General features: G+C 44.7%; 48 protein-coding genes (1 of these 48 running past the window's edge). 33 read left to right on the forward strand and 15 right to left on the reverse strand.

Going from position 1 to position 57,671, the window contains the following annotated elements:
* Both ACXAER_RS19290 and ACXAER_RS19295 read right to left on the reverse strand, forming a co-directional pair.
* On the reverse strand, positions 1-3,375 hold a 3,375-nt coding region (locus ACXAER_RS19290; protein WP_474832114.1), incomplete at its 3' end, for a two-component regulator propeller domain-containing protein.
* Positions 3,376-3,775: 400 nt separating this feature from the next.
* Entirely contained in the window at positions 3,776-6,523 is a 2,748-nt protein-coding gene (locus tag ACXAER_RS19295) for an insulinase family protein (protein ID WP_474832116.1), read from the reverse strand.
* A gap of 171 nt (positions 6,524-6,694) precedes the next feature.
* On the opposite strand from ACXAER_RS19295, the gene sixA reads away from it, so the two are divergent.
* Positions 6,695-7,210 carry a phosphohistidine phosphatase SixA gene (gene sixA / locus ACXAER_RS19300; RefSeq protein ID WP_474832119.1) on the forward strand — a complete coding sequence of 172 codons (516 nt, stop codon included), beginning with the start codon at positions 6,695-6,697 and terminating at the stop codon, positions 7,208-7,210.
* Between the two features lie 110 nt (positions 7,211-7,320).
* Positions 7,321-7,515 carry a hypothetical protein gene (locus ACXAER_RS19305; RefSeq protein WP_474832220.1) on the forward strand — a complete coding sequence of 65 codons (195 nt, stop codon included), beginning with the start codon at positions 7,321-7,323 and terminating at the stop codon, positions 7,513-7,515.
* Positions 7,516-7,551: 36 nt separating this feature from the next.
* Here ACXAER_RS19305 and ACXAER_RS19310 read toward each other — a convergent pair whose 3' ends face one another.
* Together ACXAER_RS19310 and ACXAER_RS19315 are read right to left on the reverse strand one after the other, a co-directional pair.
* Positions 7,552-8,847 (reverse strand): HlyC/CorC family transporter, encoded by a 1,296-nt coding sequence (locus ACXAER_RS19310; RefSeq protein WP_474832122.1) that lies wholly within the window; start codon positions 8,845-8,847, stop codon positions 7,552-7,554.
* A gap of 163 nt (positions 8,848-9,010) precedes the next feature.
* On the reverse strand, positions 9,011-9,802 hold the full coding sequence (locus ACXAER_RS19315; protein ID WP_014948818.1) for a cytochrome C assembly family protein: 792 nt from the start codon (positions 9,800-9,802) through the stop codon (positions 9,011-9,013).
* A gap of 298 nt (positions 9,803-10,100) precedes the next feature.
* Here ACXAER_RS19315 and ffh point away from each other — a divergent pair, with 298 nt between their 5' ends.
* Together ffh and ACXAER_RS19325 are read left to right on the forward strand one after the other, a co-directional pair.
* A complete protein-coding gene (ffh, locus tag ACXAER_RS19320) occupies positions 10,101-11,549 on the forward strand; it encodes a signal recognition particle protein (RefSeq protein ID WP_474832125.1) in 1,449 nt (482 codons plus the stop codon).
* Between the two features lie 184 nt (positions 11,550-11,733).
* On the forward strand, positions 11,734-13,800 hold the full coding sequence (locus tag ACXAER_RS19325) for a hypothetical protein (protein WP_474832127.1): 2,067 nt from the start codon (positions 11,734-11,736) through the stop codon (positions 13,798-13,800).
* 199 nt (positions 13,801-13,999) lie between these two features.
* Here ACXAER_RS19325 and ACXAER_RS19330 read toward each other — a convergent pair whose 3' ends face one another.
* Entirely contained in the window at positions 14,000-15,019 is a 1,020-nt protein-coding gene (locus ACXAER_RS19330) for a heparin lyase I family protein (RefSeq protein ID WP_474832130.1), read from the reverse strand.
* A 350-nt stretch (positions 15,020-15,369) separates the two neighbouring features.
* On the opposite strand from ACXAER_RS19330, the gene ACXAER_RS19335 reads away from it, so the two are divergent.
* The 5 genes from ACXAER_RS19335 (at position 15,370) to ACXAER_RS19355 (ending at position 23,074) form a co-directional block, all read left to right on the forward strand.
* Positions 15,370-19,092 carry an ATP-binding protein gene (locus tag ACXAER_RS19335; RefSeq protein ID WP_474832132.1) on the forward strand — a complete coding sequence of 1,241 codons (3,723 nt, stop codon included), beginning with the start codon at positions 15,370-15,372 and terminating at the stop codon, positions 19,090-19,092.
* Positions 19,089-19,724: a condensin complex protein MksE gene (locus tag ACXAER_RS19340; protein WP_474832135.1), complete on the forward strand. Its 636-nt coding sequence runs from the start codon at positions 19,089-19,091 to the stop codon at positions 19,722-19,724. Before ACXAER_RS19335 ends, ACXAER_RS19340 begins: the two co-directional genes overlap by 4 nt.
* Positions 19,721-20,938: a phosphoenolpyruvate carboxylase gene (locus ACXAER_RS19345; protein WP_474832137.1), complete on the forward strand. Its 1,218-nt coding sequence runs from the start codon at positions 19,721-19,723 to the stop codon at positions 20,936-20,938. Before ACXAER_RS19340 ends, ACXAER_RS19345 begins: the two co-directional genes overlap by 4 nt.
* Before the next feature lie 460 nt (positions 20,939-21,398).
* Positions 21,399-21,791: a TerB family tellurite resistance protein gene (locus ACXAER_RS19350; protein ID WP_118489827.1), complete on the forward strand. Its 393-nt coding sequence runs from the start codon at positions 21,399-21,401 to the stop codon at positions 21,789-21,791.
* 32 nt (positions 21,792-21,823) lie between these two features.
* Entirely contained in the window at positions 21,824-23,074 is a 1,251-nt protein-coding gene (locus ACXAER_RS19355) for an alpha/beta hydrolase (protein ID WP_474832140.1), read from the forward strand.
* Positions 23,075-23,347: 273 nt separating this feature from the next.
* Here ACXAER_RS19355 and ACXAER_RS19360 read toward each other — a convergent pair whose 3' ends face one another.
* The 4 genes from ACXAER_RS19360 to ACXAER_RS19375 all read right to left on the reverse strand — a co-directional run bounded on the left by ACXAER_RS19360 (position 23,348) and on the right by ACXAER_RS19375 (position 30,264).
* Positions 23,348-26,464, reverse strand: a complete 3,117-nt coding sequence (locus ACXAER_RS19360; protein WP_474832143.1) for an efflux RND transporter permease subunit — start codon at positions 26,462-26,464, stop codon at positions 23,348-23,350.
* A complete protein-coding gene (locus tag ACXAER_RS19365; protein WP_474832145.1) occupies positions 26,457-27,515 on the reverse strand; it encodes an efflux RND transporter periplasmic adaptor subunit in 1,059 nt (352 codons plus the stop codon). The genes ACXAER_RS19360 and ACXAER_RS19365 overlap by 8 nt, the downstream gene beginning before the upstream one ends.
* 144 nt (positions 27,516-27,659) lie before the next feature.
* On the reverse strand, positions 27,660-29,471 hold the full coding sequence (locus ACXAER_RS19370) for an ABC transporter transmembrane domain-containing protein (protein WP_474832148.1): 1,812 nt from the start codon (positions 29,469-29,471) through the stop codon (positions 27,660-27,662).
* A 298-nt stretch (positions 29,472-29,769) separates the two neighbouring features.
* Positions 29,770-30,264 (reverse strand): hypothetical protein, encoded by a 495-nt coding sequence (locus tag ACXAER_RS19375; RefSeq protein ID WP_474832150.1) that lies wholly within the window; start codon positions 30,262-30,264, stop codon positions 29,770-29,772.
* A gap of 383 nt (positions 30,265-30,647) precedes the next feature.
* On the opposite strand from ACXAER_RS19375, the gene rpsP reads away from it, so the two are divergent.
* The 5 genes from rpsP to ACXAER_RS19400 all read left to right on the forward strand — a co-directional run bounded on the left by rpsP (position 30,648) and on the right by ACXAER_RS19400 (position 33,340).
* Entirely contained in the window at positions 30,648-30,899 is a 252-nt protein-coding gene (rpsP, locus tag ACXAER_RS19380) for a 30S ribosomal protein S16 (protein ID WP_014948832.1), read from the forward strand.
* 23 nt (positions 30,900-30,922) lie between these two features.
* Positions 30,923-31,444, forward strand: a complete 522-nt coding sequence (gene rimM / locus ACXAER_RS19385; RefSeq protein ID WP_474832153.1) for a ribosome maturation factor RimM — start codon at positions 30,923-30,925, stop codon at positions 31,442-31,444.
* Positions 31,445-32,206 carry a tRNA (guanosine(37)-N1)-methyltransferase TrmD gene (gene trmD, locus ACXAER_RS19390; RefSeq protein ID WP_014948834.1) on the forward strand — a complete coding sequence of 254 codons (762 nt, stop codon included), beginning with the start codon at positions 31,445-31,447 and terminating at the stop codon, positions 32,204-32,206.
* 18 nt (positions 32,207-32,224) lie between these two features.
* Positions 32,225-32,584 carry a 50S ribosomal protein L19 gene (gene rplS / locus ACXAER_RS19395; RefSeq protein WP_024015986.1) on the forward strand — a complete coding sequence of 120 codons (360 nt, stop codon included), beginning with the start codon at positions 32,225-32,227 and terminating at the stop codon, positions 32,582-32,584.
* 129 nt (positions 32,585-32,713) lie between these two features.
* Positions 32,714-33,340 (forward strand): trimeric intracellular cation channel family protein, encoded by a 627-nt coding sequence (locus tag ACXAER_RS19400; protein WP_474832155.1) that lies wholly within the window; start codon positions 32,714-32,716, stop codon positions 33,338-33,340.
* Positions 33,341-33,449: 109 nt separating this feature from the next.
* On the opposite strand, the gene ACXAER_RS19405 is transcribed toward ACXAER_RS19400, so the two are convergent.
* A complete protein-coding gene (locus ACXAER_RS19405; RefSeq protein ID WP_474832157.1) occupies positions 33,450-34,166 on the reverse strand; it encodes an enoyl-CoA hydratase/isomerase family protein in 717 nt (238 codons plus the stop codon).
* A 428-nt stretch (positions 34,167-34,594) separates the two neighbouring features.
* Between ACXAER_RS19405 and ACXAER_RS19410 the strand changes: the two genes are divergently transcribed.
* Positions 34,595-35,683, forward strand: coding sequence for a 3-deoxy-7-phosphoheptulonate synthase (locus tag ACXAER_RS19410; RefSeq protein ID WP_474832160.1), 1,089 nt, complete (start codon positions 34,595-34,597; stop codon positions 35,681-35,683).
* Between the two features lie 75 nt (positions 35,684-35,758).
* The gene (gene tyrA / locus ACXAER_RS19415) at positions 35,759-36,913 is read left to right on the forward strand and encodes a bifunctional chorismate mutase/prephenate dehydrogenase (protein WP_474832162.1); all 1,155 of its coding nucleotides are present in this window, start codon (positions 35,759-35,761) and stop codon (positions 36,911-36,913) included.
* Between the two features lie 75 nt (positions 36,914-36,988).
* Here tyrA and pheA read toward each other — a convergent pair whose 3' ends face one another.
* From pheA to yciH, 3 genes are all read right to left on the reverse strand, one after another.
* Positions 36,989-38,170 carry a prephenate dehydratase gene (pheA, locus tag ACXAER_RS19420; RefSeq protein ID WP_474832165.1) on the reverse strand — a complete coding sequence of 394 codons (1,182 nt, stop codon included), beginning with the start codon at positions 38,168-38,170 and terminating at the stop codon, positions 36,989-36,991.
* Between the two features lie 309 nt (positions 38,171-38,479).
* Positions 38,480-39,280 carry a response regulator gene (locus ACXAER_RS19425; RefSeq protein WP_474832167.1) on the reverse strand — a complete coding sequence of 267 codons (801 nt, stop codon included), beginning with the start codon at positions 39,278-39,280 and terminating at the stop codon, positions 38,480-38,482.
* A gap of 61 nt (positions 39,281-39,341) precedes the next feature.
* Positions 39,342-39,674 carry a stress response translation initiation inhibitor YciH gene (gene yciH, locus ACXAER_RS19430; RefSeq protein WP_474832170.1) on the reverse strand — a complete coding sequence of 111 codons (333 nt, stop codon included), beginning with the start codon at positions 39,672-39,674 and terminating at the stop codon, positions 39,342-39,344.
* A gap of 170 nt (positions 39,675-39,844) precedes the next feature.
* Here yciH and ACXAER_RS19435 point away from each other — a divergent pair, with 170 nt between their 5' ends.
* The 8 genes from ACXAER_RS19435 to ACXAER_RS19470 all read left to right on the forward strand — a co-directional run bounded on the left by ACXAER_RS19435 (position 39,845) and on the right by ACXAER_RS19470 (position 48,636).
* The gene (locus ACXAER_RS19435) at positions 39,845-40,150 is read left to right on the forward strand and encodes an STAS domain-containing protein (protein WP_474832172.1); all 306 of its coding nucleotides are present in this window, start codon (positions 39,845-39,847) and stop codon (positions 40,148-40,150) included.
* Between the two features lie 20 nt (positions 40,151-40,170).
* Positions 40,171-41,847 (forward strand): SpoIIE family protein phosphatase, encoded by a 1,677-nt coding sequence (locus tag ACXAER_RS19440; RefSeq protein ID WP_474832175.1) that lies wholly within the window; start codon positions 40,171-40,173, stop codon positions 41,845-41,847.
* 155 nt (positions 41,848-42,002) lie between these two features.
* The gene (locus ACXAER_RS19445) at positions 42,003-42,446 is read left to right on the forward strand and encodes a tellurite resistance TerB family protein (RefSeq protein WP_474832179.1); all 444 of its coding nucleotides are present in this window, start codon (positions 42,003-42,005) and stop codon (positions 42,444-42,446) included.
* Between the two features lie 163 nt (positions 42,447-42,609).
* A complete protein-coding gene (locus ACXAER_RS19450; protein ID WP_474832181.1) occupies positions 42,610-44,679 on the forward strand; it encodes a putative bifunctional diguanylate cyclase/phosphodiesterase in 2,070 nt (689 codons plus the stop codon).
* 294 nt (positions 44,680-44,973) lie between these two features.
* A complete protein-coding gene (locus ACXAER_RS19455; protein ID WP_474832184.1) occupies positions 44,974-45,255 on the forward strand; it encodes an EF-hand domain-containing protein in 282 nt (93 codons plus the stop codon).
* A gap of 60 nt (positions 45,256-45,315) precedes the next feature.
* On the forward strand, positions 45,316-46,713 hold the full coding sequence (locus ACXAER_RS19460; protein ID WP_474832187.1) for a sensor histidine kinase: 1,398 nt from the start codon (positions 45,316-45,318) through the stop codon (positions 46,711-46,713).
* A 1-nt stretch (position 46,714) separates the two neighbouring features.
* Complete coding sequence (locus ACXAER_RS19465; protein WP_474832189.1) at positions 46,715-47,299, forward strand: hypothetical protein; 585 nt, start codon at positions 46,715-46,717, stop codon at positions 47,297-47,299.
* The gene (locus tag ACXAER_RS19470; RefSeq protein WP_474832192.1) at positions 47,296-48,636 is read left to right on the forward strand and encodes a sigma 54-interacting transcriptional regulator; all 1,341 of its coding nucleotides are present in this window, start codon (positions 47,296-47,298) and stop codon (positions 48,634-48,636) included. Before ACXAER_RS19465 ends, ACXAER_RS19470 begins: the two co-directional genes overlap by 4 nt.
* A gap of 86 nt (positions 48,637-48,722) precedes the next feature.
* Here ACXAER_RS19470 and ACXAER_RS19475 read toward each other — a convergent pair whose 3' ends face one another.
* Positions 48,723-49,208: a GAF domain-containing protein gene (locus tag ACXAER_RS19475; protein WP_474832196.1), complete on the reverse strand. Its 486-nt coding sequence runs from the start codon at positions 49,206-49,208 to the stop codon at positions 48,723-48,725.
* Positions 49,209-49,332: 124 nt separating this feature from the next.
* Complete coding sequence (locus ACXAER_RS19480; RefSeq protein WP_474832198.1) at positions 49,333-50,184, reverse strand: DUF72 domain-containing protein; 852 nt, start codon at positions 50,182-50,184, stop codon at positions 49,333-49,335.
* Between the two features lie 248 nt (positions 50,185-50,432).
* Between ACXAER_RS19480 and aspS the strand changes: the two genes are divergently transcribed.
* From aspS to tolA, 9 genes are all read left to right on the forward strand, one after another.
* Positions 50,433-52,193: an aspartate--tRNA ligase gene (aspS, locus tag ACXAER_RS19485; RefSeq protein ID WP_474832201.1), complete on the forward strand. Its 1,761-nt coding sequence runs from the start codon at positions 50,433-50,435 to the stop codon at positions 52,191-52,193.
* Between the two features lie 3 nt (positions 52,194-52,196).
* Complete coding sequence (nudB, locus tag ACXAER_RS19490) at positions 52,197-52,637, forward strand: dihydroneopterin triphosphate diphosphatase (protein ID WP_474832204.1); 441 nt, start codon at positions 52,197-52,199, stop codon at positions 52,635-52,637.
* A complete protein-coding gene (ruvC, locus tag ACXAER_RS19495) occupies positions 52,637-53,155 on the forward strand; it encodes a crossover junction endodeoxyribonuclease RuvC (protein WP_061485246.1) in 519 nt (172 codons plus the stop codon). Before nudB ends, ruvC begins: the two co-directional genes overlap by 1 nt.
* A 36-nt stretch (positions 53,156-53,191) precedes the next feature.
* A complete protein-coding gene (ruvA, locus tag ACXAER_RS19500; protein ID WP_014948863.1) occupies positions 53,192-53,812 on the forward strand; it encodes a Holliday junction branch migration protein RuvA in 621 nt (206 codons plus the stop codon).
* Positions 53,813-53,880: 68 nt separating this feature from the next.
* The gene (ruvB, locus tag ACXAER_RS19505) at positions 53,881-54,885 is read left to right on the forward strand and encodes a Holliday junction branch migration DNA helicase RuvB (protein WP_014976035.1); all 1,005 of its coding nucleotides are present in this window, start codon (positions 53,881-53,883) and stop codon (positions 54,883-54,885) included.
* A 586-nt stretch (positions 54,886-55,471) separates the two neighbouring features.
* A complete protein-coding gene (ybgC, locus tag ACXAER_RS19510; RefSeq protein WP_024015995.1) occupies positions 55,472-55,870 on the forward strand; it encodes a tol-pal system-associated acyl-CoA thioesterase in 399 nt (132 codons plus the stop codon).
* On the forward strand, positions 55,860-56,549 hold the full coding sequence (gene tolQ, locus ACXAER_RS19515; protein ID WP_025254600.1) for a protein TolQ: 690 nt from the start codon (positions 55,860-55,862) through the stop codon (positions 56,547-56,549). Before ybgC ends, tolQ begins: the two co-directional genes overlap by 11 nt.
* A 29-nt stretch (positions 56,550-56,578) precedes the next feature.
* On the forward strand, positions 56,579-56,998 hold the full coding sequence (gene tolR / locus ACXAER_RS19520) for a protein TolR (RefSeq protein ID WP_061485248.1): 420 nt from the start codon (positions 56,579-56,581) through the stop codon (positions 56,996-56,998).
* Positions 56,999-57,005: 7 nt separating this feature from the next.
* Positions 57,006-57,671: the 5' portion of a cell envelope integrity protein TolA gene (tolA, locus tag ACXAER_RS19525; protein ID WP_474832212.1), read on the forward strand. It continues 225 nt past the right edge of the window; 666 of the gene's 891 nt are visible here — the first part of the coding sequence; its start codon is at positions 57,006-57,008; the stop codon falls past the right edge of the window.

Consider the following 57,671-nt stretch of genomic DNA (forward strand, 5'->3'; position numbering starts at 1 on the left):
GTTTATCTTTTTAAAGTTATCCATATCCAAGCACAGAAGAGAGTGAGCGCTGGACTTTCGCACCAAGTTTTGATGACTTGCTTGGAAAAACGAACGGTTAGGTAGCTCGGTTAGTGGGTCCACATTGGCAAGTTTTAAAAGCTCTTTTTCAGTACTCTTACGAGAGGTGATATCGCTGAAAACACCCACGAAATGACTAATTTTGCCGTCTTCATCGTGCACGGCATCAATATTAAGCTCCATTTCGTAGCGTTCACCGTTTACCCGCACGCTCTCCACTTCACCCGACCAGTTGCCTTTAGATTTTAGGGTTTTTTTAATTTCTTCGGTAAAGGCATCGGGGTATAAATGAAAATGCATATAGCTGGCAAGGGCCTGGTCGCGAGTTTCACCGGTATAGCTGCAGTATGCATTATTAACGCTGATAAACTTAAATTGGGTATTGGTAATAAATACCCCTTCGGAAATATTCTCTATCGAGCGCTTGAACAGGTTAAGCTGCTCTTCAGCTTCTTTTAAGTGGTGGATGTTCTTTAACGTACCCGTCATTCGCACTGGTTGTTCGTTATGGTCCCGCTCTACCACTTTTCCGCGATCGAGGATCCATATCCACTGATTTTTAAACGTCTTGGCACGGTAGGCCAATTCGTAAAAATCACTATTACCCTCTAAGTGCTCTCTGAGCGCAGATTTGACTCGGATAATGTCGTTAGGGTGGATATTGGAATCGTAGGCGCTGGTGGTACGAATGTCGTCTTGAGGAAAGTCTAGCGTGCCCCAGGTGTTTGCACGGTACACCTGACCTCTGTATACATCCCAGTCCCATAGCTCATCGCCCGAGCTCCATAGCGTGAGTTTTAAACGTTCTTCTGATTCTTTAATCGCAAGTTGATTTGCCTTTCGTATTTGGTATTGGCGCAAAATAAAGGCAAAAAGAGCCAATGCAATTAAACCGTAGAAAACAAGGGCAACGGTATGAAGCCAAGGGGGGCGCTCTATGGTTATTTTTAAACTTCTACTTTCAGACCAGGCTTTGCCGGGCTCTTTCGCTTGCACTGAAAATACATAGTTTCCGAAGGAAATATTGTTAAACTGAGCAGTACGTTCTTTATCGACGTAAACCCAGTCACTCTCAAAACCGGTAAGCTTGTAACGATAGGTTACTTGGTCTGGATAAACCGGGTTAACCAGACCAAAGGAAATACTGAAGCGGGTTTCATCATGCTTTAGCGCTAACTGTTCTTCGTAAGTGATATTTTCTTTTAAAGACTGATAACTTGAAGAGTCTTCACTTTTGTCTTGTGTATATCTAGTTTTTTCAACTGAACCAAACACACTCACTTGATACAGTTGCGGAGGGAGGGTTTTCTCTACTTGATCATTAACGTTTATTGCTTGCTTTGAAATTTTAACAAAGCCTTTATTACCACCAAAATAAATTGTCTTATCAGAAATGGCAATGACGGCGCCTTCACCAAGTGAGTTAAATTCCAACTGGGCGTTGGGAATACTATCAGCCTCTCTGAGCGAAGGTAGGTGAACCTTATGCACGCCCATTGCATCGGAATACCAAATGCTGTTTTCTACAGCTACTGTTGAAGTTATAAAACCACTTTGGTTGTCTCTTTTTTGTTTATTAATTAGGGCGAAGCTATCTTTATCTAACTGAATCACCCCATCAGAACGTGTAGTCAACCATAAACCGGAAGGGGTTTCATGTACGCCATAGACCATTGAATTTAGGCCGTTTGATGAGCCCAGCACTCGAATTATTTCACCCTTATTAACCGAGTAAATAACAAGTTTCTCACCGGCCCTAAACCAAATGTTATTGTGACCATCTTCATAAATGGCTAACATATCCCCCTGTTTCTCTGTCAGAGCTGTATTTAACTCTTCAGTGTATTGAGCCTTGCCTGAAATAGTGCTTATTGAATGTATTTGACCAACCGCTACCTGAACCCAAATGGCTGAGTCACTTTTAAAGATATAATCGATAAATGAACCTTTGAAATACTCACGCACTAATTCCAAACTGTCTCCAGAATCTCTGACTACAAGTAAGCCAACAGACGAAGCAATCCAGATATTATCTTGTTCATCAATTTCAATGTCCCAGTAATGTATGGCGGGGTCCATTTCTTCGAAAAACTTGAAAAAGGATACCTTGCCTGTTTCTCGGGATATTTTACCTAGCCCTTTTTGCTGAGAAATTAGGTAGAGTGTTTTATCGTTGCTTTCGGCAAAGCCCCACAAGGTAGAATAATTATCGTCGCTGTGGCGCTCGGAGTTGTAAACAGGTTGAAAATGTACACTGGCATATTCGGGGTGATACTTAAAAGCACCGCGGTGAAAGGTTGCGGCCCAGACCACGCCCGTACGGTCCTCAATTACTCGAAATACGATTGCCGATGGAATGCCAGTAGAACTATAAATATCTGAATTCAAATGCAAATAATCAGGTCGATAATCAGCCGATATAGAGCTTTCAGCAGCGCCTGACAGTATAAACAGTCCAATATAAGTGCCCACCCAAATATCTTTATCTACGACAGAGATTGAAAAAGAATTAACCTCTTCGGTTACGCCCAAATCATCACCCTGAATTCGTTTTAAAATACGACCATTAGACGCTAAAACAATAAGACCTTCATTTGTCGCCAACCAATAATTGCCGTTAATTATTGTGATATCGTGCAGTGCACGAATATCTAAAGAGATACCCCAAGGGTTGACCTTGCTTGCGTTGTGCACCTCCAGCGTTTCAGTGTCTATTAAGGCAGCGCCAAACTCATTAGACCCCACCCATATGCGGTTTGCCTCTTCATAAATTACTTTGATAAAGCTTTCGTCTTTAAAGACTTGAGTGAGCACGCTGATTTGTGAAGTCTGCTTCGAATATCGGTAAAGAAATTTCTTATCTGAGAAAAGGATATCACCGTTCTTAGCCTCTGAAATCGCGGTTATCAAATCTGTTTTTATTACAGAGTTTTCCTTGTCGAACACTTTAAAACTGTCTGACTTTGGCAGGTAAAGCGCCAGCCCTGAATGGGTACCAACCCATAATTCACCTTCAGAATCGACAAATAGTGTTTTAATGAAACCAGAAGGTAAGGAATTAGGATCGACATCTGATGGGTGGTATTGCTTTACGTTATAACCTGAATAGCGGTTAAGGCCGTTTGACGTGGCTAGCCAAATAAAGCCCATATGATCTTCGACAATATCTAAAACAGCAGTGTCTGAAAGGCCGTGTTGCTTATTTAATTCTGTGAAGTGAAGATCAGAGACTTCGATCGCCTTCGCAGGATTAAAGAAGATTCCTGACAAAGCCAACGAAAAAAGCAGCATTGAATAGATTAGGGTTGAGCGCACCTATACACCTTTGGCATACGCCATTTATTATCTTTTTAATTTTACCGGCAGCATCCCTAACAACCAGAAGAATAAATATGCCGAATTAACCGAGTCTCTACAAGGACTTTTTAGAGATAGCAGGGATGATGGATTACTTATTAAGCAAAACTAAATAAATCCGGTGTCTATTTATCGACATCGAAGTCAAAAACTTGACGTTTATCTTATCACTAAATGTTAGATTTGAATTTTAGATATGTAAGGTGTTGACAGAAAAGATATTATTCTAATAAAAATTGAAGTTGACTATTTTTAAAAGACGGTAAAATTACCGCCTAAACAATGTACTAAACAGCCAGTGAAGAGAAAAACGAGCGGCGCTGGGCGCGAGTAACAGCGTGAGAGTAAAGCGCTATAATCAGTAATACGGTATTTCTTGTTTGAAATGGGAAATACTGTTTATTGTACGCTTCTCTTGAGTAGGAATAGCCTCGAACTTTCCTTTCGAAAAAAGAACAAGTTCTCCACAGCGTTCGCGCTTAGCGAGTTGGTGTGCAAAATCTTGAATTTCTTCAAAACTCAACGCTTTCACTCGTTCTGCTAGTTTAACGTTTCTGTTAAACCCTAAGTCTTGGGTACCTAAACTCACCCATAATCGCTGAGACTTCATCGACAGCGTAAGGTCTCGCTCTTCCAGCTGCTTAATGAGGTTTTGCTGAATAGTCGGCCAGTAGAAGCGATAAAACTCAATTTCATTTAGCTGCTGAAACAAGAATTCTGTCATAGCATCTAGTAAATGTTTTGGGCTACATTGCGGGCTTTGAATATAGAACGCCATGCCGGGATGCTGGTTGTGCGGCACATAGCCAGTTCCAACAATATAACCTAATTGCTGTTCTGTTCTTAATGAATTGAAAAACGGCGCGGCCAGCATTTGCTCGAGTACCATACAAAGCGCCGTGTCGGTTAAGCCCGGGGAGGGAGCTTGAAGATAGAGCACTACCGCTGAGTCATCGTGCTTACAAAGCACTTCATGGTAGAGCGTGCCGCCCACGGGAAGTTTAGATACCGCTCGTGAAAGCGGGCCGCCGCGGGCATTTGTGCACTGCTCTTGAAGATTCTTTGAAAAGGCTTTTGCCTCTTCGCTAGTCCAGTTCCCGTGCATAAATGCTTCACTAAAATAGTGCCCCAAAGCGCGACTTCTGCAATTTAGCATTTGCTCAAAGGTGATACTGTCTATTACATCTAATAGCTCTATTGGTGCCTGAGTGTTGCGTTGGATAAGTACACTTAACCTCGAAAACAAGCGGTTAGTGGGTTTATTTAACAGCGAATTGTGTAGGCTCTGAATTTGCAGCGCTTTGTGATGTTCAAAGGCTTTTTCATCAGGTATGAAATCAAGCACGGCAGCAAGAAGCTGGTTGGCTAATAAAGTTTGTTGATTAGTGAAGCCTCGTGTGTGAAGCGTAAACCCAGCCTGATGTCCGTATATACGATAATGCAGGCCTGCTATCTCGGCCCTGTAATATTTCGCCTGCAGGTAATCATTTAAGGCGCCCAGCCAAATACGTTTTGCAGCAACAGCCAGTAAAGAGTCAGAAAATTCCGCTACGTCAAAAGAGATATAAATATCGCCTTTTGGGCTATGGAACTGCTGGTCTTGGGCAAACCAAAACCGATAACCGCCATTGTCCACCAACTTATTAGGAATATTGAAGCCCGTCTCAGGCAATATAAGGCTGTATTCGTTTGCTAAATAAGGGTTGGGTGGTGGAAGCTGTAATTCACTAATAGTCTTTGGTGAAGCAAGCTTTTGCAAAAGCGCCGGATCAATTTTCTCTACACTGTATTCGGCCTCGTAGAACGCACACACTTTTGTCGTTTTTACGTCTTTCGAAATAACTTTCAGACGAATGTTGTCCGGAGTAAAGTAGGATAAGGCATCTTCAATGACGTATTTATCATAGCTGCCTATGGTCGAACGGAGTTTACCTAATTCGTCTTGGCCGAAAATGAACTGGTGCTGTGCGTATTCTATTACCACGCTAAGTGGCTTGATATTTTCTTCGTACTCAAGTGCTAGCGTATTTAACTTTGATTTTTCGTGAAAGCGCCAATCTTCGTGAGAGGCCTCACGGATTATTGAGATGTAACTAAATAGTGCTTCCAATACGCGGGCTTTGTTATCCAGCCCGGTTTGAGTCAGCTGGAAACTAACATTAAAGTCTTTAAACCTGTCTCCCTCAATGCCCGAGCCGGCAATAAGGTTTAGCGCCCAGTCTTTTTCTTTAAGATAGGCAAGCAAACTACCTTCGCCCTCATCCCCAATTAAATGACTAATATAATTCAACGGTTTGGTTTCATAGTCATTTTGTAAAGCGGGTAGGGCAAAGGTCACTATCATCCGCTTTGCTGACTGTAGCGGGTGTATGTTTATTTGTATGCCCAACTCATTTTCGGTGTAAAGTGCTGGCCAGTCACCTGACGCTAACTGTCCTGATGGCATGGTGCCAAAACATTGATGCGCTAATGCCTCAAGCTGAGGTAAAGGCATAGTGCTAGCAATGCATAGGCACATGTTTTTTGCACAATAATAAGTTTGATGAAGTGCTTTGAGTTGTTGCTTTAACGCAGTGCATCCATGTTGAGAAAAGGTATCACTGTTACCTACTGAGAACTTAGCGAAAGGATGCTTTGGATTACAGGTTTCTTTGTGAATTTGATAAAGGCGACGAAGGTCATCTTTCTTCTTGAACTCAAATTCCGCATGAATGTTCTTGATCTCGTTGGTGAGTGCTTCTTCCTCAAATAAAGGTTGTCTGAGCATATCTGCAAACGCAGGCAAGGTCTGCGCAATCGCGTCACTACTACAATTATAATGATAGTTGGCGTATTCGGTCCCAGTCCAAGCGTTTATTGCGCCCCCATGCTGTTCAATGAAGCCATTTATTGCATTGGGTTTGGGTAAGTGACGGCTCCCCATGAAAAGCATGTGTTCTAAAAGATGGGCTAACCCCTGGCAATCGTTGGGGTCGTAGAAATGTCCTGCCCGTACCGCAATAGAAACAAACGACTCATTTGCCTCAGGCGTATGACACAGCATAACACGAAGGCCATTTGGCAAAGTTATGTGGTGCGCGTTTTCTAAATTGATAGAGTTATTCACATTTTCTCATATATTGTCAAAGGCACCTTACTGCTGGAGCATCTATTAATATAACCTTCAAAAAACATTAAATAATAGTCGAAAATTCTCATTATTCACGGTTTAGCGCTAGGCGTAGATTCAGCTCTCTGATATCGTTAGCGTACTTTCATTAATACTATGCGCAATGTTATGTCAGGTCAAAGTAGCAACGACGACATTTATCTTTTCATCATGCGTCACGGTGAAGCAGAAGCACCTCGACTCGATGACAAAAGTAGACAGCTAACGTCAGTTGGCCGAGAACAGGCTAACTCTGCAGCACTGTGGTTAAAAGAGCAATATTGCACCGAGGGTATTGTTGATTTAGCGCTAGTAAGCCCCTATCGCAGAGCAAAACAAACCTTTGATATGGTGTCGCTAGACGTTGAAGCGGGTAAAATCGAAAGTAATGAAGATATAGTACCAGAGGGCTCGCCGCGTTTGGTAAATGACTATATTGACGGCCTGCTTCACGCAGCCGCAAATTCTAAAAAGCCTATTAAAAAGCTACTTGTCGTTAGCCATATGCCACTTGTTAGCTATTTGGTTGACGAGCTCTGCCAGTCTTATACCACCAGCCTATTTTCGACAGCGTCAATAGCCGTTGTAAAGTACTCACTGCACGAACATAAGGGCACCTTAGTTGAGCATTACCAAGGTTTCTAAAATCGCCCTTAAATTAAACAGCAATTGAACAAATAATTGTTAAGTATATTTCCATCCGGTCGATAGCCTCTTTGAGAGTGTCAAAGTTTATTCTAATGAAGGGTTGGGAAATGGACAGCAAATCTATTCCTGAGCTCCTTAAGCGTTCATTGCAATCGCATATGGCGGAGGCTGATTTACGTGAAGATGAGGAGACGCAGGATATTATTGCCAAGTTATCTGAACTGTCAGATAAAGTCGCTGCCGCGAAAGCGAGAGCGCTGGCGAATCGGGCGCAGCGTCTCGCTGATGAAGTAAAAGGCTAGTTGATAGAGCCGAAAGTACAATAAGCACTACATTGCTTAGTGGTCGCTGTTCGACTCTTTAGGTGCAACATAGTATTCCGGCATGACTCTGACAGTTTTTATCATGCTTTCTGATATATCGACTATTTCAAGTGGGTAGCCCGCCAAACGAACACTGACTTTGTTTTCAGGGATATCTTCAAGATACTCAAGCAATAAACCGTTGAGGGTTTTCGGTCCTTCGGTTGGTAATTTCCAGTCCATTTCTCGGTTTAATTCACGCACGTTAGCGCTTCCGTCGACCAGTACCGAACCATCTTGCTGTATATGGGCTTCTTTACTGTGATCGGGAACCATACTGGTAGTAAAGTCACCGATAATTTCCTCTAAAATATCCTCTAGGGTGACTAATCCCATAATATCGCCATATTCATCGACCACTAGTGCAATGCGCTCTTTCTCCGCTTGAAACTTATACATAAGCGTATGCAGTGGCGTAGATTCGGGGGTGTAGTAAATTTCCCGCACTGCGCGAAGCAGGCTTGACTTGGTAAACTGATCTTTCGATAAAAGTCGCAGGGCATCACGTACGTGCACAAAACCTACCGCATCATCGACACTATCGCGGTATAACAACACTCGGGTGTGCTGAGCATGGGTCAAGGCTTTTTGAATTTTCTTCCAGTCATCATTAATATCGATGGCAAAAATCTCAGCGCGGGGCACCATGATATCTTCGGCAGTTACGCTTTCTAGGTCCAGAATGCTAACCAACATGTCTTGGTGACGCTTAGGGATCATAGCACCAGCTTCAAACACTACGGTTCTTAATTCTTCTCTACTCAATGAATCATCATTGCCATTTGCCGGGCTAATTTTTAGCAGTGCAAGAATGCCGTTAGTTATACCGTTGATAGCTGCGACAAAAGGGTAAAGTAGGGTGAGTAATGGAAGCAGAATAATAGAACTAGGAAAGGCTATCTTTTCAGGATAAAGTGCTGCCAAGGTCTTAGGGGTGACTTCTGCAAAAATGAGTAGAACTAACGTTAGGCCAAAGGTTGCGGCGAACAGCCCCCAATAGTCACCAAATAGGCGAATACAGAGTATGGTGGCAAGTGAAGAAGCCGCAATGTTAACAAGGTTGTTACCGATGAGGATAAGGCCGATTAGGCGGTCTGGTCGTTCTAGAAGCTTAGCAACACGCATAGCTGAGCGGTTGCCTTCTCCCTGCAAGTGCTTAAGTCGATAGCGGTTTATCGACATCATGCCTGTTTCTGAACTAGAGAAATACGCAGATAGTAATATGAGTACGCCGAGCGCGATAAACAGCGTACTCGTTGATATGTCGTCCAATTAAGGTTTTCCTGTACAAACTAAGGCTTCAAATGTATTGATTTGAGGGGGGAGTTTCAAGGGGAAATTGTTGATATCAACCTAAATACTTAGAAAGTTTAGTGTAAAGAGTGAGCCGCCTAGCAATGTGGTAGATAGATTCGGCGGCTACAAATATGTTTATTTAAAGAAGGAACTCGCGCACTAACTTGCTACCAAAATAGGCAAGAGATAACAGCGTGACACCCAATACCGTCATAACAATGACTTGGCGTCCTCGCCAACCTCTTAGTTTTTGGCCTATCAGAAGAATAAGAAAAACCACAAGCGCAGCAGCGGAAAGCACCGTTTTGTGCGCATAGGTTTTGTTAAACATATCCTCTAAAAAAACAAATCCGCTGATAAGCGATACCGTTAATAGGCAGGTGCCCGCAAGTAATAGCTTAAACAAGATATTCTCTACCAGCATCAGAGGGGGCAGCGATGAATGGAGCAGCGCGGCACCTTTCTGTTTTAGCCTATAGGTGATGTAAGACATTTGAAGTGCATACAAAAACGCAATGACCAAAGTACAGTATGCAAACAAGGATAGGCTAATATGAATCACTAAGCCCGGCTGCAGTTCAATATGCATGATGTACGACACGGGAATAAATTGTGAGGCGAGTACCGTGAGACTTGCAAAGCCGAACACAACCGGAAGTAAAATAAGATTAGGAATAGCGCGGGCAAATATAAGCATGGAAACGGTGATTATCCACGACACTAATGAAAGCACGTTGGTAACACTCATGTCTTGCCCAGGCGCGACAATAATTACGTTGGTTAGAAAAGCGATATGTGCAATTGCTCCAACACTAGCGATGGATAGTCCTAATCGCTTATTCGGGCCGTCTTGATGTACGAATTTGCCAATAAGTACTGCCGCAGCTAATGCGTAGAGTAAAGCAGCAGAAATGGCGAAAAGGGTGTTCATGATGCGTCCTGTAATAGGTAGGTGATGTCTTCACCGATTGAGTCGGTATTGATACTGCAACTTGCAAGTAAATTCAACCATCTCCTTGATTTTGTTTGTTTCACACCCACTTTTAATGTGGGTATAGGAGCATGGAAAGGCAATTTGTATTCCATATCTACTTCGAAATTCGTACATCTAATTTCGACAACCTTTAACGCAAAAGTTTAAAAATTTAACCGCAATTGTGGGTACGTTACCGTTCGCTTTTACGTTACAATGCGGGCATTACGTCTGAAATAAAAAGAAGTTTCATACTATGTTTGAGAATTTATCAGAACGCTTAGGCCAGACATTACGAAATGTCAGCGGTAAAGGGCGTCTTACTGAAGACAATATTAAAGAAACGCTACGCGAAGTGCGTATGGCGCTACTTGAAGCCGACGTTGCGCTACCCGTGGTAAAAGCGTTTGTTACACAGGTAAAAGAGCGTGCAGTTGGTACCGAAGTAACCAAAAGCCTCAAGCCTGGCCAAGTATTTATTAAAATCGTTCAGTCTGAACTAGAGTCTGTGATGGGGGAGGCGAACGAAAAGCTTAACCTAGCAACTCAACCTCCGGCTGTCGTTCTTATGGCGGGCCTACAAGGTGCGGGTAAAACCACCTCTGTAGGTAAGCTTGCGAAATACCTAACTGAGCGCGAGAAAAAGAAAGTGATGGTAGTGAGTGCCGACGTCTATCGTCCGGCCGCTATCAAGCAGCTTGAAACCCTTGCCGGTGAAGTGAATGTAGCTTTTCACCCGTCAACGATTTTACAAAAGCCCATTGATATCGTTAACGATGCCATTGTTGAAGCGAAGAAGAATTTCTTCGATGTACTACTAGTGGATACAGCAGGTCGTTTGCATGTCGACAACGACATGATGGACGAAATCAAAGAGCTTCACGCTGCTGTTAAGCCAATTGAAACTCTGTTCGTGGTTGATGCCATGACAGGTCAAGACGCTGCGAATACCGCAAAGGCGTTTAACGACGCGCTACCGCTAACCGGTGTAATACTGACCAAAGCAGATGGTGATGCACGAGGTGGTGCTGCGCTGTCGGTTCGTCACATTACCGGTAAACCCATCAAGTTTATTGGTATGGGGGAGAAGGTTGATGCACTTGAGCCTTTCCACCCTGAGCGTGTCGCTTCTCGTATCTTGGGAATGGGTGACGTACTTAGCCTTATCGAAGAGGTTGAGCGTAAAGTAGATAAATCAAAAGCCGAAAAGCTAGCCAAAAAGGTACAGAAAGGTAAAGGCTTTGATCTGCAAGACTTTAAAGATCAGCTCGAGCAGATGAAGAATATGGGCGGCATGATGGGGATGCTTGATAAGCTGCCTGGCATGGGCGGTATGTCTGATAAAATTAAAGATCAGGCGAACGACAAGCAGTTCAATCAAATGGAAGCCATCATCAACTCAATGACACCAGCTGAGCGTGCGCGCCCTGACATGATCAAAGGTTCACGAAAGCGTCGCATTGCGGCAGGCTCAGGTACGCAAATTCAAGACGTAAACCGTTTGCTTAAGCAGTTTACGCAAATGCAAAAAATGATGAAGAAGATGTCTGGCGGCGGGATGAAGAAAATGATGCGCCAGATGAAAGGCATGATGCCACCGGGTGGTGGCGGCTTTGGAGGCCCGGGTGGTCCGGGTGGTCCGGGCGGTCCAGGTGGATTTGGCGGGGGCGGCTTCGGCGGAGGCGGCGGCTTTCCCCCACGCTAATTCGCTATAGTTCAAAAACTACCAAAAACCTCAATAGCAGCAATGCGTTGAGGTTTTTTTAATTTTTTTTGCATCCAGTATCATTCATCAATCGTTTGGCTTGTTGAACAGGACGTGGGTAGTACTGATCGCATCGCGCGGTTAAGCGGCGTCACTTCACTAAACAACAAGTTCGGAGATGAAGATGGAATTCAATAAAACATCACAACAAAAATTAAAACTGTCACTATTAGCTACAGCCATGGTGTTCGCACTTAGTGCCTGTGATGGTGATGACGGCGCAGATGGTTTAAATGGAGCTGACGGTACAGACGGTGTTGACGGCGCGCCAGGACAAGATGGAGCTCCGGGCTTCGCTGCGGGTACTTTTTTGGTTGCGAATAATGGCGATGCTAATCGCAATACGGTAACTGTAGTAGATCAAAATGCCAATGCACTCAGCACGGTTACTACAGGAGCTAATGAAGGCATTGTTTTCACTGGAAGCGGTGCCTTGGTGCAAGCTGGTGACAGTGATTTACCCTTACTGAGGACATTGTGTAAATTCGATACCCAAACCAACTACATGATGAATACGGGTAACGAAATAACCGGTACAGCAACAGGTCTGGTTAACCCCAAAGGTATCGCGTTTGCTGAAGATGCTGGCCTAGTCATGGTAGCTGATTTTAACGGTCAAAAGGTAAGCGTTTTTGGAGGGCAAGCGTCGGGAGACGTTGCGCCTGTAGCTGAGATTATGGTTTCCGCAAAACCATGGGACCTGGCATACGACGAACAAAACGATAGATTATTTGTGGCTCTAACCGATGGTACGTTAGCGGTATACGACAACGTAGCTGGTTCGGGCTTTGCGCCCACAGTAATGCGCTCGGTGGTGCCTTCTGATGCAGATGGCAATCAAATATCAGTTAACCTTCATGGTATTGTATATGAGCCTATGTCTAACCGCATGGTAGTTTCTGATGTGGGTGATGCAGCAGTTGCAGACGATGGTCAAGTTTTTGTATTAGAAAATATCTCGTCGGCTGACGGGGCTGTCGTACCAACAAGAGTCATCGGTGGAGCGTCGACTCAGCTTGGTAACCCAGTAGACATTATCCTAACCGGGTCTGACCTTCGCGTGGCGGAAAAATCAAACGACGCCATTCTGGTTTTCTCAAATATTTTCAACGGAGAGAGCGGTGATATTGCACCGACGTTATCAACGCCATCGGTAAAGCCGGAGTCTTTGGCTGAGTTTAAAGAATTAGATGAAATGAAAGACGCTTCTGACGACGGGATAACGACTATGCCTATTATAGGGCTCTCGGTATCAAGTAACCCTTCAACAGAAGGGGCGACAACAGGTGAGGTTGCCCAATACAGCGCTACATTATCTAGTGACCTGAGTTCTTTTAACGCAGGTACGAGCATTGAAAGTGCCGCGTTTACGGCAAGTGGTGACGGTGTTATCACTTTTGATGATGTGGATACATCAACAGGCGGCTTACTAGTCATCAATCGCTTGAAAACTATGCGCGATGGGATGACGTACAGCGATAGCTACGACCACATGATTATGGGTAGCGAAACCGGACTGATTGCACCGAAGGGGTTAGACATTGCTTCTGAAGCCGGTGTGGTATTTGTGGCTGATGTTAATGAAAACACGCCTGCTGTAAGAGTTTTTTCGCCATGCGCATCGGGTAATGTCGCGCCTCTATTAACACTTGAAGCTGCTAACGGGGCTCGCCCTTGGGATGTGGATTACGACCCATCGACTGACAGCGCTTATTTAGCATTAACCAACGGTTCGGTTGCCGTGTTTGAAGAAGTAATGCGCAGACTGCAAAGCGGTGAGACCGTTATTACCGGTGAGGATAGATTAATCGTACCAGCTAGCGGCGGTGCTGCATTTGAGGCGCCAACAAACATTCATGGTATAGACTACGATAGCCAAAGCGATAGCCTTGTTATTTCTGACGTTGGTAGCGCTGCAGATGCAACAGACGGCAAAATTTACGTTATTCCTGGTGCTGGCAACGCAGATGGTTTAACCGATGTATCGGTTAATATTGCGGGCCCGAGTTCGATGTTGGGTAACCCAGTGGATCTGATGCTCAGCAACGGTCATGTTTACGTAGCAGAAAAATCAAACGGTATGATCCTTCGCTTCGACAACATTTTAAATTCAGCCTCGGGTGACATTGCGCCGACTTTCAGCATGATGTACCCCGCGCCAGAGTCTGTGAATGTACTAGCTGTTAAATAGGTAAGGTAGTGGTTGGAAGGCGCATAATAGCGCTTTCCAACGTGATAGTTTAAAAACACACTGTCAAAGCTAAATGAGTGCGGTAAGTGAACCTGAGTATTGCTTACCGCCTTTTTTAAAAGAACCTTTAAAAACGTCTTTCGACTACTCCCAAATTCCCTTAAAGTGAAAACATCGATTGAGTAGCTTCAATTGCAAATCAAAGCATACCTTTTCTAATAACGAAGTCAGCAAACTTCACTCGTTCTTCTTGCTGGCGTAATTTATCTATTTCAGCGGTAGAGCGGTAGATACCCCACTTAGGGCGGATAAAGTCCTCGTCAGATACACCTCGCCACATATCGATATCTGTTTCGTTAATGTCGACTATAGTCGCGTCGTCACGAACGCGGGTTATTTGCAAGATGAAGTCGCCTTCTTCGGCAAAGGTTGCTTGCACAAATACCTTAACCCACTCATCGGCGATATCGCTCCAGTTTGCTCGAACTAAATAAACATCACTGGTGCGAGAACCGTCAGAGTTAAACCCTACACTGTGTCTTACTTGTAGTTCTTTGCCTGAGCTGTCTTTTTCAACAGCAGAAAGGGTAATGACGGGTTGATCGTCGTTACCGTTACTGTTGTCTTCACTGTCATTTCGCGCTTTAAGCTGGAAGAAGTGGCTAAACCTGCTCGTTAAAGACATATCGCTGTCGACATAGAAATACCATTCAAACTGCATGGTTTCTCCTTCAAACCCGAGTACTTCGACATCGCTTTTGTCATAGGTTTTTATTTCGTTGCGCTGACGGTCCGACTGAACACCTTTGTTGAAATCCTCATCTCGGTGGGCTAAAAACACAAAGTGGGGGCCTACAACGCTATCGGATTCCTCTAAAATATGCGGCGTAGAAGTATGGTCACCAGCGAATAAGTCGGGGGCTTCTATGCTGCCTTCTCCAAACACGCTTTCTATCGATGCGTAGGTTTCGCTAGCGCTGGCAGCGCCCGTGGCGCTCAACATGACTTCAGACTTTAGGGTAAACTCTGCTTGCTCTTCAGTGGGCGTTTCTCCACCACCTTGAGAATCAGGTACAGCCACAGATTGAGAAGTTGTATCACTCATAGAGCTACTTCCACAGGCCGATACCGCTGTTATCACCAATGCAATTAAAAAGAAGTAGAAAAGTACTTTTAGGGTTTCTTGTAGGGCGTTTTCGTTTTTGTTGTTTGTAGACACGGTTTTTACCAAATGTTTCTTATTGGTTAATAAGATGTTTTAAAATTGGTTAACCAGCAAGTGTAAAAGTTAATCTAGTAAGAAAAATTATTGAAATTTTATTTTTGATTCGAAGCGGCGCAAACCTCGATAAAGAGAAACATCAAATGATTCTGGCGCCATAGCGTGCTTTGTAACCAACAAATCATTGCGCATCTGTGCAAATTCGTGAATTCATAATACACTGACGGGCTACATCGTGCGCATGTGCGCGGCTTCTATTCGATATACCGCTTTTTTGTATATCAAAGCAGGCACAATTTTGTGCTGTGTGAGGATTCACACAGCAGAGTTATTGATACAGGAACACTATGGCAGGCTTAAAACGTATTATTCTTATCGACACGCATTTACCAGGCGTGGTCGAGCTAAAGCTTGATGGACACACCAATATTTGTGGTACCAATGCGTCGGGTAAAACCACGCTTCAGCGACTTATTCCCGTGTTTTACGGCGAATACCCTAGTCGTGTGGTACCAGCAACCCGTGACAGCTTTGAACGCTGGTACTTACCGCGTTTATCTAGCTTTATTATCTATGAATATACACGCGCGGAAGGCGACCTATGCCAAGCTGTATTAAGCTCAAACGGAACCGGTTTAAATTACCGTTTAATTGGCAAGCCGTTTGAAATCAGTGATTATTTAATAGAACAAAAGAACGGCAAACACGCCAGTGTAAGCAGCGCCGAGCTTGCACGCGCCATGAAGCGCAACAACATATTGGTAACCAGCTTACTTAATACCAAAGACTTCCGCGCCATCATTCAAAACGATCACGGTGTGCTTAACCAGAGTAACAATGCCCGTGAGCTATTAGGCTACGCTAAAATCTTTAGCCTTTGCGAACCGTCGAAACACATGCGCCACATCGAGAAACTGGCTAAAGCGGTTCACTCTAAAGAAGGCAAGATGGAAACCATTAAAGCCATGATTGCCGCCATTTTAGAAGAGGATGGCGTTACGCCACCTACTTCAGGCCTAAGCCGCCACCGCGTCGATGACTGGATTAAAGAATGTCACTTAATTAAACAGTTCGACAAAATTCGCCCTGAATTTTCTAAACTCGAACAAGCTGACATGGCGCTAACCACAACAGAGCAAGTGCTTGCTAACCTTAAGCATAGCTTCGAGCTTGATAAGACCTACTTGGCTGCGCGCGTTGAAACAACAAAGAATGAATTGGATGAGAATAGCTTCCAGCGCAAACAAACGGACAGCGAGTGGGGTGATACCCGTGATCACCTAAACCAGGTAATTTCATCTGCTCGCGCTGATGTTGAGAAGTTCACCAGTGAACTTGATACGGTAGAGCGTGAATTCGATAAGTGGCAAGACGAAAATATTGAGCAGCTTAAAGAAGACGTCGCAAATTTGTCGCAGTGGCAAAATGAAAAGGCCATGGCCGATAGTCGCTATGTACTGCTTACTGAAAAACACCAGGATATTGAATCGGCCTACAACAAGCGCTTAGCTGAGCTAGGTGAAAAGCTGTCAATTACTCTAGAAGAAATGTCAGCCGCACGCCAAGAAGCCGCAGAGAATAAAGCTGAGCAGCAGCAGAGCGAGCGTGAGGCGTTAAGCCGCATTCAGAGCGACTACAATAGTCAGCTAAGTGCGCTTCAGAACGACTACCAAAATAGTTTAAATGAGCTAAAAGTCGCGGAAGCTGAACTGAAAGCTTCATTGAGTAACGCAGGCTACAACGAGTTTGAACAATCTCAACTCGATATTCTTGATGCGGCCATTAAAGAAGCATCTATCAATGAAGATGCAGCGCGCGGTGAACTGCGACAAGCGCAGCAGGCGCACAGTAAATCAGTTGAGTTTCGTAAAGAATGTTCAAATGCGTTAGATAAAGCACGCAACGCCTTTCAGCAAGAAGAAAAAGCGGTTAACAAAATTAATGCGCTTCTTTACCCTGGCGAAGGCTCGCTACTTGAGTTCTTGCGCGCCAACGTCGATGACTGGGAGTTATCCTTAGGTAAAGTTGTTCGCCCTGAGCTACTAGAGCGCACTGATCTAGCGCCTGCTATGGCAAAGGATGCACAAGACGACAGCCATACCTTTATGGGCGTTAAGTTAGCACTTACTGAACTTGACACCCCAGACTATGCCTTTACCGAGCAAGCCCTTAAGCAGCAATTGCAAGAAGCTGAAATTCGTCAGGCCGCTGCTCTAGCCGCCCAAAACGAATGTGAGCAGCGCCTAGCGAAAGCGAACGAAGATGTGCGCAACGCCGAACTTGTGGTTACTCAAAAAGACAATGCCGTTAAAAGTGCCGAAGCCAGCCGTAAACGTGCACAGCAAGACCGCGATACAGTACTTAGCGAATATCAGCAGGCGCTTTCTGCACGTAAGCAAAAAGCCAAAACTAAGCTAGAAGCGAATCAGCAGTCGCAAAAGCAAGCAAAAGCTCAGTTTGAGCTTAGCCGAGACGAAATCAAAGATCAGCAGCGTGAAGCCGAAACTGAGCACAAGTTCCATTGGCAGCAGCTCATCGCTGATAGTGAAGCGCGGATTTCTCAGCTTGATAGCGATATGCGAAAAGCGAAGGACAGTGCTGCTCAAGACCGAAAAGATATGCAGGATTGGCTGGAAAGCGAATTGAGCAATCGCGGTGTGGATGTTGATGAAATAGGTCAGCTTAAAAAGCAAATCAATAAGCTTAAAGAAGACATTACGCGCACTGAAACCCACCGTCATAAAGTAGCCGACTATGAACGTTGGTACACTAACGTGTTTACCAAGCAAAAAGTGGTATGGCAAGAAGGCTTGTCTAAGTCGCGTAAGTTATTGGGCGAATCTGAGCGTAATTTAGCCAGCAAACAAGCTACCTATAAAGCTAACCGCGAAAAGCTTCAAGAGCAGCACGGGCAGCTTGAAACTACGCTTAAAACTGCCAGTGAGCACCTAGAACAGGTTAAAACCTTAAGTAAATCTCTTGCCAAGCTTACCCTTCAAGCAGGTGATGAAACGGCTGAAATTAAGCACGATGATGTCAGTATTGGTCAGCGTATTTCAGAAGTGCAAAGCCAGCTTCAGGAACGTGAAAACTTATTGAGCGATGTACGAGCTTATGTAGAACGATTCGATCAGCTTATAGCAGCGCAAGCAGGTACAGGTTTGTCGGATACGTGGGAGCGCGCCCGTGAAGAGTGTGCAACGCTGAACGCCCACGGCGTGAAGAGCTTTGATCACCGCCGCATGGTGTCGCATTTAGCACAGCTTCTAAACGTGATTGTTCCGCAGAAGCTACAGGGCTTGCGTGAGCAAGGCCGTATCTTTGGTGCCGATCTTTCGCAATACTACTTTGTACTTGCCGATATCGACAAACGCATTGTGTCGCAAAGCCGCCGTATTACCCAAGAGGTCGACGGCGACCTTTCTCTTGATGGTGTATCAGACTCGGCTGTTAAAATTCGCTCACGTATTAGTGAACTTGAATTCTGGCCCGAACTTGAGCAATTCAGAAAGCTCTATGAGCACTGGATGGAAGAGGGGGCTAACGAGTTACCAGAGGAAGAGTACGGTCAAAGTATGCGCCGGGTTCTTGATATTCTTGGCCGTGCAGCGCTTACGGGCGGCATCAGTAAGCTACTTGATATCGAGCTTCATCTACGTGAGGGGAACAGCGACCTTGTTATCCGTACCGACCGCCAGCTTAATGAATCATCAAGCCACGGTATGGCCTACCTTATTCTGTGTAAATTCTTACTCGCTTTCACCCGTCTGCTGCGCGGCGATGCCGACGCCACCGTGCATTGGCCGATCGATGAACTAGGTACACTTCACCAAAACAACGTGAAGAAAATCTTTGAAGCGTGTCAAAACAATAACATTAGTGTAGTCGGTGCATTCCCGAACCCTGAATCGGAAGTATTGACGCTATTCGAAAACCGCTACTTGATAGATAAAGTAACTCGCCAATTGCAGGTAGTTCAACCGAAAGCAAGTTCGATAGGCGCACGCATAAAACTAAAAAAAGAAGCTGAAAAGAACAGTGAAGTAGCAGGCAAGGAGACTTCAGCATGATGACAGAACAAGGCCGTGTACTAAGTGCACTTTTACAAGGCGCGTTTATTTGTCAGGTGACCGATGAAGAGGCGTGGCGTTTTCTTAAATCAAGAGATAACGCTGCACAGCTAGAGCCTCACTTAGCATTGCTGAACCGCACACTCTCAACTACCGCAGAAGGTGATGTTTTCTTTGCTAGCTTTCTTACCATTGGTGAGAACGAACGCAAAGTACTAACCCAACAGTTCCAAGATACCACTTCTAATTTGGTACCTCTGGTTGAGTGGTTGTTACTAGTTCAACAAGCCAATGAATCTGACATGCCAATAACCATGGGTAGCGCTATTCGTTTAAACGAGCTGCAAACGACCATTGAAGACACGCCCGCTTATGCAGAGCAGCTAGAGAAAATTTCTCGCTATCGTATGTTTGGCTCTACCAGCGTGAACTTAGATGGTCAGCTAAAGCAGGTCTTTAAACGCTTAACAGAAATGGGTTACCTAATTAAACCTAACCCGGATAAACAAATATATTTAGGCACAGGCAAGATAGAGCACCTTTACGAAATGCTGCGCTTTATCGACGAAACCGAAGCGCTGAGTTTATCTGAGCAGGCGGAGGCCGCTATTTCGCAAGGTAGCTTAATATGAGCCAGGTTTTGATTCAGGCGGGGACCAAACTACTTAATGCACTGGGGCGTCACAGCGACCTTATTATGCAGGCGTATGTTAATGGTTCGGTGAAAGAGCGCGACCATAGCCCAAAGGTATTGGAGCAGCTCGTTCAATTGGGAGTCTTATGGCGCCCCGAAGCGCAAAGTGAATTGCGCTTAAAAAGTGCGGTAAGAACGCTTTTAGAAGGAAGCTTGCAAGACGAACGTAACCGAACAATTAATGCGAATATTGGTGCGTCGCTGGCAAGCCTTAAAACCCTAACCGAGCACTATAAAGAAGCCCTTCACTACAACAAGTACAATGAAGCGGCAGCCCACATGGGCGATTTGACCGAGCATGTCTATCAACTTTCAGAATCATTGAGTAATAGCGTGCGTGTCATGTTTGGCCGTATTAACAATGAGTTTGGCTACGTGTCGTCGGTTGATGCTAAAATTCGCGAAAACGAGCTAGCGCAGGGGCAGGTAACGGATTTGCTCGCTCAGCTTGAGTGTTTCCGCTTCGATGAGTTAAGTGAACTGGCTGGGTCTAACCGCGAGCTACGCCATTTATTGGTAGTATCACTCCAGCAGCGCTTTGCCAAAGCCGCGCAGGAGCTATCGGTAGTACAAGCACGCTTATTAGACTTGTTGGGCCGGTTCAGAGAGTTCCAAGGTCGCACACGTTTGCTTAAAGGGTTTTTGCTACACATGGAGCAGCAGCCTGATTTTGCGCCGGGTAACTACGCCAACCTGACCAATGTGCCAGTATTGTTTAATCAATCAGATTCGATTATTACCAATGCAGCGCCTGATGTTAATAACGTTGAGCATGAAGCCGATTATCAAAATATAGTGGCGTCGTTAACCCACGTACACAAACGTCAGACTAAGCACGAAGACACGAAGCCGGTCGATATTGATGTGACGGAGCAATCGACCTTGTCACTTGAAAAAGATCCATTGCAGCAAGCGGTAGAAGCATATTTCTGCGAAGTCATTGATTCTGGCCAGCCTAAAACAGCACTGGATTATTTTGAAGAACATGCCTTAGATTTTGATCCTGAAGTGTGGATCTATCAGGTGATTGGGGGCTATCAAGCCCTAAACGATGAAGATAAGCAGTTTTTTGCATTAGAATCTCACGGTAATAACGATAAAGTCTATACGGGGAATTTTTATATAAATGATATCACCTTGGGCTTGCGTTAACGTAACTTCTTAATCTTACCCATTGCTTATCAAGGTAAGTCTGGCCCACGTTTGATAGGGGGCCAGGCTTTCTTACAATGCCAGTTGTTCAACTCTAAACAAAAAATTACTGCCTTTTTTAATCCATGTTTACATCGTAGTCACACTAGATTTTGAGATGTATGACACTTGGAACCTGTCAAAAAACACCTATAATGCAATAGGTGTTTACACTTATTTAACATTGTGAACTAAAAGCTTCATCGCTGCGTAATGCTACCGTCAATTCTGCGGTCTACATTGTTGGTCCTGTTAAGCCTTAGAACCAAAGTAAAGGTTTACAGGTCCTATTGCAGTTAATCAGCGGCTAAAGTGTTTTCGATGTTTAATAGCGCAATGTAGACACTGAAATTTATCGCTACTGCTAGGATGCAGAGCATGTTGTGGTACTGCCGCGTACAGTACGAAGAGGAAGAGTGTTATGCAATTATCAGAACAACAAAGTTTTAACCAAGCCCTAATCAAACTTTCAGTGTTACTCTATCAGGTTGATGGAATGGTCACGTTGACAGAACAAGACTACCTGAATGCAATGGTTGAGTCTTTAGACTGGCAAAGCCCGATCTGCCGCGAAGCTTTTCTAAACGACACGATTTATCAAGCTCGAAAGGCCATCGACACAGGCGACACTGTTACTTTCTTAAAAAGTCTTAAAAACGACTTATCGTTTAACGCAGAAAAAACACTAGAAGTTGCTATGGCGATTACCGGTGTGGATGGCGAGCGTAGCGAGGAAGAAACCGAGCTTCTATCATTACTTACCCATAAACTACTCGCCAAGGCATTAGTTTCGGGTAAAGATACACTACAATAATCGTTTTATTGTAATAGACCTACACGGTAAACATGCCAAACTTAACTACTAAAGCAGCATACGCATATGCTGCTTGTTTAGCGCTGTTCTTATTAAGCGGATGCCACTCGTCACAAAATTCTCAATTCAGCGCCAGTGCACAGGCCTTTCCAGTCGGCGTAAAACCTTTTGATAACTACTTAATTGAAGTAGAACGCTACCTGCTTGAACATAGGGCGTTTATTTCTGACGACAAAGCACAAGAAATGTTTATGAACATGCCGTTTGAATGCGGCACGCAATACAGTGATTTTGGCGTTTTGCTAGTTCATGGATTGGGCGATTCACCTTACTTTTTTCGTGATGTTGCGAACGCCATGTGCAATGAAGGCCTTCACGTTAGAACCATCCTGTTGCCAGGACACGGCTCAAAACCCGGAGACATGCTATCCGTAAGCTACGAGCAGTGGCAGTCAGAAACGAATCATCACATACGGCTTTTTTCCGAAGAAGTAGACAATCTCTACATTGGTGGCTTTTCGACGGGGGCTAATTTGACCACAATAGCAAGTTTTTCGATGGCTGAAGAACTTGATATAAAAGGGCTAATGCATTTTTCACCAGCCTTTAAGTCACGCTTCTTTGTGTCCCGTTTAGCGCCTTATATCGACTCATTATTTCCTTGGCCTAATGTCGAAGAAGAAGACAATCCAAGTCGCTATAATTCCACCGCTATGCCTGGTTTCGCTGCCTATCAGGAAAGCGTAAACGTGCTTCAAGAGTTGTTTTCTCAATCAGAAGGAAAGCGAACTTTGAACCTTCCTGTGCTAATGGTGGTGGCCGAAAAAGACAGCGCGGTTGATACCAAAAATATTGCTGAACAATTTAGAGATAATTTCATTCATCCGCGTAAGTGTCTATTGTGGCAGGGAGAGGAGAAACCTGAAGTGCCTGATAATACACTCACTATGCAAACCATGAACTTACCCGAGCAGCGAATTAGTGCGGCTTCTCATATGAGTACACTTTTTTCTAAGCATAACTCCTTGTATGGAACGGAAAGTAGGTTTCGCATTTGTGACAACGGCCAAGGAAGTGATGCTGAAGCGCGCTGCAAAGCAGGGGAAGAAGTATGGTATGGACCTTGGGGATTTGAACCAGAGGTCGAAAACAACAAGCTTAGCAGTGATAAAGAAGAAAGAGTGTATGCAAGGCTCACGTATAACCCTTACTTCGAGAGGATGGTAGATCAGCTGCTGGCCTTTACAGGCAAGACTAAAGTTAAAGCTTTTTGTAAGACCTAGTAAGAAGTTTAGTCCTCATAACGCGATTTATTTGTCTTTCGTATTTCTGCAGCATTTCAACTAAAAACGCCTAAGCCAATGCGTAGTAACAATTGTGTTTGTTACTACGCCTGTGGCTTAGGCGTCTCTTTTATTTCCTAACGCTCTCTGACTGGCAAAGCGACTATCTATTCTCGGTTTAAAAAGGGTTTAAGCACAGCTTTAGCATGTCAACATGACGCAAACATTAAGCACCGCTTAGATAGGCACAGCGCCTACCTAAGCGGGAACCTTCTAAGAGTGCTGAGCGTTAGCTTCTTCCATCTCTTTTTCAAGCTTAGCGCTTTCATCTGCACGAGGTTTGGTGAAGCGTGCCAGCGCTAGGTAAAGCACAGGCGTGAGGTAAAGAGTAAATACCACCGCGATACCCAGCCCTCCAAACACAACCCAGCCAATCGCATTGCGTGCTTCAGCACCTGCTCCTGTTGATAGTATCAACGGTAGACCACCTAGAATTGTAGAAACTAAGGTCATCATAATGGGGCGTAAACGCACTTTGCCTGCTTCCACAATAGCATCATATATATCAAAACCTTTATCGCGAAGCTGATCGGCAAACTCAATCAATAGAATAGCATTTTTGGCAAGTAGGCCAATTAACATAACTAGTCCGATTTGCGAGTATATGTTAATACTAGTGCCGGTTAAAAACAGCGCGTAGACCGCAGCTGCAATACCAAAGGGCACGGTAAGCATAACAACAACGGCGCTATTCACACTTTCAAACTGTGCCGCTAGCACAAGCAAAACGATGACAAACGCTAAAATATAGGTAAGCGCGACCTGTTTGGACGTTTCTTCAAAGGTTTGTGCTTCACCTAAAAAGACCAATCCGATGCCATCGGGCAAAGTATCAAGTGCTAGCGTACGTATTTGATCTACCACCTCACTAAGTGCCACATCTTCTGGCAGTTCCATTTCCAGTTTTATCGCCCGTCGCTGGGCTTGACGTTCTAGTTCAGCAGCAACGCCTTCTTCGCTAATAAATGCCACACTAGAAAGCGGTACTAGATTCCCGTCAACGCTTTTTACATACAGGCTGGTAAGCTCGGAAGGGTCAAGCGTACTGCGGTTATTAGTTTGCAACATGATAGGAATAGCTTGGTCGCCAACGTTTAAATCGGCGATATCATCGCCATTAACGGCTGCGCGCAGCGTACTGGCGATGTCGGTAAGGGGCACGCCTAACTCCTCTGCACGACGGCGGTCTATATTTACGCGCATTTGTGGTTGGGTAGGGTCGTAGCTAATTCTGGGTCTGCCAAGCTCAGGCAGCTTTTCTTCAAGCTGACGGGAAAAGTTTTGCGCTGCTAGAAAAATGTTTTCATAGGTATCACCGGTGAGCGCAATCTCCAATCCGCCACCTTGACCGCGCAAATTAAGGCTATTGCCACCAAAGGCGTTACCAGGCGCACCGGGTATTTGCTGTAGTTTAGGGCGAATTTCGTTTACGACATCTTGAAGTGATTTATCGCGTTCATCCCAATGCTTTAGCGGTGCGGTAATAAATACAATGTTCGGATCCCATGAGCCAACCACCGTATAAATTGAATCTATGGTGCCGTTTTCAACATAAGGTAGCAGCAGCTCTTCCATCTTTTCAGCTTGTCTATCCATAAAGTTCAAACCAGCGCCATCAGGGCCGCGGGCAAATATCCGAATTGTGCCTCTATCTTCGCTTGGCAAAAGCTCATTATCGATATTTTGTGACAATATATAAGCGCCACCGCCAGCGGCTAGGCTAAGTATGCCGACTACCCAGCCATACTTAAGGGCTTTTAGCAGTGAAGCTTGATATACACCAAGGCACGCATTACCAAAGCGTCCAAAGGTTTTACTAAACAAGCCATCGCTTTTTGTTTCTTTTACTTTTAGGCGTGCGGTAAGCGCAGGTACCAAGGAAAGTGCAACAAAAGAAGAGATAACGACAGCGCCTGCTAATACCCCTCCAAACTCTCTAAACAAACGCCCAGCGGTTGAAGGAAGGAATGCAATGGGAATAAATACAGAGGCAAGTACTGCGGTGGTTGCCACTACGGCAAAAAATACTTCACGTGTGCCGATTACGGCTGCAGCACGAGCACCTAACCCCATACTTCTGCGGCGCTGAATATTTTCAGAAACAACAATCGCATCGTCCACAATCATACCCGTGGCTAAAACAAGGGCGAGCAGGGTAAGGATATTAATTGAAAACCCCATGCCCCAAATAATTGCCAAGGCACCTGCTAGCGATACAGGAATAGAAAGCGCCGGAACAATTGTAGCGCGCCATGAACCAATAAATACCAGTAACGTCACCACCACTAAAGCGACGGTAAGGCTAAGCGATATCACAACTTCTTTCACAGAATCTCTAATAAACTCCGCGTCGTCAGCCGTTACCGTGATGTGCATGTCGGTGAAGCGCTTGTCTAGGTCTTTGACCATGGCTAGCACTTCATCAGAAATTTCTATGGTATTAGAGCTAGCTTGTCGAATGACACCCACACCGATTACTGGTGTGCCGTCTAAGCGAACCACGCTGGTGGTATCGGCGGGGCCAAAGTAAACACTGGCGACATCATTAATGCGAATATCACCACTTACAACAATATTGCCAACATCTTCTGCCGAGACTGACGTTGCATCAGCTCGCACAATAAGCGCCTGTTCTGCCGACTGTATACTGCCTGCGGGAACATCAAAAGGCGCGAGCGATAGGGCGTCGGCTATATCACTCATGGAAAGACTAAAGCTGGTAAGGCGAAGCGGGTCAACGGATACGCGCAAGACACGTTCTCTATCGCCGTTTAGGGTAACATCCGCAACACCGGGAATGCTTAGAAACAAAGGCGCTACGTCTGTATCGACGCGCTCGGTGAGTGTTTCCATATCTAGGGTATCACTAGAGATAGCAAGGCTAACTACCGCTTGAGCATCGCTGTCTGCGCGAATGATTGCCACTTGCTCTACGTCCTCAGGAAGTTGACGCTGTACGCGACTTACAGATTCACGCACTTCATTGGCGGCATCTTCTAAGTTGACGCCAGGGCGAAACTCTACACGTACGCGGGCAGAGTTCTCTTCGCTTTGCGCGTATATATTTTTGACACCGCTTACGCGGGCAACTGCACCTTCCAGTCGGCCAGTAACTTCCGCATCCACGGTTTCAGGGGAAGCGCCGGGAAATTGCGCTGTAACCGTAACGCGAGGGGTATCAACATCGGGGAGTTCTCGAACCTCAAGCCCGCTTAAAGCGGCAAGGCCTGCAATGGCAATAAGCAGATTGAGAACAACAATTAAAACTGGGCGTCGTATCGAGAGTGAGGGAAGGTCACTGACTGAAGACGATAGGTTTGGATCACTCACCTTGAGGCCCTCCGGCCAATTCAGTGGTAATTTCTTGACCTGTACGCAAGCGCTGAACACCTTCTGAAATTAACGCATCACCTTCTTCGATATCACCGGATACTAAGATCGTTCCTCTTAAACGCTGGTGGACACTTACATCCACACGCTTGGCTTTCCCGTCTTCGGCAAGCCAAATATACGCACCGGTTGCTCCCCATAGCAATGCGGCTTCAGGCACGGCAGCGTAGCGATCACCTTCAATGCTCAAATTAACCCTAAAACTCATACCCGGGCGGAATTTATCAGATGAGTTATCTAATAGTGCGCGTGCACGAAGGGTGCGGTCAGCTTCATTAATACGAGAATCGACTTGCGCTATTTCGGCTTTCACCAGTTGTTCTTTATCGCTCCAAGGTTCAAGTGTGACGTTCGGCGCATTGAGCAAAACAGGAAGAGCGGCTTCAGGGGCTTTAAAATTGATAAAAAGCTTGCTTCTATTATCGAGCGTGGTGATAACCGTTTGTTCGTTAATCCGATCGCCTACCTCTACGTCAGTAATTCCAACAATGCCGTCAAAAGGCGCGACAATATGTCTGTCTTCTAAATCTGCTTTCGCTTCTTCTAATGCGACCTCAGCAAGATCACGCTGAGTGCGTGCTAGGTCTAGTTCGCTAACGGGCACTGCACCTTGCTTATAGCTTGAGGCCAAGCGCTCTACCGTGCGCTGGGCATCTTCTAGAGTAAGCTTAGCGCGCTTTAATGCAGTTTGTTGCCGTCTATCGTCAAGGCGAACCAATACCTTGCCTTTCTCCACCGATTGGCCCGGTACGAAGTTAATTTCTGTTACTTCATCAGAAACGGCAGGGTATAACACGATAGAGCGTACGGCTTCTGCACTGCCAACCGCTTCAACTTTTCGTGTTTCGTTCATAAATTGAATGGGCTTGGTCACAACAAGCTTCGCTTGTCTATCTCCCATAAACTGCGCGTTCGCATTTGGCAAGATTATTAAGAAAAGAGCACAAAGACGAGTCCATGTCTTTATTGCACCATAGAATGAATTTTTCATTTTAAACCCGTAGCGTTAGTTAAGTTTACTCTGCTCGTCGCTGTTGGAGAGCGGTAAACCCTTTATTTTTTGTATTACCAAACCGGTTGATTTATAGCCGATTGGATAACCGTATTATTTGTACCGTATAGCACCACAGGCGGTTCAGCTAAGCAATTGCAGTTCAGCGTATTCCCTGTACAGGGTATCGCTTTTCATCAAAGAGGCGTGGTCGCCGCTTCCCACCACCTGACCTTTATCCATGACAAGAATGCGATCAGCATGCTGCACTGTGGCCAGACGATGGGCAATGACAATGCTTGTTTTGCCTATCATTAATCTATCTATGGCTTGCTGAACCATACGCTCACTCATAGCATCAAGGGCACTGGTTGCTTCATCGAGAAGTAAGATTGGTCGGTCGGCTAAAATTGCACGTGCTATAGCGATACGCTGTTTTTGTCCACCAGAAAGCTTTACACCGCGTTCTCCTAGCTGAGTGTTGTAGCGTTCATCAAGGTTATCGATAAACTCGTGTGCAAAGGCTTGTTTTGCTGCATTCACAACGGCCTCGTCGGTTGCATCAGGGCTGCCATAACGAATGTTCTCCATTACGGTATCTGCAAATACTACGGGCTCTTGAGTGACAATCGCAATATGCTGCCTCAGTACATTAACGGGCATTTTGTTAATAGGCATCCCGTTAAACAGAATTTGCCCGCTACTTAGGTCGTAAAAACGCATTAGCAATTGAAAGAGGGTGGTTTTACCTGCGCCACTCGCGCCAACTAAAGCAAGGCGTTCACCGGCTTGTATATCAATGTTTAAGTTATTAAACAGAGGTTTACTATTTGGATATGCGAAGCTGACCTTATCCAACTGAATTCTTGGGGCAGCCTTGGAAATTGAAACTTTATTTTCAACCTCTCTGGGGTTAGATTCTTCTGCGCGCTCAGACTCGGTAATTTTCTTCACCTTATCTGATACGGGTTTGATAGCTGACTCAGTAAATAGTTCGTATAAACGTTCGCTAGCCCCCACACCACGCTGTACTTCGCCTATGACTTCACTAATAGTAGCCACACTGCCGCCAGCCATAACGGCATAGAAAAGAAAGGCAGAAAGCTCGCCTACTGTCATGGTTCCGTCGAGTACCTGCCTTGCGCCTACCCAAGCAATAAAGATGATTGCCGTCATACTAATGCACATGATGCAGCCAATAAGTAGTGAGCGATAGTGAATACGCTTTTTAGCTACGTCCATGGCAAGCTCTACTTTTTTGGAGAAATGCAGTCGTTCGGAATTTTCAGCGGTATAGGCCTGTACGGTCATAATTTCATGGAGACTTTCATCGATTCGCGCGCCTAGGTCTGCCACTTTGTCTTGGCTTTCTTTTGCATAGCGACGGACCTGGGGGGCGAGTACCTTAATTGGAACTAGTACCGCAGGTACGGCGACGATCACACAAAATGTGAGTAGGGGGCTAGAAAACGTCATAAGCGCGAGTGCGCCGACAAAAGTCACAACCGAGCGTAGGGTCATCGATAAACTCATTCCCACTACGGTTTGAATGATTGTAGTGTCGCTGGTAAATCGAGAAATTACCTCACCTGTTCGAAGCTCCGCGAAAAATGATGGAGGCAGTGAGAGAAGGTGCGCATATACTTGGTTTCTAATGTCAGCGCTAACCCTCTCGCCAAGCCAGGTCATTAAGTAGAAGCGCGCATAGGTCGCGAGGCAGGCGATGATAGTTATAGCAAGCACCATAACCGTCGCTTTGTTTAAGGTATCAGCAGCATTTTCGATAAAGCCGCTATCTATCGCGTATTTAATGCCTTGTCCAAGCAGAAGCCATGCGATAGCTGCGGTAAAAAGGGCAAAGACAGCGCCTACAACTCGCGTTTTATATTGAAGTAAATGTGAGCCAATCCACTGTAAGACTTGCTTCGTTGATACGGTTGGTAGCGGTGTCGTCAAAATTACCTCGTTGCGTGCGTTACTTCTTTATAGCGCTGTCTCTATAGCGCTATTTGACTTTGATGATTGGATTATACGGTAAAGCGTGTACATTGGACGTAACCAATGCGACTACAGCGACAGTATTTACGCTGGGATGAGAATCAAATGAACAAAAGAAGTAGTGAATAAAATACGCGAAGCGTTTAGTTGAGAGAAAAATTTACTTGTTTGGGGTAGGTAAAGACGCAAGCGCAACCCTGCGTCATTTGGCGTGACTAGTATGATAGAAGGCGGGCGCTAGCGAGAAGCCTCTTCTTTAAACTGTGCCTTCCTTGCATTGTTCAAGGCGTAAATCTCCCACCGATTTTGGGTATTCAACTCGGGTTGTTACAATTTCACTAACAGGAACGCCAGTATCCGTCTCTTGGAGCCATATTTTCATATCGCGGTTGTCGCGGGTCTGGTTAAGGGAGTATCGCTTACCGCCCTCTAGATTTGCATCGAGTCGAACAATAGCCTCTCGCGTGTTACCTTCAGTAAGATCAGTATTTACAACAATAGCGCGAACAAATAGAACATGTTCTCCTTCTTCAACGTCCCGCAGCGCTGATGCATTTGTTGGACGCTGATTAAAGCACATTAGTTTTACGTACTCTCGCTTGTTGTCAAAAGCTTCGCCGCGATTCGCGAAAAAATCTATACGTGCTTCATTGGGTTGAACGTTAGCTTGTTGGTCAATGACATCCGATACAGATGTACAAGCGAAAAGAGGAGCAATGGCAGTAGCGAGTAAGAGCGATGGCAATTTCATTTGAATAATCCTTCTCCGTGAAACCAAAACTGATGTCTACGACAGACAAAAGCTTTAGTTAAAATTAACCTTATCTTAAGCAGCCATCCTTAAAACTGCATGTGGCTGTTCAATTAGCACAACAAACCTGTGCACTATTAACCATACACCAGAATCGTATGTTTAACAGAAATTTACGAGAAATAGGTTAGTTATAAACTCATTTCGGCGTCAGTAATGCTCTTATAAATAAAAGCCTAACTAAACACAGGAAAAGTCAGGTTTTTACTTGCATTGGGTGGCGATATCCGTATAATTCGGCGGCCTTCTAATTGGCGTCTAATTTTTAGTCGTAGTTTGAAGGCTTAAGTTAACGGTAACGCTACAACGAGTTTGAGGCATTTATGGTTACTATTCGTTTACAGCGTGGTGGCGCGAAAAAGCGTCCATTTTATCAACTAGTGGTGGCTGATAGCCGTCGTGCAAGAAACGGTCGTTTCATTGAAAACATCGGTTTCTTCAACCCAACTGCACAAGGTCAAGCGGAACGTCTTCGCGTAGATCTAGAGCGTGTTGAATACTGGGTTGGCGTAGGCGCGAGCTTATCAGATCGCGTTTCTAGCTTGGTAAAAGAAGCGAAAAAATCTGCAGCGTAAGCTGTTATTAACTGGTGGTATAGATGAGTCTAGCGTCTGACAAAGTGATTGTTGGCAAAATTGGCGCACCGTACGGTGTTAAAGGTTGGGTCAAAATCAACAGCTATACAGAAACGCCAGAAGGTATTTTTGAGTACACGCCTTGGTTTCTTGGCGAAGAAAAAGAGTACCAAATTGACCAGTGGCGACCGCACGGTAAAAGCCTCGTTGCAAAAATTATGGGCGTTGATAGTCGAGATGATGCAGAGCGCATCAAAAACTTGGATATCAACATAAATGCTTCACAGCTGCCTGATTTAGGCGACGAAGGGGTTTATTGGCGTGAGCTCACCGGCATGAAAGTAGTAACAACGCAAGGTTACGACTTGGGTGTGGTGAAAGAAGTGTTTAATACAGGTGCTAACGACGTGATTCACGTTAAAGCAAATGTAGGCGACGCTTTTGGTCAAAAAGAAAGACTATTGCCTTTTGTGTTCGACGAAGTCGTACAAGAGGTGGATAAGGAAGCGAAGGTCATTAAAGTTGACTGGGACCCGGGGTTTTAAGTGACACCGGAAAAGTGGTTCGGCGTTGTTAGCCTGTTTCCAGATATGTTTGCCCCTTTTACCCAACAGGGTGTGATAGGTCGAGCAGTTAAGTCTGGAACGTTATCGGTTGACACCTTCAACCCCCGTGACTTTACACATGATCGCCATCGTACAGTAGACGATCGCCCCTACGGAGGCGGACCCGGTATGCTGATGATGGTAAAACCGCTAACCGACGCAATACAAGCTGCCAAGAAAGTTGGCGGCGAAAAAAGTAAGGTGATCTACTTATCACCACAAGGGAAACCCCTTGACCAAGCAGGCGTACAGCGCCTTGCTAACATTGACCGCACAATTTTAATTTGCGGCCGATATGAAGGTATCGACGAGCGAGTAATTGAAAGCCATGTAGATGAAGAAGTCTCTATTGGTGATTACGTGCTAAGCGGCGGTGAGCTACCAGCAATGGTCCTTATGGACGCGGTTGCTCGATTAGTTCCTGGCGTGTTGGGGCATAAAGCTTCAGCAGTTGAAGATTCTTTCACTGACGGTCTTTTGGATTGCCCGCACTATACGCGGCCCGAAATACTCGATGGTCAAAAGGTACCTGACGTGTTGTTAAGTGGGGACCATGAAAAAATTAGGCAGTGGCGATTGATGCAATCATTAGGTAGAACCTGGCAGCGTCGCCCTGAATTGTTAAATCACCTAGCTCTGACTGAGGAGCAGCAGCGTTTGCTTGAATTATTCCAAGCGCAACTGCAGCAAGATGACAGTTAACTAGGACGAGAGGATATGATGAGCAAAGTCAGTCAAGATATCATCAAAAAAATCGAAGAAGCACAGCTAAAGACTGATGTTCCTGCGTTTGGTCCAGGTGACACAGTAGTTGTTAAAGTTCGCGTTACCGAAGGTGACAAAGAGCGTCTTCAGGCTTATGAAGGTGTTGTTATCGCTAAACGTAACCGTGGTCTGCACTCGTCTTTTACCGTGCGTAAAATTTCTAGCGGCGAAGGCGTTGAGCGTGTGTTCCAAACACACAGCCCGGCAGTTTCTTCAATTGAAGTGAAACGTCGCGGTGCGGTTCGTCGTGCTAAGCTTTACTATCTACGTGAGCGTTCAGGTAAATCTGCACGTATCAAAGAGAAGCTTAACTAAGATTACTAATCCTTGCGTTATTGTTAACTTCGAAAAAGCCCGCGTTAAGCGGGCTTTTTTGTGCGTGAAATTCGATCTTTTTTCTTCATTGCTCAATACAAACATTAACGTTTCTTAATAGAGTAAAGAATGAGCTCAGATTATTTTATTGTGCTAGGCATTATTGGTGTTGCCTTCTTTGCTATTTCCGGGGCACTGCTAGGACACGAAAAGAATATTAATGGTTTTGGAATAGTAGTTGTGGGGGTTATGACGGCGCTCGGCGGCGGCACGCTAAGAGATTTACTTTTGGGGAAACCTATATTCTGGGTAGAATCCTCCGAATACCTTCTAGCGACTTACAGTGCGATCTTCGTCACAGTGATATTAATACGTCACTTCCCATCCCCTTCAAACCTTTACTTCATTCTAATTGATACAATAGGGCTTGCCATATTTAATGTCATAGGCATTGAAAAAGCCTTGATCAGCGGCACTGGGATGATTGTCGCACTAACTATGGGAATGACCACAGGCATCTTCGGTGGTTTGATGAGGGACGTGGTGTGCCGAGAAATGCCTTATGTTATGCGTGGTGATGTCTATGCGAGTGCATGCTTTGCTGGAGGGCTAACATATGCTGCGCTATTTGCAGTAGATATTCCTTATATCTGGTGCATTTTGGGCTCTGTTGGCGTAACCGTTTTATTGCGGATAGCGTCACTTCATTGGGGAGTGAATGTGGATTTGTTCAGAAAACGGACGCCAAAGCATTGAGAGAAAATAGTAATATGCAAGTTCGTGTATAAATTTTACTTCGTAAGGCTGCGTTTACTTCTCGGTATACACAGCCTTATAAGAATTAATACCAGTCCCGCATAAATAACTACGCCATAAGTGAAAGTGCTTCTATTAAAGGCTTATTTTCGCTGTCGATAGTATCGATAATATGTCTGTGCAGACGTTTTTTGTGTTCGCCAAATATGCCTCGCTTCTTATCGAAGGTTTTAGCGTAATTAAGTGCCCCTTCTAGCAAACTTTCTTGGCTATCGTATGCTTTCTCTACCACATGATCTTGCTCTAATTCTTTACCGGAAACCCGTCTTCCTGAAAGCTTCATTTCGTTCAACCTATAATAAGGCATCGCCTTTTTAACAAACTCAATCATTCCGGGTAAAAAGGGAATAGATAAGTCGACTTCCGGAAAACAGAAAAACCCTTTATCTGAACGCATAAACCTGAAGTCGCAAGCGCACGCCAAAATCGCACCATTGCCAAAAGCGTGACCATTGATAGCCGCTATAACAGGGAGGGGGTAAAGTAACAGCGTTTTGAATACCTCGTCCATGTCATGCATGAACTGCTTTATTTCTTCAGTACGGCCCGTTTTCATTGCCGGCATAAGCCAGTCTGTGTCTATACCTAGACTAAAGCATTTCTCATCGTTTGACGTGAGCACTAGCGCTTTACAGCTCTCATTTTGCTCGATGGTTTCTAACGCTGAAAGCATCTCTTTTGCAAAGAGAGGATTATGACGGTTTTCACCATTTTTCATGGTTAGAATAGCGACATTACCAGTGTACGTGAGGGCTAAATTTTGCATCGTTTTCTCGTTTTTATTCTAATGACGCTATGATACCGAAGTCTGTCGATAGATGAGAAATTTAGCTTATTTATGTTGGTCAATTATCTCATTAAATCTTCGGGGGGATCGGACGCTCAAACATACATTACAGATACAAAGTGCTTGGCCAAAGAGGTTATGTTGAATAAACCTCACTGCTGGTTAAAAAGTGGACTAGCAGTGCGCGCTATTGCCATTCAGTCATGTTCATTCACTTCGAATCTACCCTAGATTAAAGTATTATTCGTTATTGCTTGCGCTATTATTCTTAAATTGTTAAAAAGTCAATGACGTTAAAGAAATATAGAAAAAGCTGGTTGTACAATAAAGTTTACATGCAGATTGCACACTCTTTTGGCGTTTAATTTTCCGTTTTTATTTGTAGTTAAGAGAGTAAGAGAGCTCCCATGATCAAGGACACCGTTAATAATGTTCACGTAAGTACAGAAGACGTACTTATTACCCCAGAAGCGCTTAGTGCTGAACTGCCTGTTTCAGACAAAGCGTTAGAGGCTATTTCTGAGTCTAGAAAAATCGTATCTGACATCATTCATCGCCGAGACCATCGACTACTCGTAGTGTGTGGACCATGCTCGATACATGACATTGAAGCAGCTAAAGAATATGCGCTTAAACTCAAAGAACTTCACGAGTCATGCAAAGACACATTATTTATCGTAATGCGCGTCTACTTCGAAAAGCCGCGTACCACGACTGGTTGGAAAGGTTTAATCAACGACCCTCATATCGACGGTACGTTTGATATTGAAACAGGTCTTCGCAAAGCAAGAGAGCTTTTAATTTGGTTAGCTGAACTAGAGTTACCCGTTGCGACGGAAGCGTTAGATCCTATTAGTCCGCAATACCTCGCTGAGCTATTTAGCTGGGCGGCTATTGGTGCGCGTACCTCTGAATCGCAAACTCACCGTGAGATGGCCAGCGGCCTTTCTATGCCGGTAGGTTTTAAAAACGGAACAGATGGAAGCTTGGATATTGCTATTAACGCGCTTAAATCTGCAGCGTCGGGCCACCGTTTTATGGGAATTAACAAGCAAGGCCAGGTAAGTATTATCGGTACCAGCGGTAATCCAGACGGTCATATCATTCTTCGCGGTGGAAAACAGCCAAATTATGACTCTGTATGCGTATCAGAATGTGAAATTGAGCTACAGGGTGCGGGTCTGACAGCAGGTTTGGTAGTTGATTGCAGCCATGCAAACTCCTCGAAAGATTATCGCCGTCAGCCGTTGGTTGCTCAGAACGTGGTCAATCAAATATTAGAAGGCAACCAGTCTATTATTGGCGTTATGCTGGAAAGTCATTTGAAACCTGGTAATCAAAAAGCAGAAGGCAAGAAACCTGAAGAGCTAGAGTACGGTGTTTCAATTACAGACGGTTGTATCGATTGGGAAACAACAGAAAACTTAATCTCTCAAACCAGAGATAAATTAATAACTGTGTTACCCTTACGCCAAAATAAGCGCACGGTGGCCTAGTAAGAAATGACGCCTAATGGGCAATATAAATATTGCCCATAAGCCCCGTGCCATTTGATTCAAGGATAAGACAGAATGGCCGATTTATCGCAGCACTTAAAACAGTTAGATACGCTGCGAGAAGGTATCGACGAGCTGGATTCCCAGCTTGTCGAGTTACTCGCAAAACGCAATAAAATTACCACCCAAGTCGGTCAAATTAAGGCCGAAGCAGGCATGCCTGTTTACGTGCCAGAGCGCGAGAAAGCGTTGATCGCGTCTCGCCGCGCTCAGGCTGAAGCGCTAGGGGTTTCTCCCGAACTTACTGAAGACCTTTTACGCCGCGTAATGCGAGAGTCTTACCATACGCAGAACAACAAATACCGCTGTGTGAAACCTGATGTCGACAACGTTGTTGTCATAGGTGGAGCAGGGGCGCTTGGTCGTGTGTTTGTGAGCTTGTTCGAACGAAGTAACTACAATGTTTCAGTTGTGGAAAAAGACGACTGGGAAAGTGGTAGGGCAGCATCTTTGTTAAGTTATGCTTCATTGGTCGTCGTAGCTGTACCTATAAACTTAACAGAAGCCGTGATCAGCAAGCTAACTATGCTACCAAAAGATTGTGTGCTCGCAGATATAACCAGTATTAAAGCTAAGCCTTTAGAGGCGATGCTTGCCGTACACAGTGGCCCTGTCGTTGGGTTACACCCTATGTTTGGCCCCGATGCGCCAGGCATGATTAAGCAGGTAGTCGTAGTGTGTGATGGTCGTGACAGCGACAAGTACAGTTGGCTGATTGAACAAATGCGAATTTGGGGTGCCACAGTTCACGACTCCAGCGCGCAAGAGCACGATCAAGCTATGGCGTATATTCAGGTCATGCGCCACTTCAACACCTTTGTATACGGGCAACATTTGAAAGGTGAAGATCCTAACCTTGAATCCCTGACCATGTTTAGCTCTCCAATATATCGTTTAGAGCTGGCAATGGTTGGAAGACTGTTTGCCCAATCGCCACAACTGTATGCCGATATTATCTTCAATAACCCTGATAACTTTGCGTTGCTACGCCGCTTTTATGAACGCTTCGGAATTGCATTATCATTACTTGAAAATGGCGATAAAAAAGAGTTTGTAGAACAGTTTATGAAAGTCGGCGCGTGGTTCGGGGACTATGCGAAGAAGTGCTTAGTAGACAGCAAACAGATGTTGTTAAAAGCAGATGACGGTCAGCTCTTAAGGGATAAGTAAACTCAATGAATGAGTAAAAAGGCGAGCTAGTGAGTCCAACTTTATAAGGCCACTTCAGAGCTCGCCTTTCTTGTATTATTCAGTCAGTGCACTTGCCGCCGCTACTTTAGTTGGGCTAATTTCCTCACTTGGGTAACATCCCAGCACTTTGATGTAGCGCGTAATACCGCGCAATGAATCAAGGGCGTTTTGTACGGGGCCGTCTTCTACGTTGCCTTCCACATCAATATAGAACATTTCTTCCCAAGGATTACCGGGTATTGGCCGCGATTCAAGCTTAGTCATATTAATGCTGTTTTCTCTAAGCACAAGTAGCGCTTCAACAAGTGCACCTGGCTTCTGAATGGTTGACATAACAAGGGTTGTTTTAGCTGGTACTTGAAGCGGAACCACCACTGGATTACGAGCAACAACAATAAAGCGGCTGTGATTTTCTTTTTGATTAGCTAAGTTACTCTTAATCGCCATCAGTCCGTAAAGATTACCGCCTGCTTCACTTCCAATCGCCGCTACGTCGTCGCGCTGAAGTTCGCTAACCGTCAACATGGCAGAGCTTGTGCTGTCCATAGTCTTTACTTCAACGTTACCTAGCTCGGCTAAGAAATGGCTGCATTGGGTAAACACCTGAGGGTGTGCATATAGCGTCTTAATTTTATCGATGCTGGTATTGGTTCCCACTAATAAAGTATGGCGGATAGGGTGGGTAAGCTCACCAATAATGCTTAGCTGTGTGTGCTGAAGTTGGTCGTACACTTCATTGATACTGCCAGAGGTTGTATTTTCAATGGGCAGCACCGCGTAATCGGCTTCTGTACTCTCTACTTTATGAATAATTTCAGCGAAGCTTTGGCAGCCAATTTCTAACAGCTCTCCAGGTCTACGTGAAAAATATTTCTGTGTAGCAAGGTATGAGTAAGAGCCTTTGTCGCCTAGGAACGCTACTCGGTTTAACGGTAGTGTGCTGCCAGGGTTCGCGCGCTCGGCAAGCATGGCCTGCTGGTTCAAAACTGAATCTTCAATAATAACGTGAAAAATCTGTGTTACGTAATGAGGATCTAAACCAATGCTTTGCCCTTCTTTTATTAACCGCACTAATAGCTGTTCTTCACGCTTTTGATCTCTTACAGGAATGTGGTGCTTTATTTTCGTCTCAGCCACTTCGTTGGTTAACTTTCTGCGTTCTGAGAGTAATGTAAGTAATTCACTGTCAAGAGCGGTAATGCGCTCTCTAACAGTATCTAATGCATTTTCTGACATATCATTCCCGTGCGTATCTTATAAATAAATGTTGCTAAAAAAAAACCTCCCAAGTGGGAGGTTTTCATGCATGTAGCTGCGCCTCCCTAATAAAAGGATGTAAACGCAAAAAAGAAAAATACTACGTGCTTTATTATCTGTTTCATGAATCTGAATGTATGTCGAACCCCTATGTGTGTCAACCCATTTTTACAAAATGTATAGTTGTTTTTGATATGAGGGTCTTGAAAAAGAACTAAAAATAAGTTTGCTACACATCGCGCAGTTTCACGATATGTAGCATTCGTTTAAAAAAGCATGCTGTGAAGGCTAATTACCTAACAGCGCTGACAGCATTTGGCGTACTTCATTTGGCTCAAAAGGCTTGTCACACAATGCATTTACACCGGTTTGCTGAATGTTGGCCATATGGGCACTGTCTGCCGATTCAGATGTCACCATAATAATAGGGATATGTGTGGTCTCTGGATTAAAGCGAATGAATTCAGACAGTTCTCGACCGTCCATTTCAGGCATATTGTAGTCGGTAACCACTAGGTCGAAAGCTTGGTCTTTTATCAAAGTAAGCGCAGCTGCGCCATTTTCAGCTTCTTGGATTCGCTGTAGTCCCATTCCTTCGAGTACTCGTCTAATATGATTCCGAGCAAGTTTACTGTCATCAACAAGCAGAACGCGAACGTCTTGCACATCAAACAATTCAAGTTCTAACTCATCGTGGTTGATAAGGTCGAGACTCGCATTTAAGGCACGTGATAAATGAAGAGGCTCGAAAGGTTTAGGAAGAATTGCTGCGACACCCGCCTGTTTGAATTCTTCCAATTTACTCAATCGATTTTCACTAGAGACGAGCATAAATGGAATGCTTTTAAATGCGTCATCCTCTTTGATAAATTTTAGAAGTTCCAGCGCAGTTCCATCTTCATAATACATAGCACTAACTATTAAGTCGGCGCCATGGGCTTTAACCGCTGAACGGGCTTCGGAAAGGGTACTGACTGGGTCAATTTCCTTAACGTTTTCTTTCAACAGCAACGTAGTGATAATTTTTCGTTGTGTGTCAGATGGTTCAACCAAAATAATGTGTAAATCAGAAATTGACAGCTTTTCCATTTCAGACTCTTTTTGTTATATGTTTATGAAAAAGTGAGAGCGTACAAGTGGTTTTCAATCACTAACCACCCGCAAGCTTAACTTTGTACCCTTTGTCAGTTAGCAGCGAGCGCAGTTTTTCTCTGTCATCAGTTTGTACTTCAATGACGCCGTCTTTTACTGCTCCGCCGCAACCGCATTTCTTTTTTAATTCTGAGCCAAGTTTCTTTAGTTCGTCAGAAGGAAGGTCTAGCCCCTTAATTAACGACACGCCTTTTCCTTTGCGACCTTTCGTTTCTCTGTGAATACGAACTACGCCGTCTGAAGAAACTGAACGTTGCTCTGATTTTTGCTCAGGCTTTATTTTGCCGCTCTCTGTACTGTAGACCAAAAGAGCGTCTTGCCAATCTTGCATAGATACCTCAATAAAATCCGTAAAACCACCCTTATTATGCTTGTTAAAACTTCATCATACGAAAGTTTAAGCACTTCTTAATGGCGATGTAATAAAGTTCAACTAAGATAAGGATAGCAAAGTTAAAAGCATGTATTGAAGCATTTCTGCTGACATTTTAAGGAAAGCATATGGAAATAACGTCAAGCTACCAGAATCAAGGGAAAGTATTGGTAATCGATGTAGGAACAAAATTTGACTTCAGTAAAGTTGAAGATTTTAGAAACGCATACAGCGAACTAAATGACGGTGCAACTCATATCGCTGTAGACTTGTCTCGTACCGAGTATATGGATAGCTCAGCACTAGGCATGCTATTGAATATGCAGAAAACATTGGCAGACAAAGAACTCTCCTACAGTATTGAGAACGCCAGACCTCAGGTGGCAAAAATTCTCAAAATATCCCGGTTCGATAAAAAGTTCGAAATTAAGTAGCCTGAATAGGACTTTTTCTGTTGAAAATCCTCATTGTTGATGACGAGGCTATCAACCGTACTCTTTTGACCAACATGCTGTATAACGCCGGCTATACAGAATGTGTTGAAGCAGTGGATGGTAAAGAGGCGATTGAAACATTTATTGAAGAGCAGCCAGATTTGGTTTTGCTCGATGTTGTTATGCCTGGATTGTCTGGTTTTGATGTTGCTCCAAAAATCCGTAAACTTGCAAAAGGGCCTTATCTTCCTATTTTGTTTATCACTGCCCTAGAGGACAAAGACAGTCTAGTGCGCTGTTTAGAAGTAGGGGGTAACGATTTTGCTACAAAACCTTTTGACCGTCATATCTTAATTGCAAAAATCCGGGCGCACTTAAAAATACGTGTGTTAAGTGAGCACGTAGAACAACAGAACAAGAGCCTGCGGCTTTTTAATCAAAGGGTGGCACGGGAACACGCCATTGTTGAGCATATTTTCAGTCATGCCATAGTTAACCACCCGGAAGTGCAGGCGCATTTCGATTGCTTTCTTCAACCTGCCGAAACCTTTAACGGCGATTTATTCTTATGCGAAGCAAGCCCTAGTGGGGGCATTTATTTCATTGTGGGGGACTTTACTGGACACGGTCTTGCTTCGGCTATTGGTGCGTTACCCGTTACTCGTGTGTTTCAAGAGCTAAGTCAACAGGGCGTATCAATATCTGAGATTGTTAGTGAACTAAATCAAATCCTCATTAAGTTTTTGCCTGGTGATATGTTTATGGCAGCTGTTGTTGGTGAGATTAATGCGGGAGGAAATCGCATAACTTTATGGCAAGGGGGCATGCCTGCGGTCATTGTTCCTGCTGCATCGAATGCGGGGCTGCGTAAATTCATCTCTCGTCATATGGCTTTGGGTATTTTGCAAGAACATGAGCTAAATACGGATACTGACACGATTCATTTGGGCCATAATGAACAATTAATTGTATGCAGCGACGGGCTGATAGAGATTGCCAATGACGATGGTGATATGTTGCTGGAGGATGGGTTAGTCGACATAATAAAAGAGCAAATGACAAAGAGTAGTGCTATTGATGCTAAGTCTTTGTTTAAAAGGGCGAAAGAGTGCTGTGAAACTTCGGCATTCTACGATGATGTGACCGTAGTTATATTTACTTCAAAACCGATTGAAATGGCCTTGCATAGCCAAGCAGCAAAAGCATTTCCATCGGTGCATGAAATTGTTCTCGATGCACTCCACCTGAAGGAACCCGATGTTCTTCAACGCGTTCTTCAGTTAGTAGGGCAGTGTGAGGGTATACAAAATATCCGTTCTATCTTATATACCGTGTTGTCAGAGCTTTTTAACAACGCACTTGAGCACGGTCTCTTGAAACTCGAGTCCAGGCTAAAACAAGACAGCATGGGCTTCCAGCAATATTATGAGATGCGAGAAGCGTCATTAGAACAATTAAACCATGGCCGAATCATCATAAGAGTAGAATCGTTGCCTGAACAAAATGAAGTGTTACTCTCGGTTGAAGATAGCGGGCAAGGATTTAAGTGGGACAATAAAACCCATTTAGCTGGGGCTCGCTCATCTAATGATGAGTGTTACGGTCGCGGTATACCCCTTGTTAATACACTATGTGAGCGAGTGTGGTTTGATAAGAACGGAAGTAAAGTCACCTGTCTGTTAAACACCCGAAGTTAGCCATTAGCCAGTCAGTATGTTTTAGCTTTATTACCCATAGTTATCCAATTATTACGACAGCTAATCGAAATCTCCTTCCTCTCAGTAAGAATTATCTGAATACTCAGTTTCCTTAGTTGAAAACTGTATTACTATAACGTTAGACCCGAGGACGTATGCTGAAATCTTTTCTAAAACTCTTTGAAGAGTCCCACAAAAAAGCGGAACCTGCTTATTCTATAGAACTCGCCACCGCTGCACTGCTTAGCGAACTGGTTAACGCAGATAATCAGGTGACCGAAACTGAAAAAGAAGAATATGAAAAGCAGCTTAAACATCTGGTTAATGTCGAAGATGAGACAATGGTACTTTTATTAAAACGAGGGCAGCAAACGGCGGATGATGCAGTCGACCTCGTTCACTTTACTCAAGTTCTTAATAAACATTACTCCGCAGAGGAAAAAGTGAGCGTCATTAAAAGTCTTTGGGTTATAGCATACGCAGATAAGTCGCTAGCGCCACTGGAAGAAAGTACAATTAGACAAATCGCAGATTTGTTGTATGTTCCTCACAGCCAGTTCATTAAAACGAAACTTGAAGTCGTTGAAGCTACCAAATAATCAACATTGGCTCCAATTAAATGAGTACCTTTAAAAATCCATTTTTAATTTTGTAGTCCGTGACATACTATTGCAGTCAAAATAATAAAAAAGTGGCTGTGCTAAGGGAATCGTCAACCTTGCATGTATCGCTTGAATCAAGGTAGTAAGCAAGGACACACTTGTGTTTAAAACATTGAAAGTCCCCATTGGATTTGCCGTTGCCTTATCTTCGGCTGTCTTAATCATATCTATCGCTATTATTAATAGATTAGATAATAGCGAGTATGTAATAGAGGTAGTGAAAAACAACACCGCCGATTTAAGTAATTCCCTTGCGCTACAGCTATCTGTGATGATGGAAAGAAACCCTGGTAACGTCACTTTACTTTCTGCGCTTTTTCAGCCAGTAAAAGAACACGAGTACCTTTTAACAGCGACTCTTTACGACAATAATTATAACGTTATTTCTACCGTTCAGCCCGAGAGGTTGCTTGAAATAAGCAACGCTCTAGTACCTAAGTCGCCAAACAGTATTCCCTTTGGCATAACGCATTACGAAGATGTTATCGTCGCCCACCAAATTGTTGGTAGCAGCCTTTACCCTATGGGGCACATTGTTATTTATATCGACGCTAGCCGCGTTCAAACAATGAATAGCGCTCGACAGTTCCTTGAGCAGTTACCTGTGTTTCTCGCATTGTGGCTATTGTGTACTGGCGTATGTATCTTTGTTTTGTACAGGTTAATTTCGCCTCTAGCCTCTCTAGGTCGGTTCACACAAGATGTATTTGAAACCAAAGATTACGCGCTTAGAAGCTCGCTAGATTCATCCAATGAAATTGGCAGAATTGCCACCAATATTAATAGCCTACTAGATGCTATTGAAGTTGAATTACTGGTGAATTTTGAACAAAGGCAAACCTTGGTCGATCAGCAAGAGACAATGTCTCGGCTTGCAAATTTTGATAGTTTGACAGGGTTACCTAATAGGCAGTTTGTTCTTGATAATCTTAGGCTGGAATTAGCCAGAGCAAAGAGAAACGACGAAGATTTATTACTGCTGTTTTTCGACCTTGATGGCTTTAAAGGAATAAATGATTCACTAGGACATGAGACCGGCGACCTTATTTTGATAGAAGTTGCAGATAGGGTGCAATGCTTACTCAGAGACGGTGACTTGTTTGCTCGTTTAGGGGGCGATGAGTTTCTAGTACTCCCAGATAGAGATGCGACAGCAGATCAAGCAAAGAGTTTAGCTACGCGATTAATCACATCCTTCGACGAGCCCTTTGAGCTCAGAGGACTTTCGCTTACTGTGGGCTTGAGTGTAGGTGTGGCTACAGCTTCAGATGCCGGTTATGATTTAAGCGAACTTATGAGCAACGCTGATCTTGCCATGTATCGTTCAAAAGCAAAGGGAAGGGGGAGCTACACGCTATTCACGCCAGATATGGTGGAATCTCACAAGCGTAAACTGCACCTAGCTAATGGTATAGAACAAGGCATAACGAACGATGAGTTTGTCGTTTATTACCAAGTTAAAGTAAACAACAACGGCGATGTAATTGGCGCTGAAGCATTGATTCGTTGGCAGCACCCTGAGTTTGGCCTTGTAATGCCTAATGAGTTTATCCCAATCGCGGAACAAGGCGGAAAGATTACTGGCATAACACGATGGGTCATCAATCGTGTGTGTATGGATATGCCCGATCTTAAACGCTGGGCTACAGGCGCTTTCAGGGCTTCTATTAATTTATCCGGCCATGATTTGAGAAGTAATCAACTGTTTGATCATATCTACAATACCTTTATGCTTTATGACGTAAACCCAGAGAATATCGAATTTGAAGTTACCGAAAGTGCGTACCTTGAAAACTTTTCGCTCTCCAATAAGTTTTTCAGACGCATAAGCAATATGGGATGTGCGATTGCGCTTGATGACTTTGGTACGGGCTATTCCTCTTTGAGTTATCTTACTCAAATTAATATTGATACCCTTAAAGTCGACAGACAGTTTGTAACGGAAATCCAATCTTCAGAGCGCAGTCGACTGGTGACAGGTGCTATCATTGACTTAGCAAAACGCCTATCACTTTCTGTTTGTGCGGAAGGGATAGAAAATCTTGAACAATGGCGCTATCTGATTGAGCACGGTTGTGACAATGTTCAGGGGTTCATGTTCAGCAAACCTATTCCTATCAATGAGCTCATCGCTTCCCCTTGCCAATACAAGGCTGAGCAATTCTATTGAAGCTAGCAATAAGATGTCGGATTGATGCCGACATATGTTCACGCTCAGTGTTTCTTTATTGCAACACCTGGCTTTTGATTACAGACTAGAATCTAATGTGTATGCTTTTAACCTTCTGTTTTTATTGTTGATTTTTATCTTGGTCTGAAAATCGCATAACCAGTTTGAGTTCATTAAATATAGTGGTTAATTGAAGACTAATGGTAACATCCATATGACTGATTGCTGGTAACCAACGGAGATTAGCGATTGTCGAATTGAGAAGGAATTTAAAAAGCGTTTAGCGGAGGATTCATGATGAAACGTCTCGAAAAAGTTTTCTTAGCACTTTGTGCTGTTGCAGCCGTACAGGCTATTTCAGTAGCCGATGCGCATGCTACACCAGCGCGTTCGCTTATACATAAATTAGACGTAGATAAAGATGGTCTAATTTCACTTAAAGAAGCAGTTAGACATACAGGGCTACTGCGTAACTTTGGACTTATTGACGACAACGAAGACGGCAAGCTTTCTGAAACAGAGATGGCAAAAAGCAAGCTGACGCCAGGAAATGAAAATCTCACCACAAGTGAGTAGATAAAATAATATATTTAAGAGGGTAAGGTTCTGATAAACAAGGTTTCGTTTGGTGAACGCTTGGTACAACTTGGTTCACTAAGGCAGTTGACGCTAGGTAGTTTTGTACTGGCCCTTATTCCTCTTATTGCGCTTCTTTGGCAGAGTCAAAGTGACTTAGCCAAAGTAGGTCAAATGACCACCCTCGAAACGCGCTTTGTGGTTGATGTTGTAAGTGACATGCAGCGCCTAGACAATGCTGTAGTTGATGTGGAGCGCAGCATTAGGCAGTTTGCCGTTTTACGTAATGATAGGGTTGCTCAACTTTCTGACAATGCAATAGACCAGTTTGCTGTTGCGGCAGATAACTTATGCCAAACGCTTACCGTGCCTGCAACTTGTTCTCGCCTATCCGAGCAACTCAATCAACTCGCTGAATATCGCGCCATTGAAGATCAACTTCTGCTCAATGCGTATTTAGCTTCGGTGGGAGATAGTGTTGAACAGTTACGGGACGATGTAGAATCGGCTATTACAGAGCGGGTAAAGGTCCAACAGGACGACCTCAATGCCATGCAGGCAAAACAAGCATGGTCTACTGCAATGCTGGTTAGTGTGTCATTTCTTCTTATCTTGCTGGGAAGCCAGCTGATTGTAAACCCCGTTAATAACCTCAAAAAGATTATCCGGATTATGGCGCGCAGCGATGGTGAGCTTCCTCCGTTGTCTAAGCAGGCACCGAGAGAGCTTATTGATGTCGAGAAGGATTTACATTGGCTTTATGATCGCCTACAGCAGTTAGAACACATCAGAACCGCACTATTAAGGCATGCCGCACACGAACTAAAAACACCCCTAGCAAGCATTAAAGAAGGGTGCAGTTTGTTATCAGAAAACGTGGTAGGCGAATTAAATAACGCTCAACGAGAGGTACTGACATTACTTACTGCAAGTACCCAGCGTCTTAATACTCTGGTTGAGAAACTACTCGACTACAATCTGCTACTACAACAAGCGCAGCCTAAAATTGTTGAAAGTAATGCAAATAAATTAGTTGAAGCCTGTTTAGAGGATTACGCACTTGCCATTCAAGATAGAGAGGTAGACGTGAATATCTCCTCATCTTCAATAAATGTAGACGAGGAATTATTTAGAAGAATACTTGATAACCTAGTGTCCAATGCTGTAGCACATGGAGCAGTTGGACGGCCGATAAATATTAGCCTTTATACTGAAAGTGATAATCTTGTACTGGACGTCGCCAACAGAGGAAAACGCATAGCGCCGGAATCAGTACACACGCTGTTTGAACCTTTTATCCGCGGGACCGAGCCAAGAAACGACAATGTTATCGGAACGGGGTTAGGATTATCAATTGTTGCCGATTGCGCTCGACTAATGCATGGTGATGTAAAAGTGGTAGATGTAGACTATGCCGATGTTTGCTTTAGAGTGACCATTCCGCAACAGGAAAAATAAAATGAGAATAAGTGGTTTAATTGTTGCCTTACTGGTACTGACAGGATGTCAGAGTTTAACCAGAAACAGCAGCAACACGGGTGAGCCAGAAGAAGTGACACCTGTAACAAAAATAGAACGTGGTATCTGTTTGTTTAACGAGCCGCCCCCTGTTTTCGAACACAATTGTGATGCGGCTTATTGGCTTAATACGTGGATTGCTGCAGCCAACCAACCTTGGATGGAGCGTAAGCAGGCTTTAAAAGCATTAGGGGATTCAGCGTTTGATACCATCCATGCTTATATTTTAACACTGCCCACTGACACCCCTTATCAAGATAGGTTGCGCGCACAACTAGCATTAAATGATATCGCGGGCGCATTCACGGTAGAAGCCCAAGAAGTAGTTAATGTTATTGCAGCTTCGCAAAACAACCAGATAATGGAGCTTGAGTCTGCAATGGTTGTGTTGGAACAAGAAAATACATCTCGTGGAGAGAAAGTTAAGGCACTAGAGCAAGAAGCCGTTAATCTGCGTAAAAAATTAGAAGAACTGTTGCAAATAGAAGCAACATTGATGGACAAAAACAGGAGTACACAACAGTGAGCGAGAAGGCGAGTAGTAACCCTAACTTATTGTTGGTTGATGATGATAAAAGCTTATTGCGCTTATTAACCATTCGTCTGGAAGGCGAAGGTTATGAGGTGACCGCAGTGGAAGACGGTCAATCGGCGTTAAGAAAGCTTCAAAACGACAATTATGACGTTGTTTTAAGTGACCTGCGCATGCCGGGTCTAGATGGCTTAAGCTTGTTCGAAGAAATAATGGGGATCAGAAAAGACATTCCTGTAATTTTAATGACGGCCCACGGAACCATTGCTGATGCAGTAGCGGCCACGCAGCGCGGGGTATTTGGTTTCTTACCGAAACCAGTGGATCACGATGAGCTGCGTACGCTCTTGCAAAAAGCGTTAAGTCAATCTCAGGCTGCACAGCCGGGGGATTGGGCGAAAGACATCATTACTCGCTCACCGGAAATGCTAAACGTACTAGACCAAGCGTTTCGTATTGCGCAGAGAGAAGTATCGGTACTTATTAGCGGCGCAAGCGGAACCGGTAAAGAGTTGCTCGCTAATGCAATTCATAAGGCCAGTAACCGTAGCGACAAGCCATTTATAGCGATTAACTGCGGAGCATTGCCAGAAAACTTACTTGAGTCGGAGCTATTTGGGCATGCTAAAGGTGCGTTTACCGGTGCTGTAGCTGCTCACCCAGGTCTGTTTAGAGAAGCCGACGGCGGTACCTTGTTCTTGGATGAGATTGGCGATATGCCGATGACGCTACAGGTAAAACTGTTGCGTGCATTACAAGAGCGCCAAATTCGTCCAGTAGGTAGCAGCAAGCACGTAGACATCGATGTGCGTATCATTTCTGCAACGCATAAAGACTTGCACAAAGAAATGGAAGAAGGCACCTTCCGCGAAGATTTATATTACCGTCTAAACGTGGTGAACCTAAAACTTCCGTCGCTGAAATCGCGAAGTGAAGATATTCCACTTTTGGCTCGCTCGCTGCTGCAGCAAAGTGCGCAGCGTCATGGCGTGAATGTAAGCCAATTTTCTGATGACGCTATGCAACAGCTAGTAACCTCATCTTGGCCAGGTAACGTACGTCAGCTTGTGAATGTGGTCGAGCAGTGTGTTGCGTTAACGCAAACGCCTGTGATTCCGCTCCACCTAGTAGAACAGGCCTTGTCTGCTACTAAACAAAGCTGGCCAACGCTTACAGAGGCTAGAGACGCGTTTGAACAGCAATACTTGCATAAGCTGCTTAAAATGACCGACGGCAACGTAACGCGGGCGGCGGAGCTTGCTGGTAGAAATAGAACTGACATGCACAAGCTTATGAAAAAGCACGAGCTAGACGCAGCTGATTTCAGATAGACATAGTCGAGCTTAGAGAGTTTTTAAACGCATCACTTTTTAGTGATGCGTTTTTGTTTTGCGATACAAAAAGCGTAGGGCTGAAGTTATGCTGGAAGGTGCTCTGAAAAAATAATGGCTTCAACTGTGCGGGCGTGGTTTTTTAAGCTTTCTATCTCAGGTACCGTAAAGTTACGTGGTTCATCAAACAGAAGGCATAACGTTCCCAACTCGTATCCGTCTTTATTGCGCAAAATGACACCTGCATACGCTCTAATAAAAGGGTTTCCAGTGACTAGCGGGTTATTAGCAAATAGCTTATCGGCTTTTGCGTCGGGAACAATTAAGTACTCTTCTTCGGCTATCGCGTAGGTGCAAAACGAGATATTACGCGGTGTTTCGGTAGCATCCATACACTGGCGAGACTTAAACCATTGGCGATCTTCTGCAACAAGGCTTACCAAGCAAGTTTTTGCACTAAATTCTTCTTGTACAGTTTTGGTAAGTTCGTCAAGTTGTTCGCTTGGGGAAGTATCTAATATATCTAGCGATTCAAGCGCAGCAATACGCGCTTTCTCATATTCATGGTTCATTGCGGTTATTTCACGGTAAATAATGGTGTAGTACCAAAGTAGATAAGAGCAGTAGTTTACCGTTGAATTAGAAAAACGCTATCTATTAAAAAAATATTAATCGGCCAATGCCATTGGCTTGTCATTAAAACAGTGCATTCTGTTCGGGCTGGCTTTTAATAGACAGGTTATTTAGCACAAGTGATGGGTTATCGTTGTTATACAAATCGATAAACTGCTGCGCTAGCCAGGGAGCATCTTTGTTGTCGGGGCGGTGACAAAAAAAGTACACGTCTTTTCCTTCACTTTGCCAAATCTTCACTTTTTTCACCCAAGGTAACAAACAGCGGTCGTTGTCGTCATCCACATCGTTCCCGACAAAACGCACAATGGGAGTATGGCCAGTAGCGATAACGTTCACGGGAACTCGCGGCTTTTTCTCTCGCACTTCCTCTAGTATTGCTCGTCTATTTGCTCCCCCTGCATCTAAAGAGCCAGTGAAAAGCGCTCGGGTGTCCATAATGATTCTATTCGCACTGTGGCGGATCAAAAGTTGGTTAAGCGCCTTTTCCTCATCCCCCTTTGCAAAAAATGCCAAGTGGCGCACTTCAACCGCTACGTTTAATTCTTGGGGTAACCTCGCTAAAAAAGTATCCAGAACGGGCAGCTTTTCTGGCCCGAAAGAAGCAGGCAGTTGCAGCATCATTACTCCTAGTTTTTCTTTTAGCGGGCTTAATAAAGCAAGCTGCTGGGCAACCTCTTCATCACAATGCTGTAATTGATGTACATGCGTAATGTTTTGGTGAAACTTGAAAGTAAACCTGAAGTGGTCGGGTACTGAATCGCACCATCTCGCTACAGCGTCTTGGTGGGGAAGAGAGTAAAATGTGGTATTCCCTTCAACCGTATTACACTCCTTGGCATACAGCGACAATCCATTATCAGACTTGGGATAATTAGCGAACCAGGTGCTTGGCCAATGGCTGTGTTGCCACATTGGCAATCCAATATAGAGATTTCCTTGTGATATGGCTGATTTGTGCATATTTGTCATTGGGCTTTATCAAGCATTTGTTTATACTATGCGGCCTTTAAATCATTACATTATGCATGCTGTGGGCGGGCCAGCTAATTGGCCAGCAAGTTTACGCGATTTTTGGCAAAGTCTTAAGCCCAAAAATGAGCGGTTTTGAACGCCAATTCACTGCATGCGAAGCAAGAGAAAAACATCAGGGGTCAAGGACCATGCGCACAGATTACTGTGGGAATATCGATTCATCATACATTGGACAAGAAGTTACCCTTTGCGGGTGGGTTAATAAGCGTCGCGATTTAGGCGGTGTAATTTTCATCGACTTACGCGACCGCGAAGGTATCGTACAAGTGGTGTTCGACCCAGATTTACCAGACGTGTTATCTGTAGCTAACACGTTGCGTAGTGAATTCTGTGTAAAGCTAACGGGTAAAGTACGCGCGCGCCCTGAAGGTCAAGTAAACAAAGACATGCGCACTGGCGAGATTGAGATCCTAGGCACAGGCCTTGAAGTGATCAACAAATCTGACGTGCTTCCACTAGACTGGAACCAAGAAAACTCAGAAGAACAGCGCCTTCGTTATCGTTATCTAGACCTTCGCCGTCCTGTAATGAGCAAGCGTTTACAGTTCCGTGCAAAAGTAACCGGTGCTGTACGTCGTTTCCTAGAAGAAGAAGGTTTCCTTGATATTGAAACACCTATTCTTACTAAGGCAACGCCAGAAGGTGCACGTGACTACCTAGTGCCAAGCCGCACGCACAAAGGTGAGTTCTTTGCACTTCCGCAATCGCCACAGCTTTTCAAACAGCTTCTGATGATGTCGGGTATGGACCGTTACTATCAAATTGTTAAGTGCTTCCGCGACGAAGACTTACGTGCCGACCGTCAGCCAGAATTTACCCAAATCGATATTGAGACCACGTTCTTAGATGCCGATGGCGTAATGTCTATTACCGAGCGCATGATCCGCGACTTGTTCAACAAAATGCTAAACGTTGACCTTGGCGACTTCCCGCGCATGACGTACAAAGAAGCCATGACGCGCTTTGGTAGCGACAAGCCAGACCTGCGTAACCCGTTAGAGTTAACCGACGTTGCAGACTTGCTTGCTAACGTTGACTTTAAAGTATTCAGCGGCCCAGCCAACGACCCTAAAGGTCGCGTTGCGGCTATTCGCGTACCAGGTGGCGCGTCGCTTTCGCGCAAGCAAATTGACGACTACACCAAATTTGTAGGTATTTACGGCGCGAAAGGCCTAGCATGGGTTAAAGTTAACGATGCCGGTGCTGGTCTTGAAGGCCTGCAGTCGCCAATTCTTAAATTCCTAACGGAAGACATCACTAACGCCATGCTAGAGCGCACTGGCGCACAAAGTGGCGATATTTTATTGTTCGGTGCAGACAGCTACACTGTGGTTACCGAAGCGATGGGCGCACTTCGTCTTAAGCTTGGTGAAGACTTTGAGCTTCTTGAAGGCGAGTGGAAACCACTTTGGGTTGTTGACTTCCCAATGTTTGAAGAATTTGACGGTCAGCTACATGCTATTCACCACCCGTTTACCGCACCACGTGGTTTAACGCCAGAAGAACTTAAAGCTAACCCAGCTGAAGCCTTATCTGACGCTTACGATATGGTATTGAACGGTGTTGAATTAGGCGGTGGTTCTGTACGTATTCACAATGAAGACATGCAGTCTACGGTATTCAACATTCTTGGCATTGACGATGAAGAAGCGAAGAACAAGTTTGGCTTCTTGCTTGACGCGCTGCGCTTTGGTGCGCCGCCGCATGCAGGTCTTGCGTTTGGTCTGGACCGTCTGGTAATGCTTATGACTGGCGCGACGTCTATTCGTGACGTGATGGCATTCCCTAAAACCACCACAGCGGCATGTCCGTTAACATCGGCGCCTAGCCCTGCAAACCCACAGCAGCTTGAAGAGCTCGCTATTGCAACGGTGAAAAAGCAATCGTAATTTATGGCGTATAAGAAGCCTGAATCTGCACTGGTAGTGTTGTACGACCAACACTACCGAGTGCTGCTTTTGCAACGACAAGACGACCCCACCTTTTGGCAGTCGGTAACCGGCGCGTTAGAAGAGGGGGAGTTACCCTTAGAAACGGCATATCGTGAAGTGTGTGAAGAAATTGGCATCGATGCCAAAGCACACGGTTTTGTGGTTAACGACCACGATAAGCAAAACCGATATGAAATTCGTAGCCGTTGGCTACACCGTTATCCCCCAGGTACTGTGCACAATACAGAGCACGTATTTTCCCTTCAAATAAACAGCGATTTGCCCATTGTCTTAACAGAGCACTTGCAGTACGAATGGGTGTCGAAAGACGAAGCACTGGCGCGTTTATGGTCTCCCTCTAATAAAGAAGCGGTATCTTTGTTTGTACCGAGTGTGCCTTAATGGTTATACTGGGTATAGATCCAGGTTCTCGGATCACAGGCTACGGTTTAATTGCACGCAAGCAAGGTAAACTGGTGTATGTAGCAAGCGGATGCATTCGCGTTGGAACGGCAGATTTGCCTTCTCGCCTTGCAAATATTTTTACCGGTGTTGGCGATATTATTCGTCAATATAAACCCGACCAGTTTGCTATTGAGCAAGTATTTATGGCGAAAAACCCTGATTCAGCGCTGAAGCTTGGTCAGGCTAGAGGTGCCGCGATTGTTGCAGCCACCCAAGCGCAACTTCCTGTTGCTGAATACAGCGCAAGGCAAATTAAGCAGTCGGTAGTTGGAAAAGGTGGCGCAGATAAAACGCAAGTTCAGCACATGGTAAAACACCTGCTTAGCTTAAGCGGCACGCCACAGGCCGATGCTGCCGATGCATTAGCCGTTGCCTTGTGTCATGCACACACCGAACAGAGCCTGATAAACATGGCAGGGCAAGCCCGAAAAACCGTTCGTGGTCGTTTGCGCTAACACTGCTCGAAGCTCACGCTTTTACAGAGATAATTCATGATTGGACGAATTCGCGGTACGTTGGCTGAGAAACAGCCTCCAGAAATTCTTGTAGATGTAGCCGGCGTTGGCTACGAAATTCACATGCCTATGACCAGTTTCTACCAGCTTCCCGCGGTGGGTGAAGAAGTGGTGGTGTACACACACTTTGTGGTTCGTGAAGACGCCCAGTTACTGTTTGGTTTTGCTGATAAAATGGAAAGAGGGCTTTTTAGAGAATTGATCAAAGCCAATGGTGTAGGCCCGAAGTTAGGCCTTGCTATTTTATCTGGAATGTCGGCAAGCCAGTTCTTGGCGAGCGTACAAAATGAAGACGTTTCTGCGCTCGTCAGCTTACCGGGTATAGGTAAGAAAACCGCAGAGCGTTTAGTGGTAGAGCTTAAAGACCGCTTAGCAAAATTTGGTAAGGCGCAGAGTATTGCTGTACCGCCCCCAAGTGGCGACTTGTTATCCACCAACACTATTGTTGCTGTAAACGACGCTCGGGAAGAAGCGCAAAGCGCGCTTATTGCACTAGGCTATAAACCTGCTCAAGCGAGCAAGTTAGTCGACAGCGTATATAAAGAGGGCATGGAAAGCGAAGCCCTTATTCGCGAATCATTAAAAGCGGCCATATAATGGCGCTCAACGAAGACAGCGGTTATTAGTCTGCCTGTCTTCACGTCACCGTTTAAAGTAGAACTATCATGATTGAAGCCGACAGACTGATTACGCCTGAAGCAAGCACCGAAGACGAGGTCATCGACCGCGCCATTCGCCCTAAAATGCTGGAAGATTATACGGGGCAGCCTCACGTATGTGAGCAAATGGAAATTTTTATTCAAGCTGCGCGTAATCGCGACGATGCGCTAGACCATCTACTTATTTTTGGTCCGCCAGGACTGGGTAAAACCACGCTTGCCAATATTGTCGCAAATGAAATGGGCGTGAACATTAAAACCACGTCAGGCCCTGTGCTTGAGAAAGCTGGCGACTTGGCTGCACTGCTTACCAATCTTGAGCGCAATGATGTTTTGTTCATAGACGAAATACATCGCTTAAGTCCAGTGGTAGAAGAAATTCTTTATCCTGCCATGGAAGACTACCAGCTTGATATTATGATAGGCGAGGGGCCTGCCGCCCGTTCAATTAAGCTAGACCTTCCTCCTTTTACGCTGGTAGGTGCTACCACCCGCGCAGGCTCGCTAACGTCGCCATTACGCGACCGTTTCGGTATTGTTCAACGCCTTGAGTTTTACAACGTAAAAGACCTTACCAGTATTGTGGCAAGAAGTGCGAGCTATCTGAATTTAGACATGAACGATGAAGGTGCGCAAGAAGTTGCACGTCGCTCGCGTGGCACGCCGCGTATTGCTAATCGTTTGTTACGCCGTGTTCGAGACTACGCAGAAATTAAAGCAGACGGCACGGTGGGAGCCGATACGGCAGCGAAGGCACTGGATATGCTTGACGTTGATAAAGAAGGTTTCGATTACATGGACCGCAAATTGCTTACAGCTATTATCGAAAAGTTTGATGGTGGGCCAGTAGGCTTAGACAATTTGGCTGCGGCCATTGGTGAAGAGAAAGAAACCATAGAAGACGTGATTGAACCCTTCCTTATTCAACAGGGCTTTTTACAGCGCACGCCTCGAGGCCGTATTGTGTCTCAGCGAGCCTATCTTCACTTTGGCTTCGCTCCGTCTGAATAATTTACCGTCCCTTTGTAAGAAGGTTCAGATTCGTTTTAAAGGCCTAGCAGGATTGCTGGGCTTTTTTTGGCAACACAGAAAATACAGAAGCCGTTTCAAACGCTACAAGAAAATGCTCGTAAGGGGGAAGCCGTCAGTTCAGAGCATTGAAAGTGGATAGCGAATTATTGCGTAGTGCAAGTTAAGCATGAGCCGCCAATATTTTGTTTTGTAAAGATGCTAAATTACAGGCAAAAAAAAGCCCGCTCATTGAGCGGGCTAAAACAACAAGTGTTGAAGGAAATAAATCCAGGGAACTCATGTCTAACAGGAGAATAACTCTTGCATGACCGTGCTAAGCACCATCACGCTCTGTACGACTGATGCTGTGCATTATAGGGAGAGCAGAAAAAACTACAATTGAGTAAAATTGTTGTTTTGGATTAGAAAAATTAATGTGTTAACTGGGTGTTTAATATTGGTTTACTTTTGATTAAATGTTAGCTTTGGTGGGGCTTGTGGAGTGTTTTTGTTCTGCATTTTGTCGCGCTAATTAGTTATTTTAACTCCGCTTTGGATTATTAAATTTTTAGGTGAAGGAATAGTTATGCATTTACATCAGGTAAGAGTGTATTACGAAGATACCGACGCAGGCGGTATCGTCTATTATGCGAATTACCTAAAGTTTATGGAACGAGCCCGTACAGAGTGGCTTCGCGAGCTAGGTTTTGAACAAGACACGCTAATGGAACAATCCATCGCTTTCGTCGTCAAACACGTTGAAATGCATAACTATGCGCCTGCACGGTTCAATCAACTGTTGAGTATTGAAACTCGCGTTGTAGAATTAAAAGGCGCTAGTATGACGTTTCAACAAAATATTAAAAATGAACAAGGCGTTACCTTAGTATCTGGAAATATTAAGGTTGCCTGCGTCGATTTGGCTGTAATGAAGCCAAAAAGATTACCACGTACTTTGTTAGGGGAAATTTCGCGTGTCATCTGATCTCACTTTTATTGGCTTGTTCTTACAAGCAAGCTTTATTGTTCAACTTGTTATGCTTCTACTATTAAGCGTTTCAGTCGCGTCTTGGACATTTATATTTCAACGAAGTAAAGCTCTGTCGGCTGCGCGTAACGAAATGCGTCAGTTTGAAGACAAGTTTTGGTCGGGTGCTGACCTGAATCGTCTTTATCAAGAACTTTCCGCCAGAACTAACCTAACAGGCATGGGCAGCATCTTTTGCTCAGGCTTTAAAGAGTTTGTTCGCCTACGCAAATCTAACACTGCCACCAACGGCATTGTTGACGGTACATATCGTGCCATGCGTGTTTCTATGTCTCGCCAAGTCGAAGAATTAGAAAGTCGTTTACCCTTTTTAGCCACGGCGGGCTCAATTAGTCCTTACATCGGTCTATTCGGCACTGTGTGGGGGATCATGAATGCCTTCATCGCACTAGGTGAAGTGCAGCAAGCTACCCTTGCAATGGTTGCACCTGGTATTGCAGAAGCGCTTATTGCAACCGCTATTGGTCTATTCGCAGCTATCCCAGCTGTAATCGCATACAACCGTTTCAGCCACCAAGTTGAGAAGCTAGAAAATAGCTACGGCAACTTTATGGAAGAGTTCTCTGCAATTCTTCACCGCCAAGCCGTTGCTGCGCAAGCACAACAACAAGCCTAAGCGTTTACATTCCAAACGGAGGACTTGTTATGTATGTAAGAAAACGCCGCAGGCCCGTATCAGAGATAAACGTAGTGCCTTACATCGACGTGATGTTGGTATTGCTTATTATCTTTATGGTAACGGCGCCGCTTATTTCTCAAGGGGTAAAGGTAGATTTGCCTAAAGCCAGTGCCAACCCGATAGAGCAGGAAGATACACCACCTATTATTGCGTCAGTGGATGTTAAAGGTCGCTACTTCCTTAATGTAGGAGAAGACCAAGAATCGCCAATTAGCGAAGATGAGCTTGGCGCTATTGTAAAAGCACAATTGACCAAAGAGCCCAACACGCCCGTAGTGGTTAAAGGCGATGGACAAGTAGCGTATAACGAAGTGATACAGCTAATGGTGTTATTACAGCAAGCGGGTGTGCCTTCAGTGGGGTTAATGACGGATCCGGTTGAGTAATATAGATATGTCGAAACCTGAAGTGTCGAAAAGCACGTCAACCGCTATCCACTCAAACAACGCGAGTAACGGTGTAAGTGGTGATAAAAAGAACGGCAAAAGTGCCAAGCAAGCCAGTGGGATAAGCCCAGAACAAATCGGGCTTTACAAATCTATAGGTTTGCATCTTTTTATTGCTGCACTGTTGCTAATTAGCGTCAGTTTTTCTCCTGAACCTCTGCCGAGTATGCCGTCAAATGCGCCTGTAATAGAAGCAACCTTTATTGATGCGCAAGCGATTGCGGATCAAAAAAGGGAGCAGGCACAAGCTGAAGCTCAAGCAAGAGCCGAAGAGCAAGAAAAGCAAAGAAAAGCAGAAGCCGCGGCAGAGAAAAAGCGCCAGCAGCTAGCAGCAAAGCGTGCGAAAGAAAAGCGTGAAGCAGAAGCGGCTGAAGCGAAACGTCAGAAAGACTTGGAGCGCTTAGCAGCGCAGAAGGAACAAGAGCGTAAGGAGCGCGAAGCAAAAGCGAAAGCTGAGGCTGAGCGAAAGAAAAAAGAAGCAGCTGAACGCGCTGAAATGGAAAGGATCATGCAAGAGCAGTTAGCGCAAGAGCGAGCTGCACAGCAAGAACGTAGGCGAAAACAGGTACTTACTGAAGTCGAGCGCTACACCGCGCTTATTCAGCAAACCATT

The organism is Alteromonas sp. AWJ4_199 (genome assembly GCF_056159165.1).

Coding starts and splice junctions, on each gene's coding strand:
- sixA (WP_474832119.1), top strand. CDS start 6,695: ATGTCAGGTCAAAGTAGCAACGACGACATTTATCTTTTCATCATGCGT.
- ACXAER_RS19305 (WP_474832220.1), top strand. CDS start 7,321: ATGGACAGCAAATCTATTCCTGAGCTCCTTAAGCGTTCATTGCAATCG.
- ACXAER_RS19315 (WP_014948818.1), bottom strand. CDS start 9,802: ATGAACACCCTTTTCGCCATTTCTGCTGCTTTACTCTACGCATTAGCT.
- ffh (WP_474832125.1), top strand. CDS start 10,101: ATGTTTGAGAATTTATCAGAACGCTTAGGCCAGACATTACGAAATGTC.
- ACXAER_RS19325 (WP_474832127.1), top strand. CDS start 11,734: ATGGAATTCAATAAAACATCACAACAAAAATTAAAACTGTCACTATTA.
- ACXAER_RS19335 (WP_474832132.1), top strand. CDS start 15,370: ATGGCAGGCTTAAAACGTATTATTCTTATCGACACGCATTTACCAGGC.
- ACXAER_RS19340 (WP_474832135.1), top strand. CDS start 19,089: ATGATGACAGAACAAGGCCGTGTACTAAGTGCACTTTTACAAGGCGCG.
- ACXAER_RS19345 (WP_474832137.1), top strand. CDS start 19,721: ATGAGCCAGGTTTTGATTCAGGCGGGGACCAAACTACTTAATGCACTG.
- ACXAER_RS19350 (WP_118489827.1), top strand. CDS start 21,399: ATGCAATTATCAGAACAACAAAGTTTTAACCAAGCCCTAATCAAACTT.
- ACXAER_RS19355 (WP_474832140.1), top strand. CDS start 21,824: ATGCCAAACTTAACTACTAAAGCAGCATACGCATATGCTGCTTGTTTA.
- ACXAER_RS19365 (WP_474832145.1), bottom strand. CDS start 27,515: ATGAAAAATTCATTCTATGGTGCAATAAAGACATGGACTCGTCTTTGT.
- ACXAER_RS19375 (WP_474832150.1), bottom strand. CDS start 30,264: ATGAAATTGCCATCGCTCTTACTCGCTACTGCCATTGCTCCTCTTTTC.
- rpsP (WP_014948832.1), top strand. CDS start 30,648: ATGGTTACTATTCGTTTACAGCGTGGTGGCGCGAAAAAGCGTCCATTT.
- rimM (WP_474832153.1), top strand. CDS start 30,923: ATGAGTCTAGCGTCTGACAAAGTGATTGTTGGCAAAATTGGCGCACCG.
- rplS (WP_024015986.1), top strand. CDS start 32,225: ATGAGCAAAGTCAGTCAAGATATCATCAAAAAAATCGAAGAAGCACAG.
- ACXAER_RS19400 (WP_474832155.1), top strand. CDS start 32,714: ATGAGCTCAGATTATTTTATTGTGCTAGGCATTATTGGTGTTGCCTTC.
- ACXAER_RS19405 (WP_474832157.1), bottom strand. CDS start 34,166: ATGCAAAATTTAGCCCTCACGTACACTGGTAATGTCGCTATTCTAACC.
- ACXAER_RS19410 (WP_474832160.1), top strand. CDS start 34,595: ATGATCAAGGACACCGTTAATAATGTTCACGTAAGTACAGAAGACGTA.
- tyrA (WP_474832162.1), top strand. CDS start 35,759: ATGGCCGATTTATCGCAGCACTTAAAACAGTTAGATACGCTGCGAGAA.
- pheA (WP_474832165.1), bottom strand. CDS start 38,170: ATGTCAGAAAATGCATTAGATACTGTTAGAGAGCGCATTACCGCTCTT.
- ACXAER_RS19425 (WP_474832167.1), bottom strand. CDS start 39,280: ATGGAAAAGCTGTCAATTTCTGATTTACACATTATTTTGGTTGAACCA.
- yciH (WP_474832170.1), bottom strand. CDS start 39,674: ATGCAAGATTGGCAAGACGCTCTTTTGGTCTACAGTACAGAGAGCGGC.
- ACXAER_RS19435 (WP_474832172.1), top strand. CDS start 39,845: ATGGAAATAACGTCAAGCTACCAGAATCAAGGGAAAGTATTGGTAATC.
- ACXAER_RS19445 (WP_474832179.1), top strand. CDS start 42,003: ATGCTGAAATCTTTTCTAAAACTCTTTGAAGAGTCCCACAAAAAAGCG.
- ACXAER_RS19455 (WP_474832184.1), top strand. CDS start 44,974: ATGATGAAACGTCTCGAAAAAGTTTTCTTAGCACTTTGTGCTGTTGCA.
- ACXAER_RS19465 (WP_474832189.1), top strand. CDS start 46,715: ATGAGAATAAGTGGTTTAATTGTTGCCTTACTGGTACTGACAGGATGT.
- ACXAER_RS19475 (WP_474832196.1), bottom strand. CDS start 49,208: ATGAACCATGAATATGAGAAAGCGCGTATTGCTGCGCTTGAATCGCTA.
- ACXAER_RS19480 (WP_474832198.1), bottom strand. CDS start 50,184: ATGTGGCAACACAGCCATTGGCCAAGCACCTGGTTCGCTAATTATCCC.
- aspS (WP_474832201.1), top strand. CDS start 50,433: ATGCGCACAGATTACTGTGGGAATATCGATTCATCATACATTGGACAA.
- nudB (WP_474832204.1), top strand. CDS start 52,197: ATGGCGTATAAGAAGCCTGAATCTGCACTGGTAGTGTTGTACGACCAA.
- ruvC (WP_061485246.1), top strand. CDS start 52,637: ATGGTTATACTGGGTATAGATCCAGGTTCTCGGATCACAGGCTACGGT.
- ruvA (WP_014948863.1), top strand. CDS start 53,192: ATGATTGGACGAATTCGCGGTACGTTGGCTGAGAAACAGCCTCCAGAA.
- ruvB (WP_014976035.1), top strand. CDS start 53,881: ATGATTGAAGCCGACAGACTGATTACGCCTGAAGCAAGCACCGAAGAC.
- ybgC (WP_024015995.1), top strand. CDS start 55,472: ATGCATTTACATCAGGTAAGAGTGTATTACGAAGATACCGACGCAGGC.
- tolR (WP_061485248.1), top strand. CDS start 56,579: ATGTATGTAAGAAAACGCCGCAGGCCCGTATCAGAGATAAACGTAGTG.